Source organism: Ruegeria sp. C11 (genome assembly GCF_056537725.1).
Genome location: NZ_JBQFSB010000003.1, coordinates 1 through 54739 on the forward strand (window position 1 = coordinate 1; position 54739 = coordinate 54739).

Here is a 54739-nt window from a genome sequence, read left to right on the forward strand (position 1 = left end):
CAATCTCTTCCGGCTTCGGTCGCTTGTTCGCCATGTGGTTCCTCCATTTTCTTAACCATAACGGCGGACCACTTCAGAGGGGGAGGATCAGGTGAAATTCTGGCTCTGTCGCAAACTTTGGCGTCGATCAGAACGATCACTTCCCGCCCTTGCTGTTTTTTGCTGCGGTAGCGATGCGCGCAAACCGGCCGCTCGTTGAGAAATTACGAATGGCGTCTCGGTCCGCCCATCTGCCATCTGGCGCCAGATTTTGAACGTCCGGAATGTGCGGTTTGCAACTTGTTGCACGAGCGAAGCCTCAAAGTGCGATGAAAGTCTGGTAAGGGCTCTAAGCGGACATCGGAGAGCTATGGTCAAAGGACTGGTTTGCGGTTGTGAGCGGCCATTGGGACCGCTCGCGGGGTAGATAGAAGTGACCACCATTGAAGCACTACTTGATGCGTCTTCAAGCTTTACTCCGAGTTCCTACCGTAGCCCGACCCTCTCGCGATTGCGCTCCCGGTGATCGATGTTGATCTGATGATTGCGCCCCAGCGCCCATGGAATCCAACGCCCTTTGACCAGTTCAGAAAATGGAAAAAGCTGTCGACCTGATCGTCGTTGCGTCCGCGTGGAAAGGACTGCAGTTCCCGTTTGAACGCTGCCAGCCAGGGCGCTCGGCATCGCCGCGAACCAACTGACCCCAGATCTTACAATCATCACGGCATCCTTCGATCTGCGCCGCCGCGGCGTCGAGGCCAAGGTCATCGACGGAAACACTGCGCCCCAACCCGATCCCCACCTCCAGTCTATGCTGATGCGCGCCCATGACACGGCCCGTGATCTGAAAGCCGGAGTTCAACTGATGGAGAATGCGCGGCGGGAAAATCTCCCCGGCGCCTTCATCCGCACCCGCGCTCAGTTCGCCTTTCTCTCACCGAAGATTCAGGCCGCGATTCTCGACGGCACCCAGCCCCCAGAACTAACACTCAAGCGTTTGGTCAGCGTTACCTACCCACTTGATTGGGTCAAACAGGAACGCCTGTTCGGTTTTTGACACCTCCAAATCCGACCTCCCTGATACCCGTTCGCACTCCCTGATCCGGCTGAACAATTCCCTGTTCGCACGAGAAAATTCCCTGTTCCACTTTCCAGGGAATTCCTGGCATAAGCCGCTGAAAAACATGCGGTTCTGACATGTGAAATTCCGGACTCTAGACCCGTTTCACGAAAATTCCCTGTAAACTTCTGGTTGTCAGGGAAATTCAACCCAAAGCGACCCCGCCAAAATGCAGCACTGAGACTGGGGCTTTAATCGTGCTCTGTGTGTACGGTCTGCTCCGTCTCTGACTGAAAGCGCATGCGCCAACCCTCGGAAATCGCGGCACAATTCCGGTTCAGAAAACACAACTGAAGTGAGACAGGTATGAGTGGCGGGGAGACAGGGATTCGAACCCTGGGGACGCTCTCACGCCCAACGGTTTTCAAGACCGCCGCATTCGACCACTCTGCCACCTCCCCGACGCAGGCAGGGTCTAAGGCCAAGTCTGTCCGGTGGCAAGCCTAAAGAGGGAAATCTTGCCGAGGAAAAAGCAGCGGGCTTTCCATAGTCAAACGCCCACGTTATGATCCGGTCAAAGACCGTACGAGGCTGGTTGCAGAACCTGCCGACCGACGGCTGGGCAGGAAAAATGGCCCGTATCAGGCAAGGGATGACAAAATGAAGCGAGCGACAGAGACACGCGTGGGGTCGTTCAGGCTGTCAGTTGTGGCAGTGGCAGTTCTTGCATTGGCAGGTTGTGAGGAAGGAGCAGGTTCCGCCTTCGGTACGTCCAAGGGAACAGAGCCCCCGGCATCTCAGCCTAATGCAAAAAAGTCAGCGGATCGTGATGTCGAGGCACCCGAAGTTTTCGAACTGACCGAGGCCGGTCTTTGGGATGGCCGCCCGTCTTTGGGCGGGATATGGGTTGCTCATCCGGATGTAACTGACCCCGAGCGGGTAACCATCCGGAACACCTCCAATGGCAAGTCCACTGTCGGGGCACTGTTCCGGCGCGAACGCGACTTGCCCGGCCCACGATTGCAGGTGTCTTCGGCCGCTGCAGAAAAGCTTGGAATGCTGGCGGGCGCACCTACCAGCATCCACGTTGTCGCGCTGCGTCGGGAAACCGTAGAAGAAACACCTGAACCGGTCAAGGAAACACCATCCACCGAGGAAGCAGCTGACACAGATACGGTCACTGAAGCTTCGGCCTCCGCTGTGTCGGACGAGCTGAATGCAGAAGACTCTGAAGTAGAAAAACCAGCCAAACGGAAGTGGTGGCAGAAGAAAGAGCCGGACAGTGCCGTTGTTGCGGGTACAGCTGCGGCTGCAACGGCAGCAGCCAACGCGGCAACTGCAGAGGCCGACGAACCTGCGAAGACGGTCATCGAAGCAGCGGATGCCTCCTTGGAACCGGCATCTGTGACAGAGCAACCGATAAAAAAGAAAAGGTGGTGGCAAAAAGAAACCAAGGGCGAGATAACCGAAACAAAGCTTGACCCCATTGCCGGTGCGGCAGCCGCGATCGAAGCTTCGGACCCTTCTGTTCAGCCCACTGAAACAGCGGCTAGTACATCTGCAAGCGCATCAAAAACGTCGTCTTTGTCCAAACCGTATGTTCAGGTCGGCACCTTCAACGTCGAGGCCAACGCAAACGCGGCTGCGGACAAGGTACGCAAAGCAGGCCTACCGGCCGAGGTCCTTCCACTGTCCAACGATGACAAAACAATCTGGCGCGTGCTTGCTGGCCCGGCTCAGAACCGGGCGGAGCGCAACGAGATTCGTGCCAAAATGGCAGAAATCGGGTTTGCCGACGCCTATGTTGTGAAGAACTAAGAAGGAGGTCTCCAATGTTGTCCTCGCTGCGAAAAACTGCTCTGGCCGCCGGCTTTGCGCTTCTCGCGCTTCCCGTTCAGGCCTTCGACACATCGGCCCGGGCTGCTTATGTTCTGGATCAGACAACCGGTACGGTTTTACTGTCAAAGGATGCGGACCAACCCCTACCGCCGGCGTCGATGTCCAAGTTGATGACGTTGTACGTGGCCTTCGAAGCACTGCGCGACGGGCGCCTGACACTGGATGAAAAGCTGCCGGTTTCCGAACACGCGATGAGTTATGGCGGCTCGACCATGTTCCTGAACACTCAGGACCGGGTTCGTGTCGAGGATTTGCTACGCGGCATTATTGTTTTGTCCGGCAATGACGCATGTGTCGTGATCGCCGAAGCGCTGAGCCCCGATGGCACCGAAGCCGGCTTTGCCCGATACATGACGCAACGCGCACAGCAGATGGGGATGAACAACTCCAACTTCGCGAATTCCAATGGCTGGCCTGCCGCCGGACATATGATGTCCGTTCACGATCTGGCCATACTGGCGGACCACCTGATTGCCGATTTTCCCGAATACTATCCGCTCTTTGCCGAAGAGGAGTTCGCATTTGATGGCCGCGCACCGTCTAATGCCCGCAACCGGAACCCGTTGCTAAAGCTGGATATCGGCGCGGATGGGCTAAAAACCGGCCACACCAACGAAGCCGGATATGGGCTGGTCGGATCGGCCAAGCAAGGCGACCGCAGGGTCATCTTTGTTTTGTCAGGATTGGACAGCACCGCCCGCCGCGCAGAGGAGGCTGAGGCCGTGGTTAACTGGTCGTTTCGAAATTTTGTCGAGAAGACCGTCGCAACCGAAGAAACCCCAATTGCCCAAGCGGAAATCTGGATGGGTGCCCAACAATCGGTAGGCTTGGTTCCGGAACAGGATCTGAACCTTTTGTTTCCGGTCCTTGGCGCCAAGGACATTGAAGCCGAGGTGGTCTATCAGGGTCCGATTAACGCCCCGGTAACCAGGGGTCAGCAGCTGGCGGAACTGGTAATCAAACCTGAAGGATTGCCTGAAATCCGTCGTCCGCTGGTTGCGGCTGAAGATGTCGCACTTGGTGGATTTGTCGTAAGAATGATGACTGTTGCGGGTATTGTGCTGAAAGACGTAATCAACCGCCCGCTGGAGGCCATGTGACTAAGCCCGGACTGTTTCTGACGTTCGAAGGCATCGACGGTTCAGGAAAATCAACACAGGCGCGGCGTTTGGCCGATCATTTGCAATCCCTCGGTCGAGACGTGATTCTGACCCGAGAACCCGGAGGCTCTCCGGGTGCCGAGGAAATACGGCGGCTTGTGCTCGAAGGCGATCCTGACCGCTGGTCCGCCGAGACCGAGCTGCTGCTGTTCACCGCGGCCCGCCGCGACCATCTGGAACGGACAATCGAACCTGCATTGGCTGAGGGAAAAGTGGTGATCTGTGATCGGTTTGCCGACAGCACCCGCATGTATCAGGGGCTTTCACGCGGAGATTTGCGAGGGGTGGTCGATCAGTTGCATTCCCTGATTATCGGGCGGGAGCCGGATTTGACGCTGCTCATCGATATGGACCCGGATACCGGCCTTTCGCGTGCGAAGGGGCGACAGGGGGCCGAAGAACGGTTCGAGGATTTCGGCCCGGACCTGCAACGTCAGATGCGCGCCGGTTTCCTGTCGCTAGCCCAGGAGTTTTCGGATCGGTTCAGGGTCGTCGACGGCAACCGTGACATGGACAGCGTTGCCGCTGATGTGACAGATATCGTGATGCAGGAATTGCGATAAACGCGGATGAGTGACGAAACCCCAACCCCGGATCAGGCGCCCGGCGCGCCCCACCCACGTGAAACTCCCAGGTTGTTCGGTCAGGACGCCGCAGAACAGGCATTTCTGGCCGCGTACAATTCGAACCGTTTGCATCACGGATGGCTTTTGACCGGTCCGCGCGGTGTGGGAAAGGCCACACTGGCATGGCGCATTGCCGGTTTTTTGCTGGCGACACCTCCCGCCGAAGAAGATGGGTTATTCGGTTCGCCCCCACCGCCCACGTCACTTGATATCGCCTCTGACCATCCTGTCCTGAGCCGGATGTTGGCTGGCGCGGAACCCGGTCTGGCTGCTATTACCCGCTCACTCAATGATCAGGGAAAGCTACGGAATGAAATCGTCGTGGACGATATCCGTAAACTCGGGCGGTTTTTCGGCTTATCCTCTGCGGATGGCGGCCGACGGGTCGTCATAGTCGACGCCGCAGACGAGATGAATGTCAGTGCCGCCAATGCCCTACTAAAAATGCTTGAGGAACCTCCGGCACGAACAACGCTTTTGCTGGTATCGCATCAACCCTCACGGCTTTTGCCGACCATCAGGTCGCGCTGCCGAACCTTGCGGTTGTCGCCTTTGAGTACTGACGACATGCAGGCCGCTCTGGCGCAAACGGGTACGCCAACTCCTGAAAATACCGATCATCTGAATGCGCTCGCTGCGGGGTCGGTCGGCGATGCGATCCGATTGCTCAATCTGGGCGGGTTGGAAATTTATACCGAGCTTGTCGCCATTCTGGGCTCCCTGCCCCGTCTTGATCGCCAGCGCGCACTGGCATTGGCCGAGGCATCGGCGCAGCGTGGCGCTGCGGACCGCTTCGAACTTTTGCTGACCCTGATTGATGTGGCCTTGTCCCGACTGGCCGTGACGGGTGCCGTGGGAACCCCACCACAGCCCGAGGCCGCCGAAAACGAAGCTGAAACGCTGGCCCGCCTCTCAGCTTCGCCCCAACAAGCCCGCCAATGGGCCGAGGTGGCCGCCCTGATCACAGCGCGTGTGCGCCATGGGCAGGCGGTGAACCTTGACCCTGCGGCGCTGGTCCTAGATACGATGTTCAAGTTACAGGAAACCGCCGGTCAGAGCAGATGAGCGACAGCACAACAACTCCGGAAATCACCGATAGCCATTGCCATCTGGATTTTCCGGATTTCGAGGGCCAGTTGGACGATATCGTCACCCACGCCGCCAATGCAGGCGTGACGCGCATGGTGACGATTTGCACCCGCTTGCGCAACGAACCAACGGTTCGCGCCATCGCCGAAACCCATGAGCCGGTTTTCTACGCCGCCGGAACCCACCCGATGAGCGCGGCTGATGAACCCATGGCAACCGTCGATGAACTGGTTGCACTGGCCCGCCATCCGAAATTCGTGGGGATCGGAGAAACCGGGCTGGATTATCACTACACCAGCGACAGCGCAGAAACGCAAAAGCAGTCGCTGCGTATTCACATAGAAGCCGCCCAACGTACGGGCCTGCCGTTGATCATCCACTCCAGAGCGGCCGATGACGATATGGCCCGCATTCTGGCAGACGAATATCGCAACGCGCCGTACTCCTGCGTGATGCACTGTTTCTCGTCCTCGGCTGAATTGGCCAAAGCCGCTTTGGATCTTGGTTTCTACTTGTCAATGTCAGGCATCGCGGCCTTCCCCAAAAGCCAGGAACTGCGCGATATCTTTGCAGCCGCACCGATTGATCGCATTCTGGTCGAAACCGACGCGCCGTATCTGGCGCCACCACCCTTTCGCGGCAAACGAAACGAACCGGCTTATACGGCGCATACAGCACGCAAGGGGGCCGAGGTGTTTGATATGGAATATGCTGAGTTTGCAGCCCGCACTCAGGCCAATTTCGACCGGCTTTTCAATAAGGCCGCAACCTACAAGGTCGCCGCATGACCGGAGAGTTGCGTTGCACCATACTCGGCTGCGGATCGTCGGGCGGTGTGCCGCGACTGGGCGGGCATTGGGGGGATTGCGATCCCGAGAATCCTAGAAATACCCGCCGCCGCTGCTCGATGCTGGTCGAGCGCGATGGCCCGGATGGGACGACAACAGTTCTGATCGATACCACGCCCGACATGCGCAGCCAGTTGCTTGATGCAGATACCGGGCGTCTAGATGGCGTGGTTTATACTCATTCCCATGCAGACCACGTTCACGGTATCGACGACCTGCGTATGATCGTATTCAACATGCGCGCGCGTATTCCGGTCTGGGCAGATGGGGACACGCAAAACGCACTGCTAAGCCGGTTTGGCTATGCGTTTATCCAGCCGGAAGGGTCACCGTATCCACCGATCCTTGACCTAAAGACGATTGATGGTCCGTTCGAAGTGGATGGCCCCGGCGGCCCCATTCCGTTCCGGCCTTTCAAGGTCAATCACGGGTCGATTGATTCATTGGGCTTCAGGATGAATAACTTGGTGTACCTACCTGATGTTGCAGAACTTTATGACGCCTCCTGGGCAGAACTTAGGGATCTCGACTGCCTGATAATCGATGCTTTGCGCCGCTCGCCACATCCCACACATGCCCATCTTGAAAAAACACTGGGCTGGATCGACGAATTGCAACCGAAACGCGCCGTTCTGACGAACATGCATATCGATCTCGATTATGTCACGGTCGACGCGGAAACCCCGGATCATATTACGCCTGCCTATGACGGCATGGTGATCCGACATGGGCTGTAGGGCCTGACTCTGCTGCGGCAACTTCAGATACCCCCTCCCGTCAAATTTGACCGGGTGGCACCATGATACAAAGCCTGATCGACGTCATTTTGCCTGTCTTTCTTGTGATCGGTGCAGGCTATGGTGCAACCCGAACGGGGTATTTCAAAGAAGTCCACGTTGATGGGTTGATGAAGTTCACTCAGGGCTTCGCCATTCCCTGCCTTCTGTTTCGTGCCATCGCAAATCTCGATCTCAGCACCAGCTTTGATCCACGCCTTCTGGCCAGCTTTTACACCGCAGCCGCCTTATGCTTCCTTGCGGGGATGGCCGGGGCGCGGTTGATTTTTCGGCGGGATTGGGAAGACTGCGTTGCAATCGGGTTCTGTTGCCTGTTTTCAAATTCAGTCCTGTTGGGACTTCCCATTACCGAGCGCGCCTACGGCCCCGACAACCTGACCGGCAATTATGCAATCATCGCCTTTCACTCGCCCTTTTGTTACGGCGTTGGCATCACGGTAATGGAGGTTATTCGGAATCGTGGCCACGGCGGCCGTCGCATGGTCCGATCTGTCCTGACCGCGATGTTCAAAAACGCACTGATCATCGGCATCGGTCTGGGATTCGTTGTAAATCTGTCAGGCATGTCCCTGCCTGTTGTAGTAGATGACGCGCTTGGGCTGATAACACGGGCGGCGCTACCCGGTGCGCTTTTCGCTCTTGGCGGTGTGCTTGTGCAATACCGGCCCGAAGGTGACCTTCGCACAATCGCATATGTGTGCGGCGTATCACTCTTGTTGCACCCATGCCTTGTCTGGATCTTTGGCAAAACCGCCGGTCTGCCACAGGATCTTTTCCGCTCCGGGGTACTGAACGCCGCCATGGCACCCGGCTTTAACGCCTACATTTTTGCCAATATCTATGGACGGGCCAAACGGGTGGCCGCGTCGTCGGTTCTAATAGGAACCGGGGTTTCAATCCTTTCAGTTTGGATGTGGCTTGCTGTCCTCGGACCGTAGATAGCCCTGTTCCAATCATTTATTGACATTGCCAACCCTTGCGACATCGTTCGACATACCCAACCCGGAGTCCAAAATGCCCCACGCGGTGATAGTTGCCCATGGCCAACCGTCTGATCCTGAAACGGCCGAAATCGCGCTGTCCGAATTCGCCAGAAAAGTGGACGCAGCTGCCGGGGATGTGTCTGTTCATTCCGCTACTCTAGCGGCACCGGGACGGCTGGAAGAGGTGCTGACCTCGCTGCCCAGTGATACGGTGATATATCCACTTTTTATGGCCAAAGGCTGGTTTGTGACCGGTGCGTTGCCCAAGCGCCTCGGAGAGCGTCCGTTGCGAGTTCTTGATCCCCTGGGAATTGACCCGGCGCTGCCTGAACTTGTTGCGCAAACACTTCGCGAGGAATTGGATAGGTTGCACTGGGACTCAGTTGAAACGACCCTTGTCATTGCGGCACATGGTTCTGGCCGAAGCAAGAATCCTTCGTCAGTCACCCGAGAGTTTGCAGCGGCGCTGAGCCACTATCTGGAGTTCAAGTCCGCTCGAATAGGGTTCGTAGAAGAAGCACCATCCATTTCCGAAGCCGCCCAAGATACCGGACCCAAAACACTCTGCCTACCATTCTTTGCCTGCGCTGGTGGCCACGTCTCCGAAGATGTCCCGGATGAGCTGCAACGTGCAGATTTTTCAGGGGTTGTTTTGCCGACGCTCAGCGAGCTACCCCAAATCCCAAAACACATTGCGATGCAGCTAAGTCGTCACTTTGGTTGCTCCGAGCACTCCTGACAAACCAATCATACAATGGATCAAGGCCGCCTTTCGACGGCCTTGATCATTAACCCAACAGTTCGTCTTCGGATGCCGATAAATCAGTCCCCGGTCGAGGTTTGAAATACCGGAATGCTCGACGTTGACGCGCTGCCACCCGGCCCGGATGCAGCCTTGAGAACCGCAATGCGTTCCGGCGTTTGCCCCGGAATTGCATTTCCGCTTTCCGCCGCGTTCAGCGCCAGTTGCATCCATTCCGATGCCTCAGCACCGGTTGCCTTGGTTGCGCCGATACCTTCGCGCAATTGATGGCTGACCAGTTCACCATATCCCTGCTCGCCCGCGGCGGTCAGCAATGCAGCCGAAGCCATCGCCATTTCTCCGTTATCGGTACGATAGCCAACACCCAGGCAAATCTCGCCACCCGATATCAACTGGTTCATCGGCTGACCGGATTGCTGCAGGAAAGTCGAAGTTGCGGCGATCACGCTATCCGCTGCTTCCGTAGAAATACCCTGAATGTAAGGGGATACCGCCTTGGTCAGTTGCTCGCACTGTTGTTCGATCTGCGGTGCTGTCATGTTGGGCACACCTTCCTCCAGGCGGTTTGCCTCTGCAATTGACTGGATGCGCGCCTGACAGAACTGCTGATTCAGTGCCAGTTCAGGATTACTTTTGGCCAGTGCCTCGGGTGTTTCGGTATTCGATGCGGTCAGGATACTCGTATCATTGCATAGTTTCACAGCCGACGTTCCTGTCGGAGCAAACGCGAATGCGGGCAATTGGCCGCCAGTATCAGCACGTGCGGCAGTGGTCTGAACGCTGCCTTGATCTCCACCCACTTGTGGCAGGGCCGCAAGCTGACCCTGAGGCTGCGTCGAAGCAGGTGCAGTAGCCAGCGGTGTAGTTCCCCCTAATTGCGGTACTGTGGCCGACTGACCTTGCGGCTGTGCGTAGGCTAGCTGGCCTTGCGAATGCGCCGCCTGCGGTGTCTGAGGCGTCACGATCCCCAACTGTTCGTTCCTATAAGTCCGCAACAGCCCGGCCTGGCCCTGACTGGCGAGGATTTGATTGTATGGCGGTACATGTGCGCTGGCCAAAGCGCGCTGATAGGAATTCACCAGAAACGCCCGCTCGTTGTCGTTCAGGTAACCGTCGGCCGGGTATCCCATATCGGCCTGAAAGCGGGAAATGGCTGCGCGGCTATTTCTGCCAAGCACACCATCGACGCCTCCGACGTTGTAGCTAAAATAATTCAGTGCCGTCTGTACTTCGCGGTTCTGCTGGCGCTGTGCCGATGAAATGCCGGAAGAGTAGCTTTTTGACGTGGATTGCCGCGTAGCTTGTTGCTTTCGCTGCTTGTTCTTGTGGACCTCATTCACGACCAGCCCACCAAGCAATGCGCCCCCGATGAATGCTGCAGCCTCGTCGGCTTGTGTTTCTTCGGCGGGAATAGCGCAAAGACTTGCGGCGATGACGGTAGTACACAGGTATTTTGCGAACATGATGAAACCTCACTTTATCCGGGTCAGGCAATGCCCTGGCCTAAAATATCCGAATGGACTCAATACACATCAATTCTGCCATATTTCGTGGGGCCCTGGCGAATCTATTCTTATGCTTTGGCCCTTCAATCTCGCAATTCACCCAGTCGTGTCTGGTGAATTCCGGCATATATCCGCAGAGTGTTCACACTCCCCCGAAGTCAGTACGCCCTCGAAATTCGGAGAAGCATGAACCGTATCGAAGAACCTATGGCAGGCCCTGCCAGTCCTTTTGGCTTCGTACAACGCCAGATCAGCCGCATTCAATATTTCGTCTGCATCTGTTCTGGAGAACTGCGTGGAAAGCGCTGTTCCTATGCTGGCGGAAATCCGGCAATCATGCCCTTCGAATGGGATCGGCCTTTGCAGCCGGTCTATGAGACGCCCGGCAATCCCTTCCAGTATTTGCCTGTCTGTGAGATTCTTGAATATAAGAACAAACTCGTCTCCCCCGACCCGGGCGGCCGTATCGTCATTCCGAATCTCTTCGACCATTGCGCGTGCTACCTGCCGCAGCACGTGATCGCCTGCAGCATGCCCCAATCGGTCGTTCACCGACTTAAAAAAATCCAGATCAAGGTGCATGAGCGCAAAAGGCGTCTGTGAGGCTGACAGATGATCAAGTATCTGGTCGGCTGCACGACGGTTCTTGAGGCCGGTCAATGTATCTGTAAAAGCCTGCTCTTCGGCGGCTAGCATGGCCCCCTGCAAGCGCTTGTTCAGAGTACGAGACGCTTCCATCGCTGCGGATTTTGCCTCGACTAGATAAAGAAGCTCGATTGCCAGATCAGTGCCTGAAAAATCGGCGCTGGTAAGTTCATAATCCCGAACCGCATCAAGGATCGATATCCCGAACGACATATTGACGACGGCGCCTGATCCGTTTGGAATGGCCTCTATCACTCCTTTCAACGTTGTTCTTGGCTGATCCCGAAACCGCAGCTTAAGCTTGGTACCCGAAGAGGTCAAAAGCGCCTGAGCCGTCTTTACATCCCTCGGACGAAGTATTTCGAACAACTCAAGAAAATTTCGCCCAGGCATTGGCTGCGCCGGGCGCAGCTTTTGCAACGTTGGGCCTACGTTCTGAATTTCTCCACGTTCATCGAGCACCACGAACATTGGACAAAGTGTCGTCAGCAACCGTCCAAGATCGTCGATCCCAATCATGTTGCCCGAGCCCCCAAATCAAAGTGGCGCCCCTTGGCAAAGGTACTTTCTACCAGGGTTATCAAGATAACGTCCGCCCCATCCAGACCGCTATCATGAGACAAAATAACCAGAGCGCCGTAGTCATCAGCCATTGCACGCAAAACGCCAACCATCACGCTGGAAAATCCGGGCAAACCTGGGTGACACGTCAGCTTGAATTCCGCCGAGCCCAGTTCCGAAAGCTCCAGTGGCGGCAGTTTCAGGTCCGAAACGGCCAGTTGAGCGCGATCAGCCAAGTCATCAAGGGAATGTAGAAACTCGATGTAGGTGAGGCCGCCGAACCTCAGGAGACGACGCAAACCTTCGGTACTTGGGTGAGAAACAAGGAAAGTACCTAGATCTTCAAGAACTTCCTCGCGGCTTCGCCTCAACTCGGCACACAGTGCATCCAGCACCCCGAAGGACACGTCATGGTCATAAACCAACATAGCTTCGAACTCGGCAAAGCCGATTTCCGCAGCCTCGGTCACACGCAGCCATCGAGCCCTACCGTGTGTCGAACAGACAAAGGATTGAATTGCCTTGTTGATCAGCCCATGCATGGTTGGTTCCCGATTGCCACCATGCAAATGTTCATCCGGAAAAGCTTAACAAATTCCGAAAATCATCTCTGAGCAGGTCAATTTTCGAATTCCGGACGCCGGAATTTAACCCGACCGCCAAGGTAGCGGTCGGGACAAAGGATCAGAAGTCCGTCGGCGCGCCACCCTCGGATTTTCTGCGGGCAACAAAGTCGGCCAGTTCCTCACGAATAGCGTCGTCTATGGGCGGCGCTTCAAAGTTTCCAATGATCTCCTTGAACATGTGATGGGCTCGTTCAGCGGTCCAGATTCCTCCCGCAACCTCCCAGCCTTCATAGTTTTTCCAGTCACTCAGGAAAGGCTGATAGAAAGCCGTAGTATAGCGGTCCTGAGTATGCTGAATGCCAAAGAAATGTCCGTCGTTGCCGACAGCCTTGATCGCATCGAGCGCGATTTCATCGGGTCCGGTAGCCGTGATTTCAGGCTGCATATACCTTTGAATCTGCTGAAGGATTTCGCAATCCATGATGAATTTCTCAGGGCTGGCAATCAGCCCGCCTTCAAGCCAGCCGGCGGCGTGATAGACCATGTTTGTACCGGATTGCACAGCGGCCCACAGAGAGTTCGATGTCTCCCACATTGCCTGCCCGTCTGGTACGTTCGCGGCGCAAACTCCTGAGGAACGCATTGGCAGACCGTAAAACCGGGCCATCTGACCGGTCATCTGGGTTGAGCGCATATATTCCGGCGTACCGAAGGCTGGTGCGCCGGACTTCATGTCGACATTGGACGTGAATGTCCCGATGACACAGGGAATTCCGGGCCGGACGTACTGAAACAGTGCAATTGCGCACAAAGCTTCAGCCAGCGATTGTGCAACCGCGCCTGCCATCGTCACAGGGGCCATGGCACCAGCCAAAGTGAACGGTGTCACCACAATGGCCTGACCGCGCCGCGCAAGCCGCAAACACCCGTCAATCATCGGGTGGTCGTGCTTCAGCGGGGATGTCGAGTTGATGTTGGAATACATCCTCGGCGAAGCCTCGAACTCTTCATGAGTCAGGCCACCGGCAATGCGAACCATCTCCATCACATCCTCGACCCGCTCTTTTCCAAGGCAATAGGCATGCATCGCTTTGTCGGTCAGGGTCAGCTTGTCATACAGCACATCCAGATGGCGGATGCTGGCATGGATATCCACCGGCTCAACCGGATAGCCGCCGGCGAAATGAATACAGTTGAAGTATTGTGTCAGCTTCAAAAGGTTGGCGCATTGCTCGCGAGTGCCGGGTACCTTTTTTCCAATCTCCATGTCCCAATAGTTTGGCGGAGAGGAAACATTGCCAAACAGCATCGTCTTGCCGCCGATTTCGATCGTACGCTCGGGATTGCGGGGGGTGATCGTAAAGCTGCTGGGGGCCTTTCCAATCATTTCCATCACAAAGTCACGGCCCATACGCACGTTGTCGCCGTTGATGGTGCACCCCGCCTCGCGCAGAATACCGATCGCTTCCTCATTGTAGAATTCGATACCGATCTCTTCGAGGATGTGCATCGCTCCTTCGTGGATCGCTTCGATGCCCTCCGGACCCAGCGGCTCAACCGGCCTGTCAATGTTGACCGGCGGGTTCCAAGGCATCTGATCGATAACGGCCGCTCCCCTTCGGGAAGCGGCGCCAGCCCGACCACCGCTGCGGCGCTTGCGTGTCATATTGTCGGCCATGAGGTCCTCTTGTGTTTGCTTAACACAAGGAAGGACCAAAGCAGGTGCTTGTGGCCGCTCTGTCTGCGACAGCTTTTGTCGCTTTCCGCAGATGAAGTGCCGAAATTCCTGTTTAGGTCAGGCTGCCGTCAACCAGTCAGGAATGTGCCCAATATCCGGCAAGACGACATCAGCCAGCGGCGCAAGATCGTTTTCAACGGCAAGTCCCGTCAGTACGCCAACCGTTGTCATCCCGGCAGCTCGCCCGGCCTGCAGGTCATGACGGCTATCCCCGACCATCGCGATGCGCTCGGGTTCAACACCTACATGTGCAGCAAATGCCAGTAACTGACCCGGTCCGGGCTTCGCACCGTGGCCGCTGTCATATCCGGCAATAAAGTCGAAATATTCTTGTATTCCTACCGAACTCAGATGCGCCATGGCAGGCGCTTGCGCATCATTTGTTGCCACCCCTAGTTTTCTGCCTGAGGCTCTGAGGGCGGCCAGCAGGGGTGCCAGAGGAACGGCTGGTACCTGTGGGGCCAATGCCGCTTCGTCGTTGATCATGTCGACCAGACCGGCATGTGTCATGCCGGGGACGTGGGGCAGCAAAACGTGGGCAATCTCATCGACCGGCGCAGCAATCACCACGCTGTCACTTGCGTATTCTCCGCGCGCCAGATCAAAACCGATTCTGGTTCCCAGCCATGCTGCCTGCGCTTCATCCCCGCTTGCTGCTCGCAGCAGAAAGGAACGTCCAAACGCACTCCAGGTGGCTGAAAAGTCAAACAAAGTGCCATCTTTGTCGAATAAAATGGCTTCGATAGGCATCCCGTATCTCCGGTTTTCGTGTCAGGTCCAGTGCATATCCGACGCGCCGGACATGACTGCATGTGCCTGTGCCGGAAGTTCATAGGGCACAGAATTGGCGTCACAAAAGGCCACAACCCAGGAATCGTCAAGCATCAAGAATCCCAATACCGACGCGAGAAATTCAGATTCGTTGACACGTGCCCGCAATTCCGCTTCGGAAACGCCGGTTGAGCCCAGAAATACGGGCAGCAACTCATCATTGCTCACCACCCAACCGAGGATTCTCAGCGCCAGAGTTTCGGCGGCATCAGCGGAAATCGACATAAGCGGGCCCCGTAGCGTATTTTGGAAAGGGTTTGTTAACCAGAGTCATAAACACTTCGGCAATGCTTGCAAACCACGGCGCAAATTCAATGTCCGAACAGCAAACGATCCTTATCCTGGACGGGATCACGACTAACCGTATCATGCTGAAGGTGCAGCTAACTGCAGCTTGGTATAGGGTCGTTCAGGGCGAACGGATCGAAGGGTTGGGGGCGTTGCTGCGGCGGGCACCGCCTGACCTGATCCTGTCGGCGCTGAATCTGCCCGACGGGACAGCCGCAGATGTCAAAAACCTGATCCGCTCAAACGAAATGCTGGCTGACGTACCTATCGTTGCCCTATCACCTCACGGCGACAAGGACACGCGGTTACGGGCCTTGTCAGCCGGACTGGACGACATTCTTGTTCAGCCCTGCAGTGATAAACTCTTGCTAGCACGTGTCCGCAGCCTTCTGCGTTCCCGTGCGGATACCAAGGACTTGCGCGAAACAGGGCATCCGCGATCAATCGGATTTGCGGAATCTGCTGGCGGTCTGATTTCTCCCGAAATCACTTCCAAAATTGTCGTTATTACACAAGGGGTTGAATCCGGACATAAATGGGTGAGCAAGCTGAAGCATGGCACCCGGCATACGCTAATTCATCACTCCGCACAGGATTTTCTTGCTAACCTGCCCTCACCCACCCCTGACGCAGCTGTTATCGAATTGGGAACGGACCGTGCAGGGTTGAAAGTGTTGGCTGACCTTCGGTCTCACAGCACAACCCGTCACTCTGTGTTAATTGCGGTGTCAACCGAGGCAAACATTGAATTGGCCGCCGCAGCGTTGGATCGCGGCGCGGATGCAATCATGCAGGGACCGTTCTGCGAACAAGAGCTTTCCTTGAGACTGAATGCGCAACTCAGGAAGAAGTCAATGAACGACAATTTGCGTGCATCATTGCGCCGGGGGATTGTAAATCTCCCCGGACCTGCCTGCACAACCGACACTATTGGTTAAGGAAACGGGGAGGCTTCTGAGATCCACTGCCTGAGCACCTTAATCCCGTTTCTTCCCATGGCGGTGACCTCGCGCCATGATCTCTTCCAGACGATCCGCGTAAGCTGACCTTTCCTCGTCTGACATTTCGGTCACACGCACCAGCCAAATTTGGTTCAGCGCCTGATGAACATCTGCCCGCTCTTGCGCCTTGCTTTCAATGAGAACCTGTACTTCTTCGGCATCGAATGGCACGGAACGTAATGCCTGACTCAAAGCCTTCAAATCCTGAGACCGCCCGCGCTTGCCATGCTTGTGGCGATCCGCCAGTTCCGATCTGAACGCTTTCCGGTCCTGGTCCGGCAGCGCGCGGTACAATGCAGGCCCAAACCCTTGCGAGAACCGGACACCTCCACCATCCCGGAACCGAAGCGCAGTTCCGGCGATGACTCCCACCACCAGCAAATTGCAAGCCAGCGAAACCGCTAGCATCACCGGCATCCACCTGAACTTCTTTTTTCTTTCTTCACTCATTGCACATCCTCCGAATAAACCTCATCCAGAGTGATATCCGCGATCACAAAGACGGTGTTCTGCGGCATCCACAGATTTGCGGGATCGGGTAAGAAACCCGGCGCCGCAAAACCGATCCAGACACCGGCCGCACTGGCCGCTACCAACCCGCCAAGTCCCTGCCAACCACCGATGGCGTCAAGTATGCGCCGCCTTAGCCGCTGCGCTGGCGCTGATTTGGGCTTCAAACGCTCCAGCCGAACGGCTTCGGCATCAGTCATCATGCGAATGGCCAGATCGTCCGGCAGGTGGTTCCGGTTTTGCCGTGCAGCTGCAAACAGGCGATCCAGTTCGGTGTCGTTCTCAGCCATTGTCATACCCCAGTTCTTCTCGGCGATCTGCAAGAATGCCGGTCAGAGCACGCTTGCCACGTGCCGTTAGACTTTCCACTGCCTCCACGGAAACATCCATGATTCCGGCTATTTCCGGATTTGACAGTTCTTCGATGTGGCGCAAAATCACCGCCTGTCTTTGCCGATCCGGCAGTTGGGCCAACGCCTCCTCCAGCGCACCCATTCGTGCCGCTTCCTGCATTCGTTCGGCGGCGCTTGCGGTGGCGTCTTGCGGCTCTGGAACGTTATCCAATGACTCTGGTCGCTTCCTTCGCCGGATATCGACGCACAAATTCAGCGTGACCCGGTATAGCCAGGTGGAAATCCTGGCCTGTCCCGGCCGCCAGTCCGGCGCCACCCTCCAAAGACGCATCATCGCCTCTTGCGCCACATCCTCGGCTTCGGCACGGTTTCCCAGCATACGCAATGCCACAGAATAAGTGCGTGGCCCAAGACGATCCGTTAGCAAACGCGCTGCTGTACCATCTCCATTCGCGAATTGCTCCAGCAACTCGTCATCACCGGGTTCACTCGCGGCGGCGCTGCCGCCACGAGTTGTATCCGCTACGGAGATCAGATCCTCCATCCCGCATCAGTTCTTGTCAGCACCACCCTGGCCATGCTTCTTGCGATGTTTGCCCATTCTTTCGCGTGCATCTGCATATTCCTGTTCCGATATGGTACCATTTCCGTCTGCATCAACACGATCAAACATCTTGTCAGCACGGCGCGGTTTCGGCATTTCATCTTCGCTCAGAAATCCGTCTTTGTTGGCGTCCCGACGTTCGAACATCTTTGCGACGCGGTCATTTACCTTTTTCTGCGCGGCCGCCTGCATTTCCTCGACACTCAGTTTACCGTCACCATCGGTATCCGCATCAGAAAACCTGCTGGCGCGATGCGCCTCCAGTTCTGCCTTTGTCACTTCGCCATTCCCGTCGGCGTCCAGTTCTTCGAAGGATGCCGGCGCCCCGCCTCGCGGTCCCATTGCCAATGCGCTGGTGCCGGTTAAGGCAACTGCGGAAAGAACGATTGCCGAAATAAAGCTCGAGTGTTTCATGGCGATTTCCCCAAATTGCGGCGACCCTGTGCCGCCGTTCCTACCTGTTCAAACGCTGCACAGTCAGAATTCCGTCGCCGTCTGGAATACTTTTTTTGCCAAAACCGGATTTATTGAAACTGACTTTGAAACCTCTATTTTCGCGGCATCACGACGCAACACCCCTGCAAGCTCATTCCCATCGCCGGCAAACATGTGCAATATCGCCCCATTCCAACGCGCGAGTATCACTATGACAGATCACTCAATCGACGCACCGGCAACGGACGAGCGCCCCACATGGCCGGCCATAGTCAAAGGATTTCGTTGCAGGTGCCCGAACTGTGGCAAGGGAAAGCTGCTGCACAGCTACCTGAAGGTAAATGACGGGTGCGTACATTGTGGGCAGGAATTGTTCCACCATCGCGCGGATGATGGGCCAGCATATCTGACAATCCTGATCGTTGGCCACCTTATGGCCCCTGCTCTGCACGTATCATACGTTCACTGGCGACCCGAGCCGCTGACGTTGTTTTTGATCTTTGCTCTTGGTTGCCTGGCGCTCTCCCTCTACCTTCTACCGAGGCTGAAGGGGGTTGTCGTCGCTTATCAATGGGCGCGCCGCATGCACGGGTTCGGAAAATCCGACTAACCCCTTTCAACAGGCAGGAGGGGAAATGAGCACAGACAAAACCGCAATTCGAAACGCCGCAACGGTGATCGTTCTGCGTGATCGCATGACTGAACCGGCAATTCTGATGGGGCAACGCGGGGCGAAGGCTGCGTTCATGCCCAACAAATTTGTCTTTCCCGGTGGCGCCGTCGATGCGGCGGATGCAGATATTCCATTGGCTACGCCGCTTCCATCGGTTTGCTTCGACCGGCTTTCTGAAAAAGCCGAAGATGGTTTGCAAGACGCTTTGGCCGTCGCAGCGATCCGAGAGCTATGGGAGGAAACGGGGCTGATTTTAGGACGCCGTGGTTCATGGACCGGGGACATCCCCGAGGATTGGACCGGTTTTGCGGACATGGGTTATCAACCAGCCGCAAACGCCCTTCAGTTTGTGTTCCGGGCCCTGACCCCCCCCGGACGCCCACGGCGATTTGACGCCCGTTTTTTTCTGGTGGATGCGGATGAAATTCAGGGCGATCTTGACGATTTCGCCCGTGCCTCGGACGAGTTATCGCATCTGCAATGGATCAAACTCAGTGAAGCCCGAGAATTCGATCTTCCATTCATTACCGAAGTCGTTCTGGCTGAGATTGGCGAGCGCGTGAAAGACCGCGCGCCGCCCCTATCGGTCCCATTCTTCCTCAACAATGAGGAGGCCAGCCTGTTCCTGCGTCTCAGAGGCTATCCAATGCCAGAACTGGACTGACTGGGCTGCCTGCGAGGATGTGGCGCACCATTTGGTGCGCCGCCTTATCGCATGCGACTCACAACCACCGTTACTTCGGGTTTCTTGCCTATCTCTGCTTGCGACGTCTGACGCGCGATCCGGCGCAGTTCCCCCTCAAGCTTGTCATCGTCACGCAGCGTCTTGGCCCCGGCGCGCATAAGGAACTGGTTCAGATCTTCTTCCAGAACCTCAACCAAAGCCGCGCGCGAAGAACCGATTTCCGGCAGGCCGATCGTATCGCACCACGGCTCACCTAACGGCTCGTCTTCTTCATCCAGTATAACCGTTATGGTCACATGACCGTTCAAGGCCACTCGGATGCGATCCCGAACCACGCCATCCATCGCACCGATTTTGACCGATCCGTCCAGATAGGTGCGCCCGGTTTCTATGTATTCGGCAACAGAAGGCAAATTGCCGGACAGATCCAGCATCATGCCGTTAACCGCCAGAATTCCGGCACGCCCGCCGCTTTCGGCCAGTTTTACGTGCTCTCGCAGATGGCGATGCTCGCCATGCATCGGGATCACCATTTGCGGATTAATCAGTGCATGAACTTTTTCCAGATCAGGACGGTTCGCGTGACCTGAAACGTGGTAACGGCCGGAACTGTCGTCCACCACGTCCACGCCCTTTTCACTGAACTGGTTCATGATACGGATCACGCCGCGCTCGTTGCCCGGAATGGTCTTGGACGAAAACAGAAACAGATCGCCTTCCTTGACCTCCAAACCACGATACTTCCCCCGGGCCAGTTGCGCGCTGGCGGCGCGCCGTTCACCCTGGCTACCGGTTACAATCAACATGAGGTTCTGTCGCGGAAGGTCCACGGCCTCTTCCGCGCTGATGACGCGCGGAAAGTCGGATAATATGCCTGTCTCAGTCGCCGCCTCGATCATTCGACGCATGGCGCGCCCCAACAATACGACAGACCGCCCTGCCCGTTCCCCAGCCTCGGCCAGAGTTTTCACGCGTGCGACATTGGAGGCAAAGGTCGTGGCAACAACCATTCCGGCTGCGCTTTCGACCAGTTTGACGATCTCTGGCCCGACCTCGGATTCTGAGCGTCCGGGATGGGTCGAGAACACATTCGTACTGTCGCAAACAAGGGCTTTGACACCCGGTTTCGCAACCTCGGCCCATAGTTCCGCGTCGAACGCTTCGCCCACAACTGGATTCGTATCCAGCTTGAAATCACCGGTGTGCACGATACGCCCGGCCGGGGTATCGATGACCAGACCAGCGCTTTCAGGGATTGAATGCGACACCGGCAGAAACCCAACAGTGAAGGGCCCTGCGGAAACCTGTTCAGGCCAGCTGGAAACCGTGTGAACGGCCTCGGGCGGCTGGCCATGCTCCTCCATCTTACGCCGCGCGATATTAGCGGTGAAGGTGCGCGCATAGACCGGCACATTAAGTGCGTCATAGCAATGCGCCACCGCGCCTATGTGATCCTCGTGGGCGTGGGTAATGAAAATCGCATCCAACCGATCGGCGTTTTCTTTCAACCAGGTGACATCCGCGAATATCAGATCAACACCAGGCGAGGTGTCCATATCCGAGAATGCAACACCCAGATCCACAAGGATCAGCCTTTCTTTCCCGGGTTTGCCATAGCCGTATACATAGGCGTTCATGCCAATTTCGCCCGCGCCGCCAAGGGGCAGGTAAATCAATCTGTCACTGCTCATTCCGAGCCATTATCCTTGTTATAGCGATGAATCACGGTCAGCCCGTGCATCGTCAGATCGTCTTCGATTGCGTCGAAACCTACATCTGCCTGATCGAACAAGGGCGCAAGCCCCCCGGTTCCGACCACCTTCATTGGCATTCCATATTCAGCCTTGATACGGGAAATCAGCCCCTCGATCAGGCCCGAGTGCCCCCAGTAGACGCCGGACTGAATACAGCCGACAGTGTTTGTTCCGATCACTTTTTCCGGGCGGGTGACGTCAATATGGGGCAAGGCTGCAGCCCCTTGATGCAACGCCTCAAGGCTGAGGTTCACGCCCGGGGCAATAATCCCACCGACATAAGCCCCGTCAGCGGCAACTACATCAAAGTTTGTCGCTGTACCGAAATCAACGACGACGATGTTTCCGCCGTGCCGGTCGAAAGCCCCCGCCGCATTGGCCAGCCGGTCCGGTCCGGGATGAGTGCCTTCATCCACGCGCGGATTGACCGGCAACAGGCAGTCGGGCTTGCCTACCACCAGCGGGCGGCAGCCAAAGAACCGATCCGCGAATACACGCAGGTTGAACACGACGCGCGGAACAGTTGATGCAATGATGACATCCGTGATCTGCGCGTCGATTCCGTAGTGCCGCACAAGCGTCGAATACCAGGTAAAATAAGCATCCGCGGTGCGCGCATGGTGGGTCGAAGTGCGCAGAGTGCACAGAAATTCCTCGCCGTCCCAGATCGAGAACACCGTATTGGTATTGCCGCAGTCAATGGCCAGAAGCATTTGCGCCCCCTTAGAAATATACGTCCGCGGCGGGAATTCCGACGCGACCCTTGACGGTGTTTAAGACAAGGTTACCCAGCGCGTCCACCGTTTCGAACGTACCCACTGTTTCCGACGCCGCGGTTCGGGCGGTAATGACCTCTCCCAGACGGGCCGCGCGGGTCAGCCACGCGGTTCGGATGGGCTCGAACCCATAGGTGTTGAACTGAACCTCGTAGCGGTCGTATGCGACGGCCAGTTCGGTCAGAAAGTCCTCTGGCTCGACCTGCGCTCCGGTTTCGGACAACAATGAGACAGGGCGAACCGCGCCCGGTTCAACCGCGTCCACACTCGGGGCCTCGGTCAAGTTGACACCGATACCGATGGCCAGATGGGTGACACCGTTGCCCTGCCCGGTGCTCTCCAACAGAATTCCCGCCAGTTTCCCACCATTCAGCAGAACATCGTTGGGCCATTTCAACGACAACCCCGCAGCGCGCCCGGTCACCGCGACACAGGCATCGAACAACGCAAGTGCAGCCACAAAACTGCGCAGCGCCGCACGCTCCGGTGGACCATCCGGACGCAAAAGCAATGTGGCCGCCAGATTGCCTTTGGGGTTCGCCCATGCACGCCCTCGCCGCCCACGGGCGGCCGTCTGGTGGTGCGCCATGATCCACACTGGACCTTGTGCAGAGGGCGCGATCCGGGCGGCTTCACTCAAGGTGCTGTCTACTTCCTGCAGGACATGCAGCCCATACCCCTGTGGCCAGTCACTCATGTCAAAAAGGCCCGGTCATGTGACCGAGCCCCCCAAATGTTGTTTCGGTTTCTCTTAGTTGACAAGCGTTGCTGCCGCGGCCGCTGCCGCGCCTTCAACACCAAACTGATAGAACACACCAAACAGCATCAATGCCGCCGACCCCATCAGCGCACCCCACAGAACGGGAGATGAGTTGGTCTCGATCGGATCCTCGTTTTCTTCTCCGAAGTACATGTAGAACACGATCCGCAGGTAATAGAACGCACCGATGGCTGAGGCGATGGCCGAGGCAATAACCAGACCGGTTAGGCCCGCATCGACACCAGCCTGCCAGACACCGAATTTGGCGAAAAAGCCCAACATCGGAGGTACTCCGGCAAGGCTGAACATCAGGATCAGAACCGCCAATGCCTTACCCGGATCGCGGCGCGAATACTGACGCAGCGCGTCGATATCGGTAACAGGTTGCCCATCGCGCTCCATCATCAGGATAAAGGCGAAGGTGCCAACGTTCATTGTGATGTAGATTGCCAGATACAGCAGCATCGCCTTGACGCCCATTTCCGTACCCGCGGCCAACCCGATCAGGGCATACCCCATATGCGCAATCGAAGAGTACGCCATAAGCCGTTTGATATCCCGTTGCCCGATGGCAGCGATACCGCCAAGGAACATGGACAGAACCGACAACAGCACGATGACCTGCTGCCAATCCGCGACAACAGAGCCAAAGGCGTCGTGAAGAACACGCGCGAACAACGCCATCGCGGCGACCTTCGGCGCGGTTGCAAAGAACGCGGTAATCGGTGTGGGCGACCCCTCGTAAACATCTGGTGTCCACATGTGGAAAGGAACCGCGGATACTTTGAAGGCCAAACCTGATATCAGGAAGATCAGGCCAAAGAGCAGGCCAACAGAAACCTCTCCCTCATTGACCGTTTGAATGATGCCCGAAAACAGGGTGGTGCCGGTAAAGCCATAGACAAGCGAAGCGCCATAGAGCAACAGGCCCGAGCTGAGCGCGCCAAGCACAAAATACTTCAGGCCAGCTTCGGTCGATTTGGCACTGTCCCGACGCAGGGCCGCAACCACGTAAAGTGACAGCGATTGCAGTTCCAGCCCCATGTAAAGCGACATCAAATCGCTGGCGCTGACCATCATCATCATGCCGACTGCGGCAAGCGCGATTAGAATGGGGTATTCAAACCGCAACAGACCCCGGCGCGCCATGTATTCCTGGCTCATCACCAGAACCGCTGCTGCGGAAAGCAGGATCGCCACCTTCGCAAAACGGGCGAAACTGTCATCAGTGAACATTCCGTTGAATGCCACCTTGGTGCCGCCACCTTGCGTTGCGATCCAGAATGACAGCAAGACCATAAGGCCAGCAGTAGTCCAGACCAACAGCGGACCCAGCGCATCCTTCGAGGTATAGACAGCCCCGATCAGCGCCGCCATCGCATAGATCGCCAGAACGATTTCCGGCAGAATTACAATCAGATCAGCTTGGATCATGTCTCCAAAGCCCCCTTAATGCGAAGCGGCAACCTGGGTCGCGGCCTCAGCCGCGGCCAGAGCCGTGTCATAGTTCGAAATCAGCGCGGCAGTAGAGTTGCCGATCACATCGGTCACCAGCGACGGGTAAACGCCCAACAGAATGGTCATGACGATCAGCGGAGCAAACACCACACGCTCACGCGTGCTCATGTCGGTGATCGACTTGAGGCTTTCCTTGATCAGGTCGCCAAAGACGACCCGCCGATAAAGCCACAACGCATAACCGGCCGAGAAGATCACGCCCGAGGCTGCCACCGCAGTGACCCAGGTATTGACCTGGAATGCACCCATAAGCGTCAGGAATTCACCGACAAATCCAGAGGTGCCGGGCAGCCCCACATTGGCCATGGTAAACAGCATGAAGACCAGCGCATAGGCAGGCATCCTGATCACCAATCCGCCGTACGCCTCAATATCGCGGGTGTGCATCCGGTCATAGATCACGCCGACGATGAGGAAGAGAGCAGCCGAGATGAAGCCGTGGCTGAGCATCTGGAAGATGGCCCCGTCCACGCCCTGCTGGTTCGCCGCGAAGATACCCATCGTGACAAAACCCATATGCGCGACCGAGGAATAGGCGATCAGCTTTTTCATGTCCTCCTGCACCAGCGCAACCAGCGAGGTGTAGACGACGGCAATCGCCGACATCCACAGCACGAGGTCCGTCATGACAGCCGAACCCACCGGGAACATCGGCAACGAGAAGCGCAGGAAACCGTAACCACCCATTTTCAACAGGATCGCGGCCAGAACAACGGAACCGGCAGTCGGCGCCTGAACGTGGGCGTCGGGCAACCATGTGTGCACCGGCCACATCGGCATTTTCACTGCGAAAGAAGCAAAGAAGGCCAGGAACATCAGTGTCTGCATCCCGCCAACGACGTAGATGCCCAGAACACTGAAGCTTTCGGACGAGAATTGATGGCTCATCAACGCTTCAATGTCGGTTGTACCCGCATCCGCATACATCGCCACCATGGCGACCAGCATCAGTACCGAGCCGAGGAAGGTATAAAGGAAGAACTTGAAGCTGGCATAGATACGTTCCTTGCCGCCCCAAATCCCGATGATCAGGAACATCGGGATCAGGCCCGCTTCGAAGAACAGGTAGAACAGCACCAGATCAAGAGCCATGAACACGCCCAGCATCAGCGTTTCCAGCAGGAGGAAGGCGATCATGTATTCCTTGACGCGGTCAGTCACGTTCCAGCTGGCCAGAATGGTCAGGGGCATGATGAACGTCGTCAAAAGAACGAACAGAACGCTGATACCGTCCACACCCATCTTGTACTTAAGGCCCATCAACCACTTACCCTCTTCCACCATCTGGAAGCCGGTATTCGACGGATCAAAGTCGGTATAGATGCCAATCGACACCAGGAACGTCACGGTCGTCGCAACCAGTGCAACCCATTTCGCGTTCCGTTGCGCGGCAGCATCTTCTCCCCGCAGAAACAGCGCCAGTATCAGCGCCGCGATGGCGGGAATGAATGTGACAATGGATAGGATATTGTCCATCAGTGAGCGCCTCCGCCGATCGACATCCAGGTGACCAGGGCGGCAATGCCCAAAACCATCCAGAAGGCGTAAGTAAAGATGTAACCCGTCTGCGCCTTGCCTGCGAGGCGGGTAAAGAAGGGTACAACGCCCATTGCTACTCCGTTCAGGAAGCCGTCGATTGTGTTGCCGTCACCGCGCTTCCACAGGAACCGCCCCAAGGCCAGTGTCGGCTTGACGAAAACCGCGTCGTAAATTTCATCGAAATACCACTTGTTCAGCAGGAACTGGTACAGATGGCGCTGGTTTTCCGCCAGACGTCCCGGCAACGAAGGATTCACGATGTAGAAGAGGTAAGACAACGCAAAGCCCAGCACCATCGCGATGAACGGTGACACTTTCACCCATTTCGGCGCGGCATGTGCATCGTCAAGCACATGATTGTCCGGCGAGATATAAATCGCGCCTTCACCCGGCTTGCCTGCAAAGGATGCATGGTGCCCATCGGCGGCCTTGTCGTGGCCATCATCTGCAACGGCCTCGCCATGTCCTTCATCCGACGTCGCAGCATGCGCGGTTTCTTCGCCATGGCCAGCTTCTTCACCATGCGTGGCTGCAGCTTCGTCACCGTGCTCTTCTTCACCGTGCCCTTTGCCTTCGCCATGATCGCCCGCATCGGCGTGCACCTCAGCGCCGCTCATCGGGATGCCATAGAATTTCCCGACCTGATCCGCATGGCCAAAGAAGTTGCCGTACCAGATCATACCCGCAAAAACGGCACCCAATGACAGAACGCCCAGCGGAACCAGCATGGTCATCGGGCTTTCATGCGCATGTTCGTGCGTATGCTTGTCTCCGCGTTCCTCACCATAGAAAGTCAGGAAGATCAGACGCCACGAATAGAACGAAGTGAATGCCGCCGCGATTACCAGCAGCCAGAAGCCATAGGCCGAGCCGCCCGCATAAGCACTCTCGATAATGGCATCCTTGGACAGGAACCCGGCAAAACCAAAGGTCGTCAGTGGAATACCGACCCCGGTGATGGCCAGAGTGCCAATCATCATCGCCCAGAAGGTATAGGGGATCTTTTTCCGCAGATTGCCATAGTTCATCATGTCCTGCTCGTGATGCATCGCGTGGATGACCGAGCCGGCACCAAGGAACAACAGGGCCTTAAAGAAGGCGTGCGTGAACAGGTGGAACATTGCCGCCGAATACATGCCCACACCAGCAGCCACAAACATGTACCCCAGCTGAGAGCAGGTCGAATAAGCGATGACACGTTTGATATCCGTCTGAACCAGACCGATGGTCGCGGCAAAGAATGCAGTCGAGGCGCCCAGCACCGTCACGAAACCCGCAGCACCCGGCGCGAATTCGAAAAGCGGCGACATCCGGCATACCAGGAACACACCCGCTGTCACCATTGTCGCAGCGTGGATCAGCGCCGACACGGGCGTCGGGCCCTCCATCGCGTCCGGCAACCAGGTGTGCAGGATCAATTGCGCCGACTTGCCCATCGCACCGATGAACAGCAACACGCAGACGACCTCGATCGAAGACCACTCGCCCCACAGGAAGGTTAGCTTGCTTTCCGCCAGTGACGGTGCGGCGGCAAACACGTCGGAAAAATTGATGCTGTCGGTCAGAAAAAACAGCGCAAAAATCCCCAGTGCAAAGCCAAAGTCACCCACCCTGTTGACGACAAAAGCCTTGATGGCAGCGGCGTTGGCTGACGGTTTGCGATAGTAGAACCCGATCAGCAGGTAGGATGCGACACCCACGCCCTCCCAACCAAAGAACATCTGAACCAGGTTGTCCGACGTCACCAGCATCAGCATCGCGAATGTAAAGAAGCTGAGATAGGCAAAGAAACGAGGCTTATAGCTTTCGCCTTCGCGCCATTGCGGATCGTTATCCATGTAGCCGAAGGAATACAGGTGCACCAGCGCTGAAACAGTCGTCACCACGATCAGCATGATCGCGGTCAGACGATCCAGACGGATCGCCCAGCTTGTCGACAACGAACCGCTTTCGATCCAGCGCATGACCTCGATCTGCTGGGTGTGCCCGTCGAAGGTGAAGAACACGATCCAGCTGAGCAGACAGGCCAGAAACAGCAGGCCGGTCGCGGTCCACATGGCGGCTTTTTCGCCAATGAATTTCCAGCCGAACCCGCACAGGATGGCGCCCACGAGCGGGGCAAAGAGGATGGTGGTTTCCATGTTCCCTTACCCCTTCATCATATTGACGTCTTCAACCGCGATGGTGCCGCGGTTGCGGAAGAAGCAGACCAGAATAGCCAGCCCGATCGCCGCCTCGGCCGCCGCCACGGTAAGCACGAACAGCGTAAACACCTGCCCGACCAGATCGCCGAGGAAACTGGAAAACGCCACAAGGTTGATATTCACCGCCAGCAGCATCAGTTCGATGCTCATTAGCAGGATGATGACGTTCTTGCGGTTCAGGAAGAGACCGAAGATGCCGATGACGAACAGCGTCGCCGCGACCGTAAGATAGTGTTCAAGTCCGATCATCGTCTCAAAGTCCCTGCCCCGGTTTCACGTCCTTCAACTCCATCGCCTTGGCCGGGTCGCGCATCATCTGGCCGACGATGTCCTGACGCTTGATGTCCTGACGGTGGCGCAGCGTCAGAACGATGGCGCCGATCATGGCCACCAGCAGGATCAGGCCCGCCAGTTGGAACAGAAGGAAGTATTGATCGTATAGAATGACGCCGAGCGCCTCAGTGTTGTGGCGGTTCGCCGGAACCGGCTGGGCCAGGTTGGCTGCAGCACCCTGCGCGCTGTCCCATGCTCCGATAGCCATGACGAACTGCATAAGGATCACCAGACCGATCAACAGCGCCAACGGCATGTAGCGCGCCATCTCGGCCTTGAGCTCGGCAAAGTCCACGTCCAGCATCATCACCACGAAGAGGAACAGAACCGCGACCGCGCCCACATAGACGATGATCAGCAGCATCGCCACGAACTCAGCTCCCAGCAGAACAAACAGACCCGCCGAGGACAGGAAGGACAAGATCAGCCACAGAACCGAATGCACCGGCTGGCGGCTGATCACCGTGAACAGCCCGCCGGTGATGGCGCTGATGGCAAACAGATAGAAGGCAAAGACGGTCATTGATCCTCATCCTCATTATCGCCCAGAACCTCTTGCGCCAGATCCAGCGCGCGGGTCATGGCCGGGATGCCGGCAAAGACCGACATCTGACCGATCGTTTCCACGATCTCTTGTTTCTTGGCACCAGCCTCAAGCGCGTGGCGCACGGTCTGACGCACCGCCGAGTCCGCCTGAGCGCCCTGACAGGTCAGCCCGGCCAGCGTCAGTAGCAGGCGTGTTTTGGCATCCAGCCCGTCCTTGTTGACGGTGTTGCCGAACATCATCTCCATGACCTCTTTCGGCATGGTCGGCCACAGCGCCTCGAACCCTTTGGGCGAAAAATTCTCCATCGCCGGGTTCATCGCCTTGGCCATGTCCTGAGCCTGCTTCATCATCAGCTCAAACGGATTTTGGGGCGTGTCACTCATCTGTACGGCGCGTCCATTTCCAGATTGCGAGCAATCTCGGCTTCCCAGCGTTCACCGTTATCCAGCAGTTTCTGCTTGTCGTAGAACAACTCTTCGCGGGTCTCCGTGGCGAATTCGAAGTTCGGGCCTTCGACGATGGCATCGACCGGACAGGCCTCCTGACAGAAGCCGCAATAGATGCATTTGGTCATGTCTATGTCATAGCGCGTGGTACGGCGACTTCCGTCTTCACGCGGTTCGGCGTCGATGGTGATGGCTTGCGCCGGACAGACGGCTTCGCACAGTTTGCAGGCGATGCAGCGTTCCTCGCCATTGGGATAACGACGCAGAGCATGCTCACCACGAAAACGCGGGGATAGCGGCCCCTTTTCGTGCGGATAGTTGATCGTGGCTTTGGGGGCGAAGAAGTACTTCAGCCCCAGCTTCATGCCGACCCAAAAGTCCTGAAGCAGGAAATATTTGGCAGCGCGGGTGTAGTCGATTTGGGTCATTCTTTCACCTCCCGCTCTCCTTGTTTCAGAGCGTCAATCTGCTTGGTTACCGTTTCCAAAGCTGCGCAGGGATTGGACACTTGGATTTGTATGTCATTCCCCACGCTCCCCAGAGCAAGGTTCTCTTTTTCCTCAGAACAAGCCTGCTCCAACTGCGACTGGAGACCGCTCAGCATCTCGATTTTCAAGCCGACATCTGCACTATCTGACATATCAGCCTCCTACGCTCCAACGGGCGAACGCGCCCCAGAACCAGTCGAATTTCGCCGCAAAGGCCACGAACACCACCCAGACCAGCGAGAACGGCAGGAATACTTTCCAACCCAACCGCATCAGCTGGTCATAGCGGTAGCGGGGCGTGATCGCCTTGACCATCGCGAAGATGAAGAAGAAGAACGCCATCTTCGCCACCATCCACAGCACGCCATCGGGCAGGCCCGGAATCGGGGACAGCCAGCCGCCGAAGAACAGCAGCGACGTCAGCGCGCACATCAGGAAAATTGCAATGTACTCACCTGCCATGAACAACAGGAATGGCGTGGCCGAGTATTCGACCTGATAGCCGGCGACCAGTTCAGATTCCGCTTCCGGAAGGTCGAACGGCGGGCGGTTGGTCTCGGCAAGCGCCGAGATGAAGAACAGGAATACCATTGGGAAGTGCGGCAGCCAGTACCAGCTGAAGAAGCCGAACGAGCCATCTTGCGCCCGAACGATATCGCCGAAATTCATCGAACCTGTCGAAATGATGATGCCGATGATGATCAGGCCGATGGAGACCTCATACGAGATCATCTGCGCCGCAGAACGCAACGAACCCAGGAACGGGTACTTTGAGTTCGACGCCCAACCACCCATAATCACGCCGTAAACTTCCAACGAAGACACGGCGAAAACATAGAGGATGGCAACGTTGATATCCGACAGAACCCAGCCATCGTTGAACGGGATCACCGCCCAGGCGATCATCGCCAGAACGAAAGATGTCAGCGGAGCAAGGATGAAAACCGTGCGGTCAGCACCCGCGGGGATCACGACCTCTTTCACCACATATTTCAGCGCGTCCGCCACCGATTGCAGGACGCCATAGACCCCCACCACGTTGGGGCCTCTGCGCATCTGGACTGCAGCCCAGATCTTGCGGTCGCCATACACAAGGAACAACAGCGAGATCATCACAAAGGCAACGACTGCAAGCACTTGCGCCAGAATGATGATGGCTATTCCGCCTGGGGTGTTAAAGAATTCAGCCATTGGTCCTCACACCGTGGGTATTCCGTTTTCCGCGGGCGTTGCAAAGGCCATGTGCCTGCGCAAACTGCGGCTGGGTCGGCGCGTTGGTGTAAACAGCATATGCAGCCGTTGCGCCACCCTTATTGTTGCGTTTCACGCGCAATTCTCTGTTGCCTGCGCCACTTAGCACAGCACAGGTGTCAGAGAGCGATATGAAACAGGTCTGGTTCATTCCGCCGCGATCTTCTGGTTCTTGCGAGCCTGAGCCTGCGCAGACAGTTCCGCCATCAGTTGCGAGGCGCGCGCAATCGGGTTGGTCAGATAGAAATCCTTGATCGCATTGCGGAACGTCGCTTTGCCCAGTGGCGCAGCATCCAACCGCTGGATTTCGTTCCCGATCACCTCGTCGATGCTGGCCAGATGTGGAACCGCTTCGATCAGTGCAGTGCGCAATTGCGCCAGCGAGTCGAAGGGCAATGTCGCCCCCAGTTCCGCGGACAACGCCCGCAGGATGGCCCAGTTTTCCTTGGCCTCACCCGGAGCAAAGCCTGCGCGCATCGCCAGTTGCGGGCGGCCTTCGGTGTTCACAAACAGGCCGTTTTCCTCGGTATAGGCTGCACCCGGCAGGATCACATCGGCGCGGTGCGCGCCCCGATCGCCGTGGCTGCCCTGATAGATGACAAAAGCACCCTCACCGATTTCGACCTCATCCGCCCCGAGGTTATAGATCACATCCGCCGCGCTGACGGCCTCCATGCCGCCTTCGTTGGTGGCATCCACATCCATGGCACCCACGCGGGCGGCGGCAGTGTGCAGAACGATCAAGCCACTTTCTGTGTTTGCAGCGATCGCCTGCGCGGCTGCCAGAACGGCTGCGCCGTCAGCCTCTTGCAGTGCGCCCTGCCCGACAATGACCAACGAGCGTTTGCCCTTGATCACATCGTCGCCGCCCATGTCCACGACCTGTTGCAGCGCTGCGCGGTCATCTCCGACATGGTGATAGTCATAAGTCAGGTCCACAGCCGGACCAACCAGAGCCACCTCAGCCCCATGCGCCCATGCCTTGCGGATACGCGCATTCAAGACAGGAGCCTCTTCGCGCGGGTTGGTTCCGATCAAAAGGATGCGTTCGGCAGCATCGATATCCTCGATTGCTGCAGTCCCGGCATAAGCGCTCCGGTTACCCGCGGGCAGCTTGGCCCCGTCAGTGCGGCATTCAACTACACCGCCCTGCCCTTCGATCATCTGTTTCAGGGCGAATACAGCCTCAACCGGGGCCAGATCACCGATGATCCCTGCGGGTTTCTCAGCCCCTTTCAGCGCTTCAGCCGCTTTGGCCAACGCCTCGGGCCATGTCGCCGGGCGCAACTTGCCGTTTTCGCGCACGTAAGGCTTGTCCAAACGCTGGCGACGCAGACCATCCCACACAAAGCGGGTCTTGTCGCTGATCCATTCCTCGTTCACGCCGTCATGGTTGCGCGGCAAAAAGCGCATCACTTCGCGCCCTTTGGTATCCACACGAATGTTCGAGCCCAAGGCATCCATCACGTCGATGCTCTCGGTCTTGGTCAATTCCCAAGGCCGTGCGGTGAAGGCGTAGGGCTTCGAGGTCAACGCCCCAACCGGGCACAGGTCGATGATGTTACCCTGCAGGTTCGAATCCAGCGTCTGGTTCAGATACGAGGTGATCTCGGCATCCTCGCCACGTCCGGTCTGACCCATCTGAGTGATCCCGGCCACTTCAGTCGTGAAACGCACACAACGGGTACAGCTTATGCAGCGGGTCATCGCAGTGCCGACCAACGGCCCCAGATCCAGATCATCGACCGCACGCTTGGCTTCCTTGAAGCGCGAGCCCGACACACCATAGGCCATCGCCTGATCCTGCAGGTCACACTCGCCACCCTGATCGCAGATCGGACAATCCAACGGGTGGTTGATGAGCAGGAACTCCATCACCCCCTCGCGGGCCTTCTTGACCATGGGCGAGTTCGTCTTGACCTCCGGCGCCTGTCCTTCCGGCCCTGGGCGCAGATCGCGGACCTGCATCGCGCAAGAGGCCGCAGGTTTGGGCGGGCCACCAACAACCTCCACCAGACACATCCGGCAGTTCCCGGCAATCGACAGACGCTCGTGATAGCAAAAGCGCGGCACCTCGACCCCGGCCTCTTCGCAGGCCTGGATCAGGGTCATCGCGCCGTCGACTTCGATTTCCTGCCCGTCGATATTGACTTTGCGGAGGTCAGACATGGTCTAGTTCGCCCTCAAATACACGCCAATGGCGCTGTTTCTTTCAATCTCTGCCCGCCCCAGCGTGCAGAATGTCTGTGGCTGCCCGTAGGAAACGCCGTGCTGGGCCAGGTAGGACTCGCCCTTGGTCCGCATCCGTGCCTTTTCGGCATCGGATTCGACATAGGCCCGGATTTCCGCATCCGAATAACCCAGTTTGTTGGCCTTTGACTTCAAACCCCACATCACCCCGATCGCCTTGAGCCTACGTCCACTGATATCGTCGCAGTACTCAGAAATCTCATTTGCAATGGCGATGTAGTAGAGTTCGTTGTCGATCTCTTTGACTTCGCGCAAGGGCGGCTTGGCTTGTGCGAACGTCGGAACGATCAGCAAAGCGGACAATACTGCAATCTTGAAACCAGACATGGCAATTCCTTTCGTCTTGGGTTTGCCCAAGCGAAAGGATTTGGCCACGCTATTCAATAACATCGGGCCTTGCCTGAGATGATATGCAAAAACACCGCTCATGGTCTTTGGCAGGTTCCCGCAAAAGTCAGCGTGTCATCCACAATGCGCAGTTTTTTTGGATCGGTGTCCGGTCCGACCTTCCAGTCGATCTTGGACGATCCATAATTGGCGATGCAGTATTTGGTTCCTTCAAAGCGGCCGGCTTCGCGTGCACCATCCAGCGACACTGAAGCGCCATCCACGGTCACCGTGAAATCCGCAAGCGTCACCTTTTTGTCGACAACTTTGGCCTTGGTTCGAAACGCGTGACCGTCGAACAGGACCTGATCGTTCGATCCTCGTCCGCAACTTGCGACAATGGCCAGCGCGGCGATCAGTCCAAGGGCTGAGATATGTTTATTCATGGCAGCAGATCTCCGGTTCAGCAGCATGGGCCGGATGGTCCGGCGCAACGGTTTGGTTTTGCGATATGATCTTCATCGCTTCACTCCGCGGCTACCGGGGCGCAAACGTTGTTGCGCCATTGGGTGGCTTGTTTCAGTTCATTCCAGCCAAAGGCATGGTCACTGGGACCATTTGAACGCAGATGTTCAAGCCGTTCGACTGCCTCATCAAGCGAGGGTTTGTGACCGGCTGGTACCCACCACATCGCAAAGTGCATTTGCCCCAGAACCTCGAACCACTCCTGACGGCGTTCGTAGAACTGTTTGTGAATTGTCCCCCAGACAAACTTTTCAAGGCTCGGCACATCTTCCCAGACTGTCAGATTGGCAACGAATTGCGGATCATCGCAGATGGCGTTTTCGGTGTTCCCGGTGCCTGGTTCACCCGACCCTTCCATCATCCAGACGAAACCGGGCATACGCTTGCCCAGCCCGTTCACGCGATCAAGGTTCGCCATGAACTCGGCCACACGCGGGTCGTCCGTGGGTGCCAGCAGGCGGCCCACGTTCAGTTCCGCCAGATGATATCCGTCAGGCTGAATCAAAACGCCGCCACCAGTGCCATCAGCGCCAGAACGACCATGCAGGCCCATCCGATCACGTAGAAAACCGACCGCAACCCGCTGTGGGGTTTCCCGATACCACGCAGATGGATCACCAGCATGACAACCCGCGCAACCAGTACCAGCGATGCCAGCAGGTTGACCCAAACCGGACTGGCACCAAGCAGGATTGCGGCCACTGTGACCGCCAGATAGGCGGGCAGCGTTTCGGTTCCGTTTAGGTATGCCCTGTTCAAACGGTAGGCTTTATCCGAATAATCTTGCTCCGGTGTCGCGCCCGGTGCCAGCCCTTTGCCTGCCTTGGCCAGAGCCGAAAACGGCGAGAGGGCCAAAACAATCAGAGTAAAGATCATCAGCGAGGCTATCGCGTGGGAATATTCGGCAAAGATATCCATCAGGTTCACTCCGCTGCCATCGCACCCATTCGGCCCGATTTCTGGGCCTTGATGCGGTCCTCGATTTCATCCCGGAAATTTCGGATCAGGCCCTGGATCGGCCAGGCGGCCGCGTCGCCCAGGGCGCAAATCGTGTGTCCTTCGACCTGCTTGGTCACGTCGAACAGCATGTCAATCTCTTCAAGTTCGGCCTCACCACGCACCAGACGGTCCATGACACGCATCATCCAGCCGGTGCCTTCGCGGCAAGGCGTGCACTGGCCACAACTTTCGTGCTTGTAGAACTTCGACAGACGCCAGATTGCCTTGATGATGTCTGTGGACTTGTCCATGACGATCACAGCCGCGGTACCCAGGCCCGAGCCCAATTCGCCGCGCAGATAGTCGAAATCCATGATCGCATCGCGCATGTTCTCACCGCGCACGCAAGGCACCGACGATCCCCCGGGGATAACTGCCAGCAGGTTATCCCAGCCACCGCGGATACCACCGCAATGGGTTTCGATCAGCTCTTCAAAGGAAATCGACATCGCCTCTTCGACGACACAAGGGTTGTTCACATGGCCTGAGATCGCAAACAGCTTGGTGCCCGCGTTGTTCTGGCGGCCAAAGCCCGCGAACCAGTCGGCACCACGGCGCAGGATCGTTGGCACGACAGCGATGGATTCAACGTTGTTCACTGTGGTAGGGCAGCCATAAAGCCCCGCCCCCGCCGGGAACGGAGGTTTCATCCGCGGCATACCCTTCTTGCCCTCAAGGCTTTCGATCAGAGCGGTTTCCTCGCCGCAGATATAGGCGCCTGCCCCGTGATGCAGGAACAGGTCAAAATCCCAGCCCGACCCGGCGGCGTTCTTGCCCAGCAGACCGGAATCGTAGGCCTCGTCAATTGCGGCCTGCAGCGCTTCGCGCTCGCGGATATACTCGCCGCGCAGGTAGATATAGCAGGTATGCGCGTTCATCGCGAAAGATGCGATCAGGCAACCTTCGATCAGCGTATGCGGATCGTGGCGCATGATCTCGCGGTCTTTACACGTACCGGGTTCGGATTCATCCGCGTTCACAACCAGGTAGGCCGGACGACCATCGCTCTCCTTTGGCATGAATGACCATTTCAGTCCCGTAGGGAAACCAGCGCCCCCACGTCCACGAAGGCCCGAATCCTTCATGGTCTGGATAATCCAGTCGCGCCCCTTGTCGATCAGGCCAGCGGTGCCGTCCCAATGACCCCGGGCCTGCGCGCCTTTCAGCGTACGCTCGTGCATCCCGTAGATGTTGGTAAAGATCCGGTCCTGATCCTTCAGCATCGCTACTTACCTTTGGCTATCCTGACGCATGCGCCAGAGTTGAAAAATGTTGACGCCTGCATAGATGAACCCTGCCAGAGCGGCAAAATCAAACAGCAGTGCATGTCGCGTCGTCAGTTCCAGTGCGGGACCGATGAACAGGTTCATGGCAAGCCAAAGCGCCATCGTCACAGCGATGACGATGCCGATATGGCGGCCCTTGCGGGCTATGGCCTGTTCCTTGTCCTTGTCCATCTCACCCTGATGCCCCGGATGGGCATCGTCATTTAGTCTTCGTAAGTGCCGTCTTCCTTGGCACGTTTGGCGAATTCGGTTTCCTCACCCGCCGCAAGTTTACCGGCCTGTTCGATCCATCCGTCACGCTCGATCCGGCCCTTGAACTTCAGCCGCGCATCTACCCATGCCACGTTTTCCGCAGTCCAGACCGCGATCTGGTCATAGTGATAAAAGCCCAGCTCATTCAGCGTCTCTTCCAGCTTGGGACCAACGCCCTTCAGCATCTTCAGATCGTCGGCTTTCCCGTCACGAGGGCCGGTCAGTGTTTCGGGCTGATCTTCCTTTGCCGCCCGCGCCTCTTCCGCCTGTTTCACCGCAGGTTTCGCCGGAGCCGGAGCCTTGGGCGGCTTCGGCGCCGCCTTGGTCGCCACGGCCTTACCATCCTTACCCAGCCATGGGGTCAGGATCGGAACCTCAGTCCCGTCGATCCGCTTGACGGTGTCGCCAATGTCCGCGGCCAGTTGCACGCTGGCATTGTACTGTGTCTTGCCGCTTTCGTAGTCCTTGAGGCTGCTCAACCCTTTGAGTGGTTCGGCGCCATACCTGCCATTCTGCGGCCCCGGTGTCGGCACCTTGCCAGAGGCCAGATCGTCAATAATCCTGCCAAAGTTGTCGGCGGTCAGGTCTTCATAATAATCTTTGCCAATCTGAGCCATCGGCGCATTGGTGCAGGACCCGAGACATTCCACCTCTTCCCAGCTCAGCTTGCCATCTGCGGACAGCTCATGCGGTTTGGCGGCGATCTTTTCCTTGCAGACCGCGATCAGATCCTCAGCCCCGCAGATCATGCACGACGTGGTGCCGCACACCTGAATATGCGCTACAGTCCCAACCGGTTGCAGCTGGAACATGAAGTAGAAGGACGCCACCTCAAGCACGCGGATATAGGCCATACCTAGCATGTCGGCGACGGATTCAATCGCCGGACGGGTCAACCAGCCCTCTTGTTCCTGCGCGCGCCACAGCAGCGGGATGACCGCGCTGGCCTGACGCCCCTCGGGGTACTTGGTGATCTGCGCTTCGGCCCATTGCTGGTTAGCAGCGGTGAAGGCAAAGCTATCGGGTTGTTCGGGATGTAAACGGCGGAGCATTATTTGATCTCTTCCAGTTCGGCGAAAGACAACACGTTGTCCTGCTGGGAACCAACTTTTGTCAGACGAGCGCCGTGGGCAATCTTGGCAAAACGTCGAAAATCCTCGAGAGACTCGAGTTCTATCATAACGCGATAGCCGCCCTCGTACTTCTTCGGTTCGTATTCCTCACCGGTTTTTTTGTGTCGATACCTAAGGGTCACCGATCAATCTCCCCAAACACAACATCCATGGTACCGATGATCGCGGCGACGTCAGCCAGCTGGTGCCCTCCGGCGACGTGGTCCATGGCTTGCAGATGCAGGAAACCCGGCGCGCGCAGTTTGGCGCGATAGGGTTTGTTGGTGCCGTCGGCGACCAGATAGACGCCAAATTCGCCCTTGGGGGCCTCGACGGCGGCATACACTTCACCCGCGGGGACGTGGAATCCTTCGGTGTAAAGCTTGAAGTGATGGATTAGGCTTTCCATCGAGGTCTTCATGTCCGACCGCTTTGGCGGGGTGATCTTGCCTCGTGCCAGAACATCTCCCGGGCAGTCGCGCAGTTTGGCGATGGCCTGACGGATGATATGCAGCGACTGGCGCATCTCTTCCATGCGGACGAGGTAACGGTCATAGCAGTCGCCGTTCTTGCCGACGGGGATCTGAAACTCGAACTCGTCATAGCATTCATAGGGCTGCGCGCGACGCAGGTCCCATGCCAGACCAGACCCACGCACCATAACACCCGAGAAACCATATTTCTGGATATCGTCTTCGGTCACCACACCGATATCGGCGTTGCGCTGCTTGAAGATGCGGTTTTCTGTCAGCAGACCGTCGATATCATCGAGAACAGCCGGGAATTCGTGGCTCCACGCCTCGATATCGTCTAGCAGTTCCGGCGGCAGGTCCTGATGCACACCGCCCGGGCGGAAATAGGCCGCATGAAGTCTGGCGCCACAGGCCCGCTCATAGAACACCATCAGCTTTTCGCGTTCTTCAAAGCCCCACAGCGGCGGGGTCAGCGCGCCGACGTCCATCGCCTGCGTGGTCACGTTCAGCAGGTGGTTCAGGATGCGCCCGATTTCGGAATACAGCACCCGGATCAGCGAGCCACGGCGTGGTACCTCGACCCCGGTCAGCTTTTCGATGGCCAGACACCAGGCGTGTTCCTGGTTCATCGGCGCCACATAGTCCAGACGATCAAAGTACGGCAAGTTCTGCAGATACGTCCGGCTTTCCATCAGCTTTTCGGTACCGCGGTGCAGCAGGCCGATATGCGGATCGCAGCGTTCGACGATCTCGCCGTCCAGCTCAAGCACCAAACGCAAAACTCCGTGCGCCGCGGGGTGTTGCGGGCCGAAGTTAATGTTGAAATTGCGGATCTTCTGTTCTCCGCTCAGCGCGTCCGTGCTGCCGTCATCGTATCTTGAGCCGTCCATCAACGCCCCCGTTTGTTCTTTTTCGCTTCGGCCCGAACCCGGACCTTTTCCGCCTCGGCAGCTTTGGCTGCGGCCCCTGCCAGCAGGACCCCCAGCGCACCCAGTGCGAACAGTTCCCCCAGCAGCATTAGCATCTCAACGGCGCTCCAGCTCTTGCAGTTTCAATCCAACCCACCACAGCAACGCAATCGTGCCAAACGGGATCAGACAGAGAAGGCACCAGTATTTGTTGATCCCGAAAAACGGCAATATCTTCACCATCGGAATGATGGTCAGCGCAGAAAGGATCAGCCACCAGATGCCACCCATTATTCGGTCTCCTGCTTCTCGTCCCCCGGCAGAATGTAATTCGCACCTTCCCACGGTGACATGAAATCAAACTGACGGTATTCCTGCACCAGACTGACGGGTTCGTAGACCACGCGTTTTTGCGCCTCGTCATAGCGGACCTCGGTATAGCCGGTGGTCGGGAAATCCTTGCGCAGAGGATGGCCGCGGAAACCATAGTCGGTCAGGATACGCCGCAAGTCCGGATGGCCCGAGAACAAGATCCCGAACATATCGAATACTTCACGCTCGAACCAGTTGGCCGAAGGGTGAACGTCCACGATCGAAGGCACCATATCCTCTTCACGGATGGACACCCGCAGGCGAATACGCTGGTTCTGGTACATCGACAGGAAGTGATAGACCACGTCGAACCGTTTGACCCGTTCGGGGTAATCCACACCCGTAATATCAACCAGTGACGAGAACTTGCAATTCTGATCGGATTTCAGAAACTCCACGAACTCCACCAAGTTCGACGGTGCGACATCGACATTCAGTTCGCCATGGGTCACATCCCAGGACAGAACACAATCGGCCCGTTTCAGCTCCAACTGCGCGCCGAGTTCCTTGAGTGCGTCGCTCATCAGCTCTCTCCTCAGCGTACGATGGTGCCGGTGCGGCGGATTTTGCGTTGCAGCTGCATCAGGCCGTACAGCAGCGCCTCAGCCGTCGGAGGGCAGCCGGGGACGTAGATATCGACCGGCACGACACGGTCACAGCCGCGCACCACCGAATAAGAATAGTGATAGTAACCACCACCGTTGGCGCAGGAACCCATTGAGATCACATAGCGCGGCTCGGGCATCTGGTCATAGACCTTGCGCAGCGCCGGGGCCATCTTGTTGGTCAGGGTACCGGCCACGATCATCACGTCGGACTGACGAGGAGAGGCGCGCGGTGCGATGCCGAACCGTTCCGCGTCATAACGCGGCATCGAGGTGTGCATCATCTCAACCGCGCAGCAGGCCAGACCGAATGTCATCCAGTGCAGCGAACCGGTACGAGCCCAGTTAATGATATCTTCGGTCGAGGTCAGCAGGAACCCTTTGTCCTGCAACTCGGCATTCAGGGCCTGGGTGGCGACTTCCTTGTCGACGCCGGCGGTGTTTGCGCCCGTCATCACTCCCATTCCAGGGCCCCTTTCTTCCACTCATAGGCAAAGCCAATGGTCAGCACCGCCAGGAACACCATCATCGACCAGAACCCGACATCACTGATGTCCTTGAACCCGACGGCCCATGGGAACAGGAAGGCGATTTCCAGATCGAAGATGATGAAAAGAATCGAGACCAGATAGAATCGGACGTCGAATTTCATCCGCGCATCGTCAAAGGCGTTGAACCCACATTCATATGCGCTGACCTTTTCAGGGTCGGGATTGCGGACGGCCAGAACCACAGCCGCAAGAATCAGGACGATTCCAAGGCCTACGGCAACGGCAAGAAACACCAGGATCGGGAGATACTCCCGCAACAGGTCTTCCACGAATAGCTCCTTTCCTGCGCGTGCCCCAAAAGGGTGCGCCGTCAATTGGCGTGTTGACTGGACATTCTCTATCCGCGCGGGGTCAGAGGGTCAACCGAACACAACCACGCACCGGCGCATTATTCGGAACAAATCGGGACAGATTTCCAACTGGTTTTGCGATTGTCGACTTTCGAGCAACAGATGCTAAACCTAAGTTTTCCATGCAGGTTTTCTTTTCCCGAAAAACGCTTCGATCCCCTCGTGAGCCTCGTCCGTTTCCCAGCGGTCGACCAGCGCCTGAATCGTTTGGTCGATCACGTTGTCATCAATTACGGGACCAAGTGTCCCGATCAATTGCTTGGCCGAAGCAACCGCGCCGGGGGCGCAGGACAAATATGGCACCACTTCAGCTTCGACCGCGTCCACCAGATCATCTGACGGCACCGCCTTTGCAAGAAGCCCAAGCTCCACCGCCTCGGATGCGTCAAACAAGCGGGCAGACATGAACACGCGCCTCGCCCGCGCTTCGCCCATCCGGGCTATGACATATGGCCCGATCGTGGCTGGGATCAGACCCAGACGAGTCTCGGTCAGTCCCATTTTCAGGCTGTTCACGCCAACTGCCACATCACAGACTGATGCCATCCCGACGCCGCCACCAAAAGCATTGCCCTGCAACGCGCCGATCAGCGGTTTGGGCAGTGTGTTCAAAGCCTGCAGCATCTCGGCCAGTTTACGCGCCTCAGCAAACCGAGTGTCGGGATCAGCCGCCATTTGGGCCTGCATCCATCCCAGGTCGCCCCCCGCGCAAAACGTCTTGCCCGCGCCGGTCAAAACCACGACCCGGACCGCATCATCCCCGGCAAGACGTTTAGCAGCCTCAGTCAGTTCAGAAATCATCTGCGCAGACATGGCGTTGTGTTTTTCTGGACGGTTAAGTGTCAGCGTCGCGACACCGCGTTCATCAGTCACCAATGAGATCGTTTCGAACATGCCTTGCCCTTATTCCTGCCTCATGGCGCGCGCCATTGTCGCCGCCTCCTCAATAATCGCGAGGTCAAGCCCGGTCTCGTATCCCAACCGCTCAAGATGCGCAGCCAGCGCCTCGGTCGCCACGTTTCCGGCAGCCCCCGGCGCATATGGACATCCCCCCAGACCGCCAACAGCTGCATCGAACACCCGCACGCCCAGCGCGAGTGAGGCGTCGACGTTGTCAATGGCACGCCCTGATGTGTCGTGAAAATGCCCTGCCAATCGGGTTACGGGCACCCGTTCGCGGACGGCCAAAAGCATATGTGCAATCGAGTCCGGCGTCGCCTGACCAATCGTATCGCCCAGCGAAATTTCATAACACCCGTGCGAGAACAGCAGATCCGCGACTTCGGCCACTTTTTCCGGCGGCGTAGGACCGTCATAGGGGCAGTCGGTCACACATGAGACATAGCCGCGCACTGGCAGATCGATGTGGCGTGCAGCTTCGAGGATCGGCACGAACCGCTCTATCGATTCCTCGATTGTTGCGTTGATATTTGCTTTCGAGAAACCCTCCGATGCCGATGCAAACACTGCAATCTCGTCGGCTTTCGCGGCAAGCGCATCCTCATATCCACGCATGTTGGGGGTCAACGCCGCATAGCGAATGCCGTCTGCACGGGTGATACCCGCCAGAACATCGCCGCTGCCCGCCATCTGTGGCACCCATTTAGGTGAGACAAAGCTAGCAACCTCGATCCGGCTGAAACCAGCACGGCTCAGGCAATCGACCAACGCGACCTTGCTGGCGACCGGAATTTCGCGTGCCTCGTTCTGCAACCCGTCGCGCGGGCCAACTTCAAAAATTTCAACGCGGTCGCCCATTATTCCCTCCGAAGTTCTTTTAATTACGCCGGGATTGCCGGATCACTCTGCTTCTTCCAGCCTCACCAGTGCCGCGCCGGCTTCGACCTGACTGCCCGCGTCGGTCAACACTTCCGCCACGACACCATCGCGCGCCGCAAGCAACGAATGCTCCATCTTCATGGCTTCCAGAATGGCCATCCGGTCACCTTCTTTGACCGCTTGACCTGCTTTCGCAAAGACGGCCTTGACCAACCCCGGCATCGGCGCCTCGATCACGTTGACATCACCGGTGGCACTGGTGTCGCGGTCAAGCGGATCAACAATTCCAAAAACCGTCCCGTTGGCGCCAAAAACCGTAGCGACCGAGCCGGAGATTGCAACCCGAGGCAACTTCATACCTCCTAAGGACCAAGCTCCATCTCTCCGCTCTGCAACGAACCGGGCATCGCCGATTGTCCAGTTTTGCAGATCAGGGGACTGCACCTGAACATCCAGATTCACAACATCACCGCCCCAGGTTAATTGAACAGCGCGATGCAACGGTGCCCAGAGGGCGAAGCCACTGACATCCTGAGTATCCGACAACTCAGACGCAGCCATTGCAGCGGCGATTGTCTGAACCGGTTCAGGCGAAACCTCCTGCACCAGTGAATCAAGATCCCGGGCAATAAGCCCGGTATCCACGTCCCCCGAAGCAAAGCCATTGTGCCGCGCCAGTTCACCCAGGAACGCCAGATTTGTGACGGTGCCCGCGACCTCGGTTCCGGACAATGCACGGCTTAACGACGCCAACGCGACCTCACGCGTTGGGCCGTGCACGATTACCTTGGCAATCATGGGATCATACCAGGGGCTGATCGTATCATCTGCCCGAACACCGCTGTCGGCGCGGCACGTACCAGGAAACTCCAGATGCGTCAGTGTTCCGGTGGCAGGTAAAAAGCCCTTTGGCACGTCTTCTGCATAAAGCCGCGCCTCGAAAGCATGACCTGAAATTGCCAACTCCGCTTGTCGCGCTGGCAAGCGTTCCCCTGAGGCGACCCGCAGTTGCCAGTCAACCAGATCTATGCCGGTGATCGCCTCGGTAACGGGGTGTTCAACCTGCAAACGAGTGTTCATTTCCATGAACCAGAAGCGGTCCGGACGTAATCCGTCCGAGGCATCAACGATGAACTCAACCGTCCCTGCACCCTTGTACCCGATTGCCTCGGCCGCGCGCACACCGGCCTGCCCCATCGCCTCACGCATCTCGGTCGTCATGCCGGGGGCCGGGGCTTCTTCGATCACTTTCTGATGTCGCCGTTGCAAAGAACAGTCACGTTCGAACAGATGGACCGCGTTTGTACCGTCGCCAAAAACCTGCACTTCAATGTGACGCGGTTTGGCTACGAATTTCTCGACCAACACGGCTTCGTTGCCAAACGCGGTGCGTGCTTCGCCCCGTGCGCTGTCCAGAGCCGCTGCGAAATCCTCGGGCCTTTCTACAAGGCGCATGCCTTTGCCGCCACCGCCGGCAACTGCCTTGATCAACACCGGATAGCCGATGGCATCTGCAGCTCCGGCAAGGTGTTCGCCGTCCTGATTGTCACCATGGTATCCGGGAACCACCGGAACTCCGGCCTGTTCCATCAGCACCTTGGCCGCGTCCTTAAGGCCCATTTTGCGGATCGCCGCCGCCGAGGGGCCGATGAAGGTCAGGCCAGCAGCTTCAACAGCATCCACGAAATCGGGGTTTTCAGACAGAAAGCCATAACCGGGGTGAATCGCCTGCGCGCCGGTATCGAGCGCGGCCCGTATGATCACATCCCCCTTCAGATAACTTTCCGCGGGTGCCGCACCACCGATATGCACCGCCTCATCCGCCATTTGAACGTGCTTGGCGGCGGCGTCAGCGTCCGAATAAACGGCCACGCACCAAACGCCCATCTTCTGAGCCGTTTCCATCACCCGGCAGGCAATCTCGCCCCGGTTGGCAATCAGGATTTTATTGAACATGCTTAACTTTTCCTTCCCTGGCGGAATCCTTCAAAGAAGGGTTTTGCCAAAAGAATTTTCTCAGAAAATTCTCCATCGCGGTCACATCCTGAACACGCCGAAACGTGTCTCCTCGATGGGCGCATTCAAGGCTGCGCTGAGCGACAGCGCCAAGACATCACGACTTTTGCGCGGATCGATGATGCCATCATCCCATAGACGCGCGGACGCGTAGAGGGGATGCGATTGCTCCTCGAACATTTCCAGCGTCGGGCGTTTGAATTCGGCCTCTTCCTCGACCGACCATGTGCCGCCCTGCCGTTCGATGCCGTCTCGTTTGACGGTGGCCAGCACACCTGCCGCCTGTTCTCCACCCATGACCGAGATGCGAGAATTCGGCCACGTCCACAAGAACCGGGGCTGATAGGCGCGGCCCGCCATGCCGTAGTTCCCGGCCCCGAAAGAGCCACCCACGAGCATGGTGATCTTGGGCACCGAGGTTGTGGCGACAGCCGTCACCATCTTGGCCCCATGCCGCGCGATGCCCTCGTTCTCGTATTTACGTCCAACCATAAATCCGGTGATGTTCTGCAGGAACACCAGAGGGATTTTGCGCTGCGAACACAGCTCGACAAAGTGCGCGCCCTTTTGCGCCGCCTCTGAAAACAGCACGCCGTTATTGGCGATGATCCCAACCGGGCAACCTTTGACATGGGCAAACCCTGTCACCAGTGTCTCGCCAAAGCGCGGCTTGAACTCGTCGAAACGCGATCCATCAACCAGCCGGGCGATCACTTCACGAATGTCATAAGGAGTGCGCAGATCAGCCGGGACAACGCCTAGGATTTCCTCGGGGTCATATGCTGGGTCTTCAGGGCTAGCCCAATCCACCGTCTGCGGCCTGCGTCGGTTCAGCGATCCAACTGCACGGCGCGCCAGTGCCAACGCGTGGGCGTCATCCTCAGCCAGATAGTCGGCCACTCCGGACAAACGGGTATGGACGTCACCGCCGCCCAGATCCTCGGAACTGACGACCTCACCCGTTGCGGCCTTGACCAAGGGAGGACCGGCCAGAAAGATTGTTCCCTGTTCTTTGACGATGATCGTCACGTCCGACATCGCGGGCACATAAGCACCGCCCGCCGTGCAAGATCCCATGACCACCGCGATCTGAGGGATGCCCTTCGCGCTCATCCGGGCCTGATTGTAGAAAATGCGGCCAAAATGGTCACGGTCGGGGAAGACCTCATCCTGATTGGGCAGGTTCGCGCCGCCACTATCGACCAAATAGATGCAGGGCAGATTGTTTTCCTCGGCAATCTCCTGTGCGCGCAGGTGTTTCTTGACCGACATCGGATAATAGGTGCCGCCCTTCACAGTGGCGTCGTTGCAGACCACCATGACCTCCTGCCCCTGCACCCGGCCAATACCGGCAACAACCCCGGCGGACGGAGCTGCATCGCCGTACATCCCATGCGCCGCCGTTGCACCGATTTCCAGAAACGGAGACCCCGGGTCCAACAGGTTCGCAACCCGACGACGGGGTAGCATCTTGCCGCGCGATTCATGGCGTGCGCGTGATTTCTCGCCGCCACCCATGCGGGCCGCTTCGGCAGCGACTGAGATTTGCGCCAGCGCATCGAGATGCGCTGCGCGGTTTGCCTTGAAGCCCTCAGAGGCGGGCACGGCTTTGGATTTTAGTTTCATTGCTTAACCTCCAAGGCAAGTCGCTGCAAAGACCGCCACTGTACCCAATCTCCAGTATTCAGATAAAAGTCGCACCAAGCATCTGGCGGGATTTCTTCTCGGGGAGACGCGTCGCAAACATTAAAGACGTCTTCGACCAACTGGTAATACTTGCGCTCGTAACTACGCGCCTGCCGAGTCGATCCCTTAATGGTCTGAGGAACACTGTCTTTGATCTTAGTCGATAGCGAAACCATGTGCCCTGAAAGATCGGCGAGACATTGAAGTCGCTTGTCTATAGGGCGACCGGTCAAGCAGTATTGAGCGGCAAGTTCCGCACAATTGGCATCCATGATCATCCCGTTGGCAGTCTGAGTAAGTTGAGTGCACTCCTCAAACCAATCCAAGGCGTCAATAGGAACCGGAGTGGTTTCCGCATGCGCTTGCCAAACGCAGGATATCGATAGGAACATAGTAATCAGACTGCGTTTCATACACTAACTTCCTCTGCCGCCCGCGCCTTCAGTTCCTTCCGGATCACCTTCCCGGTCACCGTCATCGGCAGTTCCTCAAGAAATGCGACCTCACGGGGATAGGAATACTGCGCCAGACGGTCCTTGACCCATTCCTGCAACTCAGCGCCCGACGCCTCGCCCCCAGGTTTCAGCACGACATAAGCCTTGACGATCTCGGTTCGCAGCGGGTCGGGCTTGCCGACCACGCCCACCGTCGCCACCGCCGGGTGCGTCAACAGGCAATCTTCGATCTCGGCTGGACCGATGCGATATCCAGCGGACGTTATCACGTCGTCATCCCGACCCACGAAGCGCAGATAGTCACCTTCCCACACGCCACGATCGCCGGTAATCAGCCAGTCACCCCGGAACTTCTCGGCAGTTGCCTCCGGCCGGTTCCAGTATTCCAGCAACATCGAGGCCGAACCACGCCGGATGGCCACATCGCCCTCTTCCTCTGTCGGATTACCGTCATCGTCGATCACGGCAACCTCATGCCCCGGTACCGGCTTGCCGATACAGCCGGGCTGTACCGGAAAATCCCGGGCACAGGAGGAGACGACCATATTGCATTCGGTCTGACCGTAGAATTCGTTGATCGTCAGGCCGAAAGCCTTTTCCCCCCAAGCCAGCATTTCGGCGCCCAGCGGCTCGCCTCCCGAGGCGACAGAGCGCAGGCCCGGAATGGACTGGTCCGCAGCCTTGAGCATCCGCAATGCGGTGGGCGGGAAGAACACGTTGCGCACACCGCCACGTTCGATCACTTCGGCGCAGGCCTCAGGCGTGAATTTCTCCAACCTTGCCGCAACAACCGGAATGCCCAGCGCCAATCCCGGCATCAGCACGTCGAACAATCCACCGATCCAGGCCCAGTCGGCAGGTGTCCACAAGCAATCACCGTCCTGCAGGTGATTGTGACTGATCGAAACGCCGGGCAGATGGCCGGTCAGCACGCGATGACCGTGCAAGGCACCCTTTGGACTGCCCGTTGTCCCGGAGGTATAGATCAGCACCGCAGGGTCTTCGGAGTTGGTATCGGCGAATGGCACCGACTCACCAGCTTCACCGATTTCAGCCGCTATCAACGGGGTGGCCAGATCCGTCAGCATGGCGGCGCCCTCGGCGTCGGTCAGCACAAATTGGGCACCGGCATCGCCCACGCGGGACTTCAGGGCGTCCCGTTTGAACAGTTTGAACAAGGGAACCGAAATCGCCCCGATCTTCCAGATCGCAAGATGGGCCGCCGCGCACCAGGGCGACTGGCTGAGCAATACACCAACCCGATCACCGGGCTGCACCCGCTGCAGCAACGCGCGGGCGATACCATCCGTCATGTCTGACAGCTGGCCATAGGTGACCTGCTTGAAACTACCTTCCGTCAGATCAATCAGTGCAACCTGCTGTTTCGGCTTGGACAGGCATTGGCTTGCCATATTCAGCCGATCAGACACATCCCAGCCGCCCGCTGAATGCAATCCGGGTATGCGCTCAGAGCGAGGCATGGTGAATTTCCCTTGTTTCATTGGGCGCTTCGGGTCGAGCCGAATGGAACTCACAACACTCGTTTTGACACAGATCAGAGAGAGCATGTTGCGCATGGCGCAATGCGTGTGTGTTAACGAAACCAAAGGCTTGAAGATGAATATGAAACTCGCCGCATTGACTCTGTCCACTGCGCTTGTCGCCCTTGCAGCGCCCGCGTTTGCGCAATCGAAAGGTGACTGGACGGCCAGTATCGGTCTTGGATACCTCAACCCCAAATCCGACAACGGCACGGTCCTTGGCCAAAGCACAGATATCAGCTCGGACACCCGCCCGATCTTCACCGTCGAATACTTTATTCAGGACAATCTGGGGATCGAGTTGCTGGCTGCCACTCCGTTCAAGCATGACATCACGCTCGGCGGCAGCATTGACGCAGGCAGTGTCAAACAACTGCCGCCCACCCTGTCGCTGAACTATCACTTCCCCACCAACAGCGCTTGGAAACCGTACGTCGGCGCCGGTTTGAACTACACCACCTTCTTCGACGAAGAGCTCCCCGGCCTCAAGATCGACGACTCGTTCGGCGTGTCGCTGCAGGTTGGCCTGGACTATATGATCAACGATGACAACGGTGTTCGGCTGAACGTCCGCTGGTTCGATATCGACTCGGATGTCACGCTGAACGGACGCAACATCGGCAAAGCCGAAATCGATCCGTGGCTGATTGGCGTGTCCTACGTCCATCGCTTCTGATCCTTTCACCGAAACGCCCCGCAGTTCCCTCGGCTGCGGTGCGTTTCACGCTCAGAGCATTTCGTTCATCAATTCGCGCCCGATCAGCATCCGGCGAATTTCACTGGTACCCGCACCGATCTCCATCAGCTTGGCATCACGGAATATGCGGCTGACGGCAGCGTCCGACAGGAACCCGGCCCCACCCATCGCCTGAACGGCTTGATGCGCCTGTGTCATCGCCTGCTCCGAAGCGTACAGACAGCAGGCCGCCGCATCCTGACGCGTGACATCGCCCCGGTCACAGGCCTTGGCCACTTCGTAAATATAGGCCCGTGCAGAGTTCATGGCCGTGTACATATCCGCGATCTTGCCCTGCATCAGCTGAAAGGTTCCGATCGGCTTGCCGAACTGCTTGCGCTCGGCCAGGTACGGCATGATCTCATCCAGACAGGCCGCGATGATGCCGGTTCCGATCCCTGCAAGCACCACCCGCTCGTAATCCAGCCCGGACATCAGAACGGCAACACCCTTGCCTTCTTCGCCCAGCACATTCTCGAACGGCACCTCCACATCCTCAAAGATCAGTTCAGCCGTGTTCGACCCGCGCATACCCAACTTGTCGAAATGGGGAGAGGTCGAGAACCCCTTCATCTCCTTTTCGACCAAAAAGGCCGTGATACCTTTCGAACCGGCCTCGGGGTCGGTCTTGGCATAGACCACCAGCGTATCGGCATCCGGGCCATTGGTGATCCAGTACTTGTTGCCATTCAGACGGTAGTGGTCATTGCGCTTTTCGGCGCGCAGCTTCATCGACACCACATCCGACCCGGCCGAAGGTTCGGACATCGCCAACGCGCCCACATGATCACCAGAAACGAGGCGCGGCAGATATTTCTGCTTTTGCTCTTCGTTGCCGTTCAACTTGATTTGATTCACGCAGAGGTTGGAATGTGCACCATATGAAAGCGAAACCGAAGCCGAGGCGCGCGCAATCTCCTCCACCGCAATGGTGTGGGCCAGATAGGACATACCGGCACCGCCATATTCCTCGGGCACGGTTACGCCCAACAGCCCCAGCTCGCCCATTTCCTTCCAAAGCTCGTTGGGAAATTCGTTGCTGGCATCGATCTCGGCGGCCATCGGCTTGACCCTCTCCTGCGCCCAGCGGTGTACCATTTCACGCAGGGCGTTCACATCTTCACCCAGATCGAATTGCATTGTCGCAGTGAACATCCCCGCTCTCCTCCCGGAATTAATGAACATCTGTTCAAATAATTTGGCACGGACAGCGCGGTGGGTCAAGCACAGTAATTGCACCCGGTCGCAACCAAGGAGTGTAAATGCACTGAACGCGCACCAATTCCTAAAAATGAATTCGGCTAACCGACCAATGTCGCTCAATTTTAAACCAGAGCCATCGAGTCACAGGGTTGTCGAAACTTTTGACAGCGAAACCGCTAACCGACCCGGATAGCGCGTTTCTGAAGGCAAGCGGGTAAATACGGCACCCAAGACAATCGCCAACTCAGGTCCAGCAAAGATGCCGTTACAGACATTGACGCACAAACAGGCGCACTCCGGTCCACTCCCGCCCAACGAACGGCAATGCTGCTTCCCTTTCACCACCAACCATCCCGGCAGGCAAACAGCAGAAGAACCACGTATAGTGGCGGCAACACAAAACCCTCTGAGTGACATCACCTGAACCTGCGGTTACGGCGCTCAGGATTGATAAACCGCACCCACTTCGGCACGAATGATGCGCGCGATCAGGCTGCAATCCTCCAGCGTAAAGGTCAGCGGAACGCGCATGTCCATGATGCCGCCCAAAACGCGGTCACTTTCGGGCATCTGCTCGCTTTCTGCATAGCGCCAGCTGTCATAGCGGGACGTAAAGCCGGTGGGCTCTGTCCCACCAAACCACTTGAGTTCGACCCCGCGCGCAGCACAACGTCGGATGACCTCTGAAATGCGCTCGGCAGCCCAGTCCATCAATAGAAACTGAATGGAAGAGCCGACATAGGTTTCAGCCTCGGGCCTTTCCACAACAGTCAACCCGGGCGTACCGCGCAATCCGTTTTCGATCACTTGGTAGCGTTCGTTCCATCGCGCCACCTGCGCATCAAGGTCGCGTAGCTGAGGTCGCAGGATCGCAGCCCGCAAATTGTCCATTCGTCCCGAAATATTCGGAGTGTGGTATTTGATCCGATCAAAGACCTCTGCCGGGGGAGCAGCCAGATGGCGTTCATAGAGCATATATGATCCGGACAGCATGATGGCTTTGGCCGCCAACTCTTCGTCATCAGTGACAAGCAGACCACCCTCACCTGAATTGACGTGCTTGTAGGTCTGGCAAGAGTAACAGCCAATTGCCCCGCTTCGCCCAGACGGCACACCATTCCAGGCGCCCCCCATGGTGTGGGCACAATCTTCGATCACAGTGACGCCCGCCGCATCACAAATCTGCATTAACCGGTCCATATCGCACAGATGTCCGCGCATATGGCTCAGCATCAGGACATTGGCCCGCGCAAGCTTGGATTGCAGATCGTCTAGATCAATGGTCAGGTTTTCGGTTACGCCGACAAACACCGGCTTCGCCCCGACCGAGGCGATGGCCCCCGGAACCGGCGCAAGTGTAAATGCGTTGGTCAGGACCGGATCACCCGGCTGCACGCCAACCGCGCGCAAGGCCGTTGCCAGTGCATAACCGCCTGAAGCCACAGCCAGGCAGTACTTTGACCCAAGCTGCGTCGCGAATTCCTGCTCCAGCAAGGCTGTCTCACCCAATTCGCCAGGTGCCACATTGTAGCGGTGCAAACGGCCATGGCGAAGCACGGCCATCGCCGCGTCGATCGCGTCATCCGGGATTGGTTCCTGCTGGGTAAAACTGCCGGTGAATTTCTCTGTCATGGCTCAGTTGTGAAGCCGGGCGCAGGCCGGGTCAAGGCAACAATCACCTGTCAGGCCGTGGCACCGATCAGGTCCGGCACCAATCCTGGCAAATCGTCAAAATGATCAAGCAATGCCTCTGGTTCCAGCGCAGCCATATTGTCGCCCGAAGGACCAAATGTCACCAATACCGAAGGCACACCTGCCGCCCGTGCCGTATTCCGGTCGGTATCCGAATCCCCGATCAGCACACATCGCGCCGGATCACCGCCCGCACGCCGCGCCGCTTCGCGCAGCGGTTCGGGGTCAGGCTTGCGCACTGGCAGAGTGTCTGCGCCAACCAGCGATGCGAAACTGTCCCGCACCCCCATCTGTTTCAACAACTGATCCGCCAGTGCTTCGGGTTTGTTCGTACAGATACCAACGCCGTAACCTGCGGACTTCAGTTTTTCGACGGCGTCCATCGCACCCGGATAAAAGCTTGTGTGAATGTCGATAGCTTCGGAATATGCATCCAGCAGCACGGGATAATAGGTGTGGACAGTCTCGATGTCATAGGCCCCCACCCGCTCAAGCCCGTGAGTCAGCATCATGCGACCGCCGCGCAAAGCGATCCCCGCATCCTGCCCGTGCACAAGAACGTCACCATATCCCATCTGCCGAAAACAGTGGTTTGCTGCGGCCAGCAAATCCCCGGACGTGTCCGCCAGTGTCCCATCCAGATCAAAGATGACCGTCCCCATGTTAGCTCCTTGCTCGGCGAGTTTTCGCCATACCGTGTTGCAAACGGCAATCTTGTTTGATCGCCGAACCGCTTGCGACTTTGCCCCCAGCGGATAAAACGGACAGCGACAAAACAAAAGAGAAATCATTTTCATGAGTACTGCCCTTGTCATTCTGGCCGCCGGAAAAGGCACAAGAATGAATTCGGAAATTCCAAAGGTTCTGCATCCCATTGCCCATGCCCCCATGCTGGTGCATGCCATGCGGGCTGGTGCCGTTCTGTCGCCGGAGCGCACAGTTGTGGTGACCGGACACGGCGCCGATGCCGTCGGCAAGGCTGCGATGTCCGAGGACGAGACGGCACAGGTCGTTCGGCAAGAGGAACAGCTGGGCACCGCTCATGCGGTCGCACAAGCACGTACAGCGCTGGAAGGGTTTGAAGGAGACGTGGTCGTCCTCTACGGAGATACGCCATTCCTGCAACCCGAAACGCTGGAACGCATGATTGCGGCGCGCTCTCGGAGCGATCTGGTCATTCTCGGTTTCGAAGCGGCTGATCCGGCCCGATATGGGCGACTTGTAATGCAGGGTGACACGCTGGAGCGGATCGTTGAATTCAAGGATGCAACGGACGAAGAACGCCGGATAACCTTTTGCAATTCCGGCCTTTTGGCTTGCGACGCAGCAACATTGTTTTCACTGATCGATGCGGTTGGAAACGACAATGCCTCCGGCGAATACTACCTGACCGATGTTGTTGAGATCGCCCGCAGCCGCGGATTGAACGTCACGGCCGTCGCGTGTGACGAGGCCGAGACGCTGGGCGTCAATTCCCGCGCCGATCTGGCGGCTGCCGATGCGGTGTTTCAATCGCGCGCGCGTAGCGAACTGCTGGAACTAGGCGTTACACTGATGGCTCCCGAAACCGTTTATCTGGCCGCAGACACCGTTATCGGAAGGGGCACGGTTATCGAACCCAACGTGGTGTTCGGCCCCGGCGTCACCGTCGAAAGCGGTGCAACGATCCGGGCGTTCTCGCACCTTGAAGGATGCCACGTCAGCCGTGAGGCAATTGTCGGACCCTACGCCCGCCTGCGCCCCGGTGCAGAACTGGCCGAAGGTGCGCGGATCGGCAATTTTGTCGAGATCAAGAACGCAGAAATTGGCGAAGGCGCAAAGGTCAATCACCTCAGCTATATTGGTGACGCCTCGGTTGGTGCTGCGACAAATATTGGGGCGGGCACGATCACCTGCAACTATGACGGCGTCATGAAGCACCGCACAGAGATCGGGCAGAACGTGTTTATCGGCTCGAATACCATGCTGGTCGCCCCGGTTTCGCTGGGCGACGGTGCAATGACTGCAACCGGAACTGTGGTGACCAAGGATGTGGGGGCCGACGCTTTGGCTGTCGCGCGTCCACGACAGGAAAACAAACCGGGCTACGCGCGTAAATTGTTTGATATGTTAAAGGCGAAAAAGGCTCGCCGCGATAAAGGGGCCTGAACGATGTGTGGAATTGTCGGAGTACTTGGGCAGCACGAAGCCGCGCCCATTCTTGTCGAAGCGCTGAAGCGGTTGGAATACCGCGGTTATGACAGCGCAGGCATCGCAACCGTGAATGACGGGGCGTTGGGGCGACGCAGGGCCGTTGGCAAACTGGTCAACCTGAGCGACCTACTTGTTCACGACCCGCTGCCCGGAAAATCCGGGATCGGGCACACCCGCTGGGCTACACACGGGGCGCCATCGGTCACAAACGCG

Annotated in this window: 62 protein-coding genes and 1 tRNA gene (1 of these 63 cut by a window edge); 15 read left to right on the top strand and 48 right to left on the bottom strand. The window is 57.5% G+C overall.

From position 1 onward, the window contains the following. Window positions 1–790: 790 nt before the first annotated feature. The gene (locus ACR0NA_RS05950) at window positions 791–1036 is read left to right on the top strand and encodes a hypothetical protein (RefSeq protein WP_480726995.1); all 246 of its coding nucleotides are present in this window, start codon (window positions 791–793) and stop codon (window positions 1034–1036) included. 374 nt (window positions 1037–1410) lie between these two features. Here ACR0NA_RS05950 and ACR0NA_RS05955 read toward each other — a convergent pair. Further along, window positions 1411–1500, bottom strand: a tRNA-Ser gene (locus tag ACR0NA_RS05955). 199 nt (window positions 1501–1699) lie between these two features. Here ACR0NA_RS05955 and ACR0NA_RS05960 point away from each other — a divergent pair. From ACR0NA_RS05960 to ACR0NA_RS05995, 8 genes are all read left to right on the top strand, one after another. After that, the gene (locus tag ACR0NA_RS05960; protein WP_480726997.1) at window positions 1700–2857 is read left to right on the top strand and encodes an SPOR domain-containing protein; all 1158 of its coding nucleotides are present in this window, start codon (window positions 1700–1702) and stop codon (window positions 2855–2857) included. A gap of 14 nt (window positions 2858–2871) precedes the next feature. Further along, window positions 2872–4038 (top strand): D-alanyl-D-alanine carboxypeptidase family protein, encoded by a 1167-nt coding sequence (locus ACR0NA_RS05965; protein WP_480448991.1) that lies wholly within the window; start codon window positions 2872–2874, stop codon window positions 4036–4038. Continuing rightward, window positions 4035–4661, top strand: a complete 627-nt coding sequence (gene tmk, locus ACR0NA_RS05970; protein WP_480727000.1) for a dTMP kinase — start codon at window positions 4035–4037, stop codon at window positions 4659–4661. Before ACR0NA_RS05965 ends, tmk begins: the two co-directional genes overlap by 4 nt. Window positions 4662–4667: 6 nt before the next feature. Continuing rightward, a complete protein-coding gene (locus ACR0NA_RS05975) occupies window positions 4668–5789 on the top strand; it encodes a DNA polymerase III subunit delta' (RefSeq protein ID WP_480727002.1) in 1122 nt (373 codons plus the stop codon). Next, complete coding sequence (locus ACR0NA_RS05980; RefSeq protein WP_480727004.1) at window positions 5786–6601, top strand: TatD family hydrolase; 816 nt, start codon at window positions 5786–5788, stop codon at window positions 6599–6601. Before ACR0NA_RS05975 ends, ACR0NA_RS05980 begins: the two co-directional genes overlap by 4 nt. After that, window positions 6598–7398, top strand: a complete 801-nt coding sequence (locus tag ACR0NA_RS05985) for an MBL fold metallo-hydrolase (protein WP_170650652.1) — start codon at window positions 6598–6600, stop codon at window positions 7396–7398. The genes ACR0NA_RS05980 and ACR0NA_RS05985 overlap by 4 nt, the downstream gene beginning before the upstream one ends. Window positions 7399–7460: 62 nt before the next feature. Continuing rightward, a complete protein-coding gene (locus ACR0NA_RS05990; RefSeq protein WP_480727007.1) occupies window positions 7461–8396 on the top strand; it encodes an AEC family transporter in 936 nt (311 codons plus the stop codon). A gap of 76 nt (window positions 8397–8472) precedes the next feature. Then, window positions 8473–9180 carry a CbiX/SirB N-terminal domain-containing protein gene (locus ACR0NA_RS05995; RefSeq protein ID WP_480727010.1) on the top strand — a complete coding sequence of 236 codons (708 nt, stop codon included), beginning with the start codon at window positions 8473–8475 and terminating at the stop codon, window positions 9178–9180. 83 nt (window positions 9181–9263) lie between these two features. Here the strand turns inward: ACR0NA_RS05995 and ACR0NA_RS06000 are convergent, their stop codons facing one another. The 6 genes from ACR0NA_RS06000 to ACR0NA_RS06025 form a co-directional block, all read right to left on the bottom strand. Further along, window positions 9264–10667 (bottom strand): peptidoglycan-binding domain-containing protein, encoded by a 1404-nt coding sequence (locus tag ACR0NA_RS06000; protein WP_480727012.1) that lies wholly within the window; start codon window positions 10665–10667, stop codon window positions 9264–9266. 138 nt (window positions 10668–10805) lie between these two features. Next, on the bottom strand, window positions 10806–11873 hold the full coding sequence (locus tag ACR0NA_RS06005) for a diguanylate cyclase domain-containing protein (protein ID WP_480727015.1): 1068 nt from the start codon (window positions 11871–11873) through the stop codon (window positions 10806–10808). Further along, window positions 11870–12457: a heme NO-binding domain-containing protein gene (locus ACR0NA_RS06010; protein WP_480727017.1), complete on the bottom strand. Its 588-nt coding sequence runs from the start codon at window positions 12455–12457 to the stop codon at window positions 11870–11872. The genes ACR0NA_RS06005 and ACR0NA_RS06010 overlap by 4 nt, the downstream gene beginning before the upstream one ends. Before the next feature lie 142 nt (window positions 12458–12599). Beyond that, a complete protein-coding gene (locus ACR0NA_RS06015; protein ID WP_480727020.1) occupies window positions 12600–14159 on the bottom strand; it encodes a trimethylamine methyltransferase family protein in 1560 nt (519 codons plus the stop codon). Window positions 14160–14276: 117 nt separating this feature from the next. Beyond that, complete coding sequence (locus tag ACR0NA_RS06020; RefSeq protein ID WP_480727023.1) at window positions 14277–14969, bottom strand: HAD family hydrolase; 693 nt, start codon at window positions 14967–14969, stop codon at window positions 14277–14279. 21 nt (window positions 14970–14990) lie between these two features. Beyond that, complete coding sequence (locus ACR0NA_RS06025) at window positions 14991–15275, bottom strand: DUF3572 domain-containing protein (protein ID WP_480727026.1); 285 nt, start codon at window positions 15273–15275, stop codon at window positions 14991–14993. 89 nt (window positions 15276–15364) lie between these two features. On the opposite strand from ACR0NA_RS06025, the gene ACR0NA_RS06030 reads away from it, so the two are divergent. Then, complete coding sequence (locus tag ACR0NA_RS06030) at window positions 15365–16276, top strand: response regulator (RefSeq protein ID WP_480727028.1); 912 nt, start codon at window positions 15365–15367, stop codon at window positions 16274–16276. Between the two features lie 39 nt (window positions 16277–16315). Here ACR0NA_RS06030 and ACR0NA_RS06035 read toward each other — a convergent pair whose 3' ends face one another. The 5 genes from ACR0NA_RS06035 to ACR0NA_RS06055 form a co-directional block, all read right to left on the bottom strand. Next, window positions 16316–16789, bottom strand: coding sequence for a periplasmic heavy metal sensor (locus ACR0NA_RS06035; RefSeq protein ID WP_480727029.1), 474 nt, complete (start codon window positions 16787–16789; stop codon window positions 16316–16318). Continuing rightward, a complete protein-coding gene (locus ACR0NA_RS06040; RefSeq protein ID WP_480727031.1) occupies window positions 16786–17139 on the bottom strand; it encodes a hypothetical protein in 354 nt (117 codons plus the stop codon). The genes ACR0NA_RS06035 and ACR0NA_RS06040 overlap by 4 nt, the downstream gene beginning before the upstream one ends. Next, complete coding sequence (locus ACR0NA_RS06045; RefSeq protein WP_480727033.1) at window positions 17132–17746, bottom strand: RNA polymerase sigma factor; 615 nt, start codon at window positions 17744–17746, stop codon at window positions 17132–17134. The genes ACR0NA_RS06040 and ACR0NA_RS06045 overlap by 8 nt, the downstream gene beginning before the upstream one ends. 6 nt (window positions 17747–17752) lie before the next feature. Further along, a complete protein-coding gene (locus ACR0NA_RS06050) occupies window positions 17753–18220 on the bottom strand; it encodes an EF-hand domain-containing protein (protein WP_480727035.1) in 468 nt (155 codons plus the stop codon). A gap of 63 nt (window positions 18221–18283) precedes the next feature. Then, a complete protein-coding gene (locus ACR0NA_RS06055) occupies window positions 18284–18415 on the bottom strand; it encodes a hypothetical protein (RefSeq protein ID WP_480727037.1) in 132 nt (43 codons plus the stop codon). Between the two features lie 37 nt (window positions 18416–18452). Here ACR0NA_RS06055 and ACR0NA_RS06060 point away from each other — a divergent pair, with 37 nt between their 5' ends. Together ACR0NA_RS06060 and ACR0NA_RS06065 are read left to right on the top strand one after the other, a co-directional pair. Next, the gene (locus tag ACR0NA_RS06060; protein ID WP_480727038.1) at window positions 18453–18851 is read left to right on the top strand and encodes a DUF983 domain-containing protein; all 399 of its coding nucleotides are present in this window, start codon (window positions 18453–18455) and stop codon (window positions 18849–18851) included. Window positions 18852–18876: 25 nt separating this feature from the next. Continuing rightward, on the top strand, window positions 18877–19578 hold the full coding sequence (locus tag ACR0NA_RS06065) for an NUDIX hydrolase (protein WP_480727040.1): 702 nt from the start codon (window positions 18877–18879) through the stop codon (window positions 19576–19578). Window positions 19579–19622: 44 nt separating this feature from the next. Here ACR0NA_RS06065 and ACR0NA_RS06070 read toward each other — a convergent pair whose 3' ends face one another. The 33 genes from ACR0NA_RS06070 to ACR0NA_RS06230 form a co-directional block, all read right to left on the bottom strand. Then, entirely contained in the window at window positions 19623–21290 is a 1668-nt protein-coding gene (locus tag ACR0NA_RS06070) for a ribonuclease J (protein ID WP_480727042.1), read from the bottom strand. Continuing rightward, window positions 21287–22066: a type III pantothenate kinase gene (locus tag ACR0NA_RS06075; protein ID WP_170650669.1), complete on the bottom strand. Its 780-nt coding sequence runs from the start codon at window positions 22064–22066 to the stop codon at window positions 21287–21289. The genes ACR0NA_RS06070 and ACR0NA_RS06075 overlap by 4 nt, the downstream gene beginning before the upstream one ends. 10 nt (window positions 22067–22076) lie before the next feature. Then, window positions 22077–22826, bottom strand: a complete 750-nt coding sequence (locus tag ACR0NA_RS06080; RefSeq protein ID WP_480727045.1) for a biotin--[acetyl-CoA-carboxylase] ligase — start codon at window positions 22824–22826, stop codon at window positions 22077–22079. Window positions 22827–22880: 54 nt separating this feature from the next. Further along, window positions 22881–24323, bottom strand: coding sequence for an NADH-quinone oxidoreductase subunit NuoN (nuoN, locus tag ACR0NA_RS06085; RefSeq protein ID WP_480727047.1), 1443 nt, complete (start codon window positions 24321–24323; stop codon window positions 22881–22883). A gap of 15 nt (window positions 24324–24338) precedes the next feature. Further along, window positions 24339–25883, bottom strand: coding sequence for an NADH-quinone oxidoreductase subunit M (locus tag ACR0NA_RS06090; protein ID WP_170650672.1), 1545 nt, complete (start codon window positions 25881–25883; stop codon window positions 24339–24341). Next, window positions 25883–28087, bottom strand: a complete 2205-nt coding sequence (gene nuoL, locus ACR0NA_RS06095; RefSeq protein ID WP_480727051.1) for an NADH-quinone oxidoreductase subunit L — start codon at window positions 28085–28087, stop codon at window positions 25883–25885. The genes ACR0NA_RS06090 and nuoL overlap by 1 nt, the downstream gene beginning before the upstream one ends. A 6-nt stretch (window positions 28088–28093) precedes the next feature. Beyond that, window positions 28094–28399 carry an NADH-quinone oxidoreductase subunit NuoK gene (nuoK, locus tag ACR0NA_RS06100; protein ID WP_005984024.1) on the bottom strand — a complete coding sequence of 102 codons (306 nt, stop codon included), beginning with the start codon at window positions 28397–28399 and terminating at the stop codon, window positions 28094–28096. 4 nt (window positions 28400–28403) lie between these two features. Next, the gene (locus ACR0NA_RS06105; protein WP_480727053.1) at window positions 28404–29006 is read right to left on the bottom strand and encodes an NADH-quinone oxidoreductase subunit J; all 603 of its coding nucleotides are present in this window, start codon (window positions 29004–29006) and stop codon (window positions 28404–28406) included. Next, window positions 29003–29413, bottom strand: a complete 411-nt coding sequence (locus ACR0NA_RS06110) for a carboxymuconolactone decarboxylase family protein (RefSeq protein WP_480727055.1) — start codon at window positions 29411–29413, stop codon at window positions 29003–29005. The genes ACR0NA_RS06105 and ACR0NA_RS06110 overlap by 4 nt, the downstream gene beginning before the upstream one ends. Then, window positions 29410–29904: an NADH-quinone oxidoreductase subunit NuoI gene (gene nuoI, locus ACR0NA_RS06115; RefSeq protein WP_170348157.1), complete on the bottom strand. Its 495-nt coding sequence runs from the start codon at window positions 29902–29904 to the stop codon at window positions 29410–29412. The genes ACR0NA_RS06110 and nuoI overlap by 4 nt, the downstream gene beginning before the upstream one ends. Continuing rightward, a complete protein-coding gene (locus ACR0NA_RS06120; RefSeq protein WP_480727057.1) occupies window positions 29901–30116 on the bottom strand; it encodes a hypothetical protein in 216 nt (71 codons plus the stop codon). Before ACR0NA_RS06120 ends, nuoI begins: the two co-directional genes overlap by 4 nt. A gap of 1 nt (window position 30117) precedes the next feature. Next, the gene (nuoH, locus tag ACR0NA_RS06125) at window positions 30118–31155 is read right to left on the bottom strand and encodes an NADH-quinone oxidoreductase subunit NuoH (RefSeq protein WP_480727059.1); all 1038 of its coding nucleotides are present in this window, start codon (window positions 31153–31155) and stop codon (window positions 30118–30120) included. Between the two features lie 207 nt (window positions 31156–31362). Continuing rightward, on the bottom strand, window positions 31363–33384 hold the full coding sequence (gene nuoG, locus ACR0NA_RS06130; RefSeq protein WP_480727061.1) for an NADH-quinone oxidoreductase subunit NuoG: 2022 nt from the start codon (window positions 33382–33384) through the stop codon (window positions 31363–31365). A gap of 3 nt (window positions 33385–33387) precedes the next feature. After that, window positions 33388–33792, bottom strand: a complete 405-nt coding sequence (locus tag ACR0NA_RS06135) for a DUF5333 domain-containing protein (RefSeq protein ID WP_480727063.1) — start codon at window positions 33790–33792, stop codon at window positions 33388–33390. A gap of 98 nt (window positions 33793–33890) precedes the next feature. Further along, on the bottom strand, window positions 33891–34238 hold the full coding sequence (locus tag ACR0NA_RS06140) for a hypothetical protein (RefSeq protein WP_480727065.1): 348 nt from the start codon (window positions 34236–34238) through the stop codon (window positions 33891–33893). Between the two features lie 80 nt (window positions 34239–34318). Then, complete coding sequence (locus ACR0NA_RS06145; RefSeq protein ID WP_480727067.1) at window positions 34319–34822, bottom strand: DUF3291 domain-containing protein; 504 nt, start codon at window positions 34820–34822, stop codon at window positions 34319–34321. Beyond that, window positions 34819–35235, bottom strand: coding sequence for an MAPEG family protein (locus ACR0NA_RS06150; RefSeq protein ID WP_480448937.1), 417 nt, complete (start codon window positions 35233–35235; stop codon window positions 34819–34821). The genes ACR0NA_RS06145 and ACR0NA_RS06150 overlap by 4 nt, the downstream gene beginning before the upstream one ends. Before the next feature lie 5 nt (window positions 35236–35240). Further along, the gene (nuoF, locus tag ACR0NA_RS06155; protein WP_480727070.1) at window positions 35241–36539 is read right to left on the bottom strand and encodes an NADH-quinone oxidoreductase subunit NuoF; all 1299 of its coding nucleotides are present in this window, start codon (window positions 36537–36539) and stop codon (window positions 35241–35243) included. 6 nt (window positions 36540–36545) lie between these two features. Further along, window positions 36546–36773 carry a DUF5337 domain-containing protein gene (locus tag ACR0NA_RS06160; RefSeq protein WP_480448933.1) on the bottom strand — a complete coding sequence of 76 codons (228 nt, stop codon included), beginning with the start codon at window positions 36771–36773 and terminating at the stop codon, window positions 36546–36548. A gap of 32 nt (window positions 36774–36805) precedes the next feature. After that, window positions 36806–37906, bottom strand: a complete 1101-nt coding sequence (nuoE, locus tag ACR0NA_RS06165; protein WP_480727073.1) for an NADH-quinone oxidoreductase subunit NuoE — start codon at window positions 37904–37906, stop codon at window positions 36806–36808. Further along, window positions 37906–38109: a hypothetical protein gene (locus ACR0NA_RS06170; protein ID WP_480727075.1), complete on the bottom strand. Its 204-nt coding sequence runs from the start codon at window positions 38107–38109 to the stop codon at window positions 37906–37908. Before ACR0NA_RS06170 ends, nuoE begins: the two co-directional genes overlap by 1 nt. Further along, entirely contained in the window at window positions 38106–39329 is a 1224-nt protein-coding gene (locus ACR0NA_RS06175; RefSeq protein WP_480448929.1) for an NADH-quinone oxidoreductase subunit D, read from the bottom strand. The genes ACR0NA_RS06170 and ACR0NA_RS06175 overlap by 4 nt, the downstream gene beginning before the upstream one ends. Then, the gene (locus tag ACR0NA_RS06180; protein ID WP_480727077.1) at window positions 39329–39463 is read right to left on the bottom strand and encodes a hypothetical protein; all 135 of its coding nucleotides are present in this window, start codon (window positions 39461–39463) and stop codon (window positions 39329–39331) included. The genes ACR0NA_RS06175 and ACR0NA_RS06180 overlap by 1 nt, the downstream gene beginning before the upstream one ends. A gap of 1 nt (window position 39464) precedes the next feature. Beyond that, entirely contained in the window at window positions 39465–39638 is a 174-nt protein-coding gene (locus tag ACR0NA_RS06185; protein ID WP_170433422.1) for a hypothetical protein, read from the bottom strand. After that, a complete protein-coding gene (locus ACR0NA_RS06190) occupies window positions 39638–40243 on the bottom strand; it encodes an NADH-quinone oxidoreductase subunit C (RefSeq protein ID WP_170650685.1) in 606 nt (201 codons plus the stop codon). Before ACR0NA_RS06190 ends, ACR0NA_RS06185 begins: the two co-directional genes overlap by 1 nt. An 11-nt stretch (window positions 40244–40254) precedes the next feature. Next, window positions 40255–40788, bottom strand: a complete 534-nt coding sequence (locus ACR0NA_RS06195) for a NuoB/complex I 20 kDa subunit family protein (protein ID WP_010442777.1) — start codon at window positions 40786–40788, stop codon at window positions 40255–40257. Then, window positions 40779–41144 carry an NADH-quinone oxidoreductase subunit A gene (locus ACR0NA_RS06200; RefSeq protein ID WP_170325678.1) on the bottom strand — a complete coding sequence of 122 codons (366 nt, stop codon included), beginning with the start codon at window positions 41142–41144 and terminating at the stop codon, window positions 40779–40781. The genes ACR0NA_RS06195 and ACR0NA_RS06200 overlap by 10 nt, the downstream gene beginning before the upstream one ends. Window positions 41145–41336: 192 nt before the next feature. Continuing rightward, window positions 41337–42119, bottom strand: a complete 783-nt coding sequence (locus ACR0NA_RS06205) for a crotonase/enoyl-CoA hydratase family protein (RefSeq protein WP_480727081.1) — start codon at window positions 42117–42119, stop codon at window positions 41337–41339. Window positions 42120–42128: 9 nt separating this feature from the next. Then, window positions 42129–42983, bottom strand: a complete 855-nt coding sequence (locus ACR0NA_RS06210; protein ID WP_480727083.1) for a hydroxymethylglutaryl-CoA lyase — start codon at window positions 42981–42983, stop codon at window positions 42129–42131. A 42-nt stretch (window positions 42984–43025) separates the two neighbouring features. Continuing rightward, on the bottom strand, window positions 43026–44960 hold the full coding sequence (locus ACR0NA_RS06215) for an acetyl/propionyl/methylcrotonyl-CoA carboxylase subunit alpha (RefSeq protein ID WP_480727085.1): 1935 nt from the start codon (window positions 44958–44960) through the stop codon (window positions 43026–43028). A gap of 81 nt (window positions 44961–45041) precedes the next feature. Continuing rightward, window positions 45042–46646, bottom strand: coding sequence for a carboxyl transferase domain-containing protein (locus ACR0NA_RS06220; RefSeq protein ID WP_480727087.1), 1605 nt, complete (start codon window positions 46644–46646; stop codon window positions 45042–45044). Then, window positions 46643–47119: a hypothetical protein gene (locus tag ACR0NA_RS06225; RefSeq protein ID WP_480727089.1), complete on the bottom strand. Its 477-nt coding sequence runs from the start codon at window positions 47117–47119 to the stop codon at window positions 46643–46645. The genes ACR0NA_RS06220 and ACR0NA_RS06225 overlap by 4 nt, the downstream gene beginning before the upstream one ends. Beyond that, window positions 47116–48642 (bottom strand): AMP-binding protein, encoded by a 1527-nt coding sequence (locus tag ACR0NA_RS06230; RefSeq protein WP_480727091.1) that lies wholly within the window; start codon window positions 48640–48642, stop codon window positions 47116–47118. Before ACR0NA_RS06230 ends, ACR0NA_RS06225 begins: the two co-directional genes overlap by 4 nt. Before the next feature lie 136 nt (window positions 48643–48778). Here ACR0NA_RS06230 and ACR0NA_RS06235 point away from each other — a divergent pair, with 136 nt between their 5' ends. Then, window positions 48779–49378 (top strand): OmpW/AlkL family protein, encoded by a 600-nt coding sequence (locus tag ACR0NA_RS06235; RefSeq protein ID WP_480727093.1) that lies wholly within the window; start codon window positions 48779–48781, stop codon window positions 49376–49378. A 51-nt stretch (window positions 49379–49429) separates the two neighbouring features. Here the strand turns inward: ACR0NA_RS06235 and ACR0NA_RS06240 are convergent, their stop codons facing one another. From ACR0NA_RS06240 to ACR0NA_RS06250, 3 genes are all read right to left on the bottom strand, one after another. Beyond that, window positions 49430–50593, bottom strand: a complete 1164-nt coding sequence (locus ACR0NA_RS06240) for an isovaleryl-CoA dehydrogenase (RefSeq protein WP_480727096.1) — start codon at window positions 50591–50593, stop codon at window positions 49430–49432. Between the two features lie 489 nt (window positions 50594–51082). Beyond that, window positions 51083–52273 carry a DegT/DnrJ/EryC1/StrS family aminotransferase gene (locus ACR0NA_RS06245; protein ID WP_480727098.1) on the bottom strand — a complete coding sequence of 397 codons (1191 nt, stop codon included), beginning with the start codon at window positions 52271–52273 and terminating at the stop codon, window positions 51083–51085. Between the two features lie 50 nt (window positions 52274–52323). Beyond that, entirely contained in the window at window positions 52324–52995 is a 672-nt protein-coding gene (locus ACR0NA_RS06250) for an HAD-IA family hydrolase (RefSeq protein WP_480727100.1), read from the bottom strand. 133 nt (window positions 52996–53128) lie between these two features. Here ACR0NA_RS06250 and glmU point away from each other — a divergent pair, with 133 nt between their 5' ends. Then, window positions 53129–54481, top strand: a complete 1353-nt coding sequence (glmU, locus tag ACR0NA_RS06255; protein ID WP_480727103.1) for a bifunctional UDP-N-acetylglucosamine diphosphorylase/glucosamine-1-phosphate N-acetyltransferase GlmU — start codon at window positions 53129–53131, stop codon at window positions 54479–54481. 3 nt (window positions 54482–54484) lie between these two features. Next, window positions 54485–54739 carry the beginning of a glutamine--fructose-6-phosphate transaminase (isomerizing) gene (gene glmS / locus ACR0NA_RS06260; RefSeq protein WP_480727105.1) on the top strand. Its footprint extends 1569 nt past the window's final position, so 255 of the gene's 1824 nt are visible here — the first part of the coding sequence; it begins with the start codon at window positions 54485–54487; its stop codon lies off the right edge, out of view.

What these genes read in the sequence shown, in the direction of transcription:
- ACR0NA_RS05990 (WP_480727007.1), top strand. Translation starts at nt 7,461, where the DNA reads ATGATACAAAGCCTGATCGACGTCATTTTGCCTGTCTTTCTTGTGATC.
- nuoN (WP_480727047.1), bottom strand. Translation starts at nt 24,323, where the DNA reads ATGATCCAAGCTGATCTGATTGTAATTCTGCCGGAAATCGTTCTGGCG.
- ACR0NA_RS06030 (WP_480727028.1), top strand. Translation starts at nt 15,365, where the DNA reads ATGTCCGAACAGCAAACGATCCTTATCCTGGACGGGATCACGACTAAC.
- ACR0NA_RS06185 (WP_170433422.1), bottom strand. Translation starts at nt 39,638, where the DNA reads ATGGGTGGCATCTGGTGGCTGATCCTTTCTGCGCTGACCATCATTCCG.
- nuoG (WP_480727061.1), bottom strand. Translation starts at nt 33,384, where the DNA reads ATGTCTGACCTCCGCAAAGTCAATATCGACGGGCAGGAAATCGAAGTC.
- ACR0NA_RS06220 (WP_480727087.1), bottom strand. Translation starts at nt 46,646, where the DNA reads ATGAAACTAAAATCCAAAGCCGTGCCCGCCTCTGAGGGCTTCAAGGCA.
- ACR0NA_RS06245 (WP_480727098.1), bottom strand. Translation starts at nt 52,273, where the DNA reads ATGACAGAGAAATTCACCGGCAGTTTTACCCAGCAGGAACCAATCCCG.
- ACR0NA_RS05950 (WP_480726995.1), top strand. Translation starts at nt 791, where the DNA reads ATGCTGATGCGCGCCCATGACACGGCCCGTGATCTGAAAGCCGGAGTT.
- ACR0NA_RS05965 (WP_480448991.1), top strand. Translation starts at nt 2,872, where the DNA reads ATGTTGTCCTCGCTGCGAAAAACTGCTCTGGCCGCCGGCTTTGCGCTT.
- ACR0NA_RS06015 (WP_480727020.1), bottom strand. Translation starts at nt 14,159, where the DNA reads ATGGCCGACAATATGACACGCAAGCGCCGCAGCGGTGGTCGGGCTGGC.
- ACR0NA_RS05960 (WP_480726997.1), top strand. Translation starts at nt 1,700, where the DNA reads ATGAAGCGAGCGACAGAGACACGCGTGGGGTCGTTCAGGCTGTCAGTT.
- ACR0NA_RS06205 (WP_480727081.1), bottom strand. Translation starts at nt 42,119, where the DNA reads ATGTTCGAAACGATCTCATTGGTGACTGATGAACGCGGTGTCGCGACG.
- ACR0NA_RS06215 (WP_480727085.1), bottom strand. Translation starts at nt 44,960, where the DNA reads ATGTTCAATAAAATCCTGATTGCCAACCGGGGCGAGATTGCCTGCCGG.
- nuoH (WP_480727059.1), bottom strand. Translation starts at nt 31,155, where the DNA reads ATGGCTGAATTCTTTAACACCCCAGGCGGAATAGCCATCATCATTCTG.
- ACR0NA_RS06160 (WP_480448933.1), bottom strand. Translation starts at nt 36,773, where the DNA reads ATGGACAAGGACAAGGAACAGGCCATAGCCCGCAAGGGCCGCCATATC.
- ACR0NA_RS06150 (WP_480448937.1), bottom strand. Translation starts at nt 35,235, where the DNA reads ATGGATATCTTTGCCGAATATTCCCACGCGATAGCCTCGCTGATGATC.
- ACR0NA_RS06065 (WP_480727040.1), top strand. Translation starts at nt 18,877, where the DNA reads ATGAGCACAGACAAAACCGCAATTCGAAACGCCGCAACGGTGATCGTT.
- ACR0NA_RS06090 (WP_170650672.1), bottom strand. Translation starts at nt 25,883, where the DNA reads ATGGACAATATCCTATCCATTGTCACATTCATTCCCGCCATCGCGGCG.
- ACR0NA_RS05975 (WP_480727002.1), top strand. Translation starts at nt 4,668, where the DNA reads ATGAGTGACGAAACCCCAACCCCGGATCAGGCGCCCGGCGCGCCCCAC.
- ACR0NA_RS06175 (WP_480448929.1), bottom strand. Translation starts at nt 39,329, where the DNA reads ATGGACGGCTCAAGATACGATGACGGCAGCACGGACGCGCTGAGCGGA.
- ACR0NA_RS06045 (WP_480727033.1), bottom strand. Translation starts at nt 17,746, where the DNA reads ATGGAGGATCTGATCTCCGTAGCGGATACAACTCGTGGCGGCAGCGCC.
- nuoF (WP_480727070.1), bottom strand. Translation starts at nt 36,539, where the DNA reads ATGCTGAAGGATCAGGACCGGATCTTTACCAACATCTACGGGATGCAC.
- ACR0NA_RS06000 (WP_480727012.1), bottom strand. Translation starts at nt 10,667, where the DNA reads ATGTTCGCAAAATACCTGTGTACTACCGTCATCGCCGCAAGTCTTTGC.
- ACR0NA_RS06110 (WP_480727055.1), bottom strand. Translation starts at nt 29,413, where the DNA reads ATGAGTGACACGCCCCAAAATCCGTTTGAGCTGATGATGAAGCAGGCT.
- ACR0NA_RS06240 (WP_480727096.1), bottom strand. Translation starts at nt 50,593, where the DNA reads ATGTTCACTGCGACAATGCAATTCGATCTGGGTGAAGATGTGAACGCC.
- ACR0NA_RS06140 (WP_480727065.1), bottom strand. Translation starts at nt 34,238, where the DNA reads ATGAATAAACATATCTCAGCCCTTGGACTGATCGCCGCGCTGGCCATT.
- ACR0NA_RS06070 (WP_480727042.1), bottom strand. Translation starts at nt 21,290, where the DNA reads ATGAGCAGTGACAGATTGATTTACCTGCCCCTTGGCGGCGCGGGCGAA.
- glmU (WP_480727103.1), top strand. Translation starts at nt 53,129, where the DNA reads ATGAGTACTGCCCTTGTCATTCTGGCCGCCGGAAAAGGCACAAGAATG.
- ACR0NA_RS06020 (WP_480727023.1), bottom strand. Translation starts at nt 14,969, where the DNA reads ATGCCTATCGAAGCCATTTTATTCGACAAAGATGGCACTTTGTTTGAC.
- ACR0NA_RS06180 (WP_480727077.1), bottom strand. Translation starts at nt 39,463, where the DNA reads ATGCTAATGCTGCTGGGGGAACTGTTCGCACTGGGTGCGCTGGGGGTC.
- nuoE (WP_480727073.1), bottom strand. Translation starts at nt 37,906, where the DNA reads ATGCTCCGCCGTTTACATCCCGAACAACCCGATAGCTTTGCCTTCACC.
- ACR0NA_RS06235 (WP_480727093.1), top strand. Translation starts at nt 48,779, where the DNA reads ATGAATATGAAACTCGCCGCATTGACTCTGTCCACTGCGCTTGTCGCC.
- nuoL (WP_480727051.1), bottom strand. Translation starts at nt 28,087, where the DNA reads ATGGAAACCACCATCCTCTTTGCCCCGCTCGTGGGCGCCATCCTGTGC.
- ACR0NA_RS06080 (WP_480727045.1), bottom strand. Translation starts at nt 22,826, where the DNA reads ATGAGTGACTGGCCACAGGGGTATGGGCTGCATGTCCTGCAGGAAGTA.
- ACR0NA_RS06055 (WP_480727037.1), bottom strand. Translation starts at nt 18,415, where the DNA reads ATGTTTGCCGGCGATGGGAATGAGCTTGCAGGGGTGTTGCGTCGTGAT.
- ACR0NA_RS06120 (WP_480727057.1), bottom strand. Translation starts at nt 30,116, where the DNA reads ATGTCAGATAGTGCAGATGTCGGCTTGAAAATCGAGATGCTGAGCGGT.
- ACR0NA_RS05980 (WP_480727004.1), top strand. Translation starts at nt 5,786, where the DNA reads ATGAGCGACAGCACAACAACTCCGGAAATCACCGATAGCCATTGCCAT.
- ACR0NA_RS06005 (WP_480727015.1), bottom strand. Translation starts at nt 11,873, where the DNA reads ATGATTGGGATCGACGATCTTGGACGGTTGCTGACGACACTTTGTCCA.
- ACR0NA_RS06230 (WP_480727091.1), bottom strand. Translation starts at nt 48,642, where the DNA reads ATGCCTCGCTCTGAGCGCATACCCGGATTGCATTCAGCGGGCGGCTGG.
- ACR0NA_RS06225 (WP_480727089.1), bottom strand. Translation starts at nt 47,119, where the DNA reads ATGAAACGCAGTCTGATTACTATGTTCCTATCGATATCCTGCGTTTGG.
- ACR0NA_RS05985 (WP_170650652.1), top strand. Translation starts at nt 6,598, where the DNA reads ATGACCGGAGAGTTGCGTTGCACCATACTCGGCTGCGGATCGTCGGGC.
- ACR0NA_RS06210 (WP_480727083.1), bottom strand. Translation starts at nt 42,983, where the DNA reads ATGGGCGACCGCGTTGAAATTTTTGAAGTTGGCCCGCGCGACGGGTTG.
- ACR0NA_RS06075 (WP_170650669.1), bottom strand. Translation starts at nt 22,066, where the DNA reads ATGCTTCTGGCCATTGACTGCGGCAATACCAATACGGTGTTCTCGATC.
- ACR0NA_RS05995 (WP_480727010.1), top strand. Translation starts at nt 8,473, where the DNA reads ATGCCCCACGCGGTGATAGTTGCCCATGGCCAACCGTCTGATCCTGAA.
- nuoI (WP_170348157.1), bottom strand. Translation starts at nt 29,904, where the DNA reads ATGACCCAAATCGACTACACCCGCGCTGCCAAATATTTCCTGCTTCAG.
- ACR0NA_RS06105 (WP_480727053.1), bottom strand. Translation starts at nt 29,006, where the DNA reads ATGACCGTCTTTGCCTTCTATCTGTTTGCCATCAGCGCCATCACCGGC.
- nuoK (WP_005984024.1), bottom strand. Translation starts at nt 28,399, where the DNA reads ATGATCGGACTTGAACACTATCTTACGGTCGCGGCGACGCTGTTCGTC.
- ACR0NA_RS06050 (WP_480727035.1), bottom strand. Translation starts at nt 18,220, where the DNA reads ATGAAACACTCGAGCTTTATTTCGGCAATCGTTCTTTCCGCAGTTGCC.
- ACR0NA_RS06035 (WP_480727029.1), bottom strand. Translation starts at nt 16,789, where the DNA reads ATGAGTGAAGAAAGAAAAAAGAAGTTCAGGTGGATGCCGGTGATGCTA.
- ACR0NA_RS06010 (WP_480727017.1), bottom strand. Translation starts at nt 12,457, where the DNA reads ATGCATGGGCTGATCAACAAGGCAATTCAATCCTTTGTCTGTTCGACA.
- ACR0NA_RS06135 (WP_480727063.1), bottom strand. Translation starts at nt 33,792, where the DNA reads ATGTCTGGTTTCAAGATTGCAGTATTGTCCGCTTTGCTGATCGTTCCG.
- ACR0NA_RS06025 (WP_480727026.1), bottom strand. Translation starts at nt 15,275, where the DNA reads ATGTCGATTTCCGCTGATGCCGCCGAAACTCTGGCGCTGAGAATCCTC.
- ACR0NA_RS06060 (WP_480727038.1), top strand. Translation starts at nt 18,453, where the DNA reads ATGACAGATCACTCAATCGACGCACCGGCAACGGACGAGCGCCCCACA.
- ACR0NA_RS06195 (WP_010442777.1), bottom strand. Translation starts at nt 40,788, where the DNA reads ATGGGAGTGATGACGGGCGCAAACACCGCCGGCGTCGACAAGGAAGTC.
- ACR0NA_RS06040 (WP_480727031.1), bottom strand. Translation starts at nt 17,139, where the DNA reads ATGGCTGAGAACGACACCGAACTGGATCGCCTGTTTGCAGCTGCACGG.
- ACR0NA_RS06190 (WP_170650685.1), bottom strand. Translation starts at nt 40,243, where the DNA reads ATGAGCGACGCACTCAAGGAACTCGGCGCGCAGTTGGAGCTGAAACGG.
- ACR0NA_RS06250 (WP_480727100.1), bottom strand. Translation starts at nt 52,995, where the DNA reads ATGGGGACGGTCATCTTTGATCTGGATGGGACACTGGCGGACACGTCC.